Origin of the sequence: Clostridium tagluense (assembly GCF_003865095.1) — a bacterium.
Taxonomy (GTDB): Bacteria; Bacillota; Clostridia; order Clostridiales; family Clostridiaceae; genus Clostridium_AD; species Clostridium_AD tagluense.
This window is the reverse complement of sequence record NZ_BHYK01000023.1, coordinates 1-57671: the sequence shown is the minus strand read 5'-3', so window position 1 is coordinate 57671 and position 57671 is coordinate 1. Positions and strand designations below refer to the sequence as shown.

The 57671-nt window shown below is 31.7% G+C and carries 42 protein-coding genes, 1 other RNA gene, 1 riboswitch and 3 other annotated features; of the genes, 31 read left to right on the top strand and 12 right to left on the bottom strand.

The window, feature by feature from the left end; all coding sequences use genetic code 11:
- Positions 1-153: 153 nt before the first annotated feature.
- Together Ctaglu_RS17715 and Ctaglu_RS17710 are read right to left on the bottom strand one after the other, a co-directional pair.
- Positions 154-519: a DUF4363 family protein gene (locus tag Ctaglu_RS17715; protein WP_125004143.1), complete on the bottom strand. Its 366-nt coding sequence runs from the start codon at positions 517-519 to the stop codon at positions 154-156.
- Between the two features lie 24 nt (positions 520-543).
- Positions 544-1248, bottom strand: coding sequence for a DUF421 domain-containing protein (locus tag Ctaglu_RS17710; RefSeq protein WP_125004141.1), 705 nt, complete (start codon positions 1246-1248; stop codon positions 544-546).
- 204 nt (positions 1249-1452) lie between these two features.
- Between Ctaglu_RS17710 and Ctaglu_RS17705 the strand changes: the two genes are divergently transcribed.
- From Ctaglu_RS17705 to truA, 7 genes are all read left to right on the top strand, one after another.
- Positions 1453-3240, top strand: coding sequence for a sigma-54-dependent Fis family transcriptional regulator (locus Ctaglu_RS17705; protein ID WP_125004139.1), 1788 nt, complete (start codon positions 1453-1455; stop codon positions 3238-3240).
- A gap of 216 nt (positions 3241-3456) precedes the next feature.
- Positions 3457-4812, top strand: a complete 1356-nt coding sequence (locus Ctaglu_RS17700; protein WP_125004137.1) for an L-cysteine desulfidase family protein — start codon at positions 3457-3459, stop codon at positions 4810-4812.
- A 165-nt stretch (positions 4813-4977) separates the two neighbouring features.
- A non-coding RNA gene (gene ssrS / locus Ctaglu_RS17695) (6S RNA) lies at positions 4978-5166 on the top strand.
- A 222-nt stretch (positions 5167-5388) separates the two neighbouring features.
- Positions 5389-6192: a hypothetical protein gene (locus Ctaglu_RS17690; protein ID WP_125004135.1), complete on the top strand. Its 804-nt coding sequence runs from the start codon at positions 5389-5391 to the stop codon at positions 6190-6192.
- A gap of 13 nt (positions 6193-6205) precedes the next feature.
- A complete protein-coding gene (locus Ctaglu_RS17685) occupies positions 6206-7324 on the top strand; it encodes an ATP-binding protein (RefSeq protein WP_125004133.1) in 1119 nt (372 codons plus the stop codon).
- An 8-nt stretch (positions 7325-7332) separates the two neighbouring features.
- Complete coding sequence (locus tag Ctaglu_RS17680) at positions 7333-8700, top strand: vWA domain-containing protein (protein ID WP_125004131.1); 1368 nt, start codon at positions 7333-7335, stop codon at positions 8698-8700.
- A 133-nt stretch (positions 8701-8833) separates the two neighbouring features.
- On the top strand, positions 8834-9571 hold the full coding sequence (gene truA / locus Ctaglu_RS17675; protein ID WP_125004129.1) for a tRNA pseudouridine(38-40) synthase TruA: 738 nt from the start codon (positions 8834-8836) through the stop codon (positions 9569-9571).
- An 89-nt stretch (positions 9572-9660) separates the two neighbouring features.
- On the opposite strand, the gene Ctaglu_RS17670 is transcribed toward truA, so the two are convergent.
- Complete coding sequence (locus Ctaglu_RS17670) at positions 9661-10773, bottom strand: DUF362 domain-containing protein (protein ID WP_125004127.1); 1113 nt, start codon at positions 10771-10773, stop codon at positions 9661-9663.
- A gap of 192 nt (positions 10774-10965) precedes the next feature.
- Positions 10966-11331: a DUF5658 family protein gene (locus tag Ctaglu_RS25995; RefSeq protein WP_233439854.1), complete on the bottom strand. Its 366-nt coding sequence runs from the start codon at positions 11329-11331 to the stop codon at positions 10966-10968.
- A 608-nt stretch (positions 11332-11939) separates the two neighbouring features.
- Between Ctaglu_RS25995 and Ctaglu_RS17660 the strand changes: the two genes are divergently transcribed.
- The 3 genes from Ctaglu_RS17660 (at position 11940) to Ctaglu_RS17650 (ending at position 14985) form a co-directional block, all read left to right on the top strand.
- The gene (locus Ctaglu_RS17660; RefSeq protein WP_125004123.1) at positions 11940-14387 is read left to right on the top strand and encodes a heavy metal translocating P-type ATPase; all 2448 of its coding nucleotides are present in this window, start codon (positions 11940-11942) and stop codon (positions 14385-14387) included.
- 63 nt (positions 14388-14450) lie between these two features.
- Positions 14451-14657 (top strand): heavy-metal-associated domain-containing protein, encoded by a 207-nt coding sequence (locus Ctaglu_RS17655; protein WP_125004121.1) that lies wholly within the window; start codon positions 14451-14453, stop codon positions 14655-14657.
- Between the two features lie 61 nt (positions 14658-14718).
- Positions 14719-14985, top strand: a complete 267-nt coding sequence (locus Ctaglu_RS17650; protein ID WP_125004119.1) for a metal-sensing transcriptional repressor — start codon at positions 14719-14721, stop codon at positions 14983-14985.
- Positions 14986-15166: 181 nt separating this feature from the next.
- Here the strand turns inward: Ctaglu_RS17650 and Ctaglu_RS17645 are convergent, their stop codons facing one another.
- Positions 15167-16267, bottom strand: a complete 1101-nt coding sequence (locus Ctaglu_RS17645) for a PRK06851 family protein (RefSeq protein ID WP_125004117.1) — start codon at positions 16265-16267, stop codon at positions 15167-15169.
- A 549-nt stretch (positions 16268-16816) separates the two neighbouring features.
- The gene (locus tag Ctaglu_RS17640; RefSeq protein WP_125004115.1) at positions 16817-18187 is read right to left on the bottom strand and encodes an ISNCY family transposase; all 1371 of its coding nucleotides are present in this window, start codon (positions 18185-18187) and stop codon (positions 16817-16819) included.
- Positions 18188-18396: 209 nt separating this feature from the next.
- Positions 18397-18628, top strand: a binding site (T-box leader).
- Between the two features lie 111 nt (positions 18629-18739).
- On the opposite strand from Ctaglu_RS17640, the gene Ctaglu_RS17635 reads away from it, so the two are divergent.
- From Ctaglu_RS17635 to lysA, 5 genes are all read left to right on the top strand, one after another.
- Positions 18740-19384, top strand: coding sequence for a class I SAM-dependent methyltransferase (locus tag Ctaglu_RS17635; protein ID WP_125004113.1), 645 nt, complete (start codon positions 18740-18742; stop codon positions 19382-19384).
- On the top strand, positions 19374-19871 hold the full coding sequence (locus Ctaglu_RS17630; RefSeq protein WP_307720503.1) for an S-ribosylhomocysteine lyase: 498 nt from the start codon (positions 19374-19376) through the stop codon (positions 19869-19871). The genes Ctaglu_RS17635 and Ctaglu_RS17630 overlap by 11 nt, the downstream gene beginning before the upstream one ends.
- On the top strand, positions 19855-20766 hold the full coding sequence (locus tag Ctaglu_RS17625) for a PLP-dependent cysteine synthase family protein (protein ID WP_125004111.1): 912 nt from the start codon (positions 19855-19857) through the stop codon (positions 20764-20766). The genes Ctaglu_RS17630 and Ctaglu_RS17625 overlap by 17 nt, the downstream gene beginning before the upstream one ends.
- 56 nt (positions 20767-20822) lie before the next feature.
- A riboswitch (Lysine riboswitch) is annotated at positions 20823-20994 on the top strand.
- Positions 20995-21215: 221 nt separating this feature from the next.
- Positions 21216-22415 (top strand): aspartate kinase, encoded by a 1200-nt coding sequence (locus Ctaglu_RS17620; RefSeq protein ID WP_125004109.1) that lies wholly within the window; start codon positions 21216-21218, stop codon positions 22413-22415.
- Positions 22416-22440: 25 nt separating this feature from the next.
- Positions 22441-23739 (top strand): diaminopimelate decarboxylase, encoded by a 1299-nt coding sequence (lysA, locus tag Ctaglu_RS17615; RefSeq protein WP_125004107.1) that lies wholly within the window; start codon positions 22441-22443, stop codon positions 23737-23739.
- A gap of 336 nt (positions 23740-24075) precedes the next feature.
- Here lysA and Ctaglu_RS17610 read toward each other — a convergent pair whose 3' ends face one another.
- Entirely contained in the window at positions 24076-25263 is a 1188-nt protein-coding gene (locus tag Ctaglu_RS17610; protein ID WP_125004105.1) for a cation diffusion facilitator family transporter, read from the bottom strand.
- Between the two features lie 176 nt (positions 25264-25439).
- Here Ctaglu_RS17610 and Ctaglu_RS17605 point away from each other — a divergent pair, with 176 nt between their 5' ends.
- The gene (locus Ctaglu_RS17605) at positions 25440-26741 is read left to right on the top strand and encodes a M18 family aminopeptidase (protein ID WP_125004103.1); all 1302 of its coding nucleotides are present in this window, start codon (positions 25440-25442) and stop codon (positions 26739-26741) included.
- Positions 26742-26895: 154 nt separating this feature from the next.
- Positions 26896-35526 carry a glycoside hydrolase family 94 protein gene (locus tag Ctaglu_RS17600; RefSeq protein ID WP_125004101.1) on the top strand — a complete coding sequence of 2877 codons (8631 nt, stop codon included), beginning with the start codon at positions 26896-26898 and terminating at the stop codon, positions 35524-35526.
- Positions 35527-35588: 62 nt separating this feature from the next.
- Here Ctaglu_RS17600 and Ctaglu_RS17595 read toward each other — a convergent pair whose 3' ends face one another.
- The gene (locus Ctaglu_RS17595) at positions 35589-35795 is read right to left on the bottom strand and encodes a hypothetical protein (protein ID WP_202017911.1); all 207 of its coding nucleotides are present in this window, start codon (positions 35793-35795) and stop codon (positions 35589-35591) included.
- Between the two features lie 278 nt (positions 35796-36073).
- Here Ctaglu_RS17595 and Ctaglu_RS17590 point away from each other — a divergent pair, with 278 nt between their 5' ends.
- From Ctaglu_RS17590 to Ctaglu_RS17580, 3 genes are all read left to right on the top strand, one after another.
- On the top strand, positions 36074-36448 hold the full coding sequence (locus Ctaglu_RS17590) for a desulfoferrodoxin (protein ID WP_125004099.1): 375 nt from the start codon (positions 36074-36076) through the stop codon (positions 36446-36448).
- 73 nt (positions 36449-36521) lie between these two features.
- Positions 36522-36757: a binding site (T-box leader), on the top strand.
- Positions 36758-36841: 84 nt separating this feature from the next.
- A complete protein-coding gene (gene trpS, locus Ctaglu_RS17585) occupies positions 36842-37840 on the top strand; it encodes a tryptophan--tRNA ligase (protein WP_125004097.1) in 999 nt (332 codons plus the stop codon).
- A gap of 384 nt (positions 37841-38224) precedes the next feature.
- A complete protein-coding gene (locus Ctaglu_RS17580; protein ID WP_125004095.1) occupies positions 38225-39820 on the top strand; it encodes a peptide chain release factor 3 in 1596 nt (531 codons plus the stop codon).
- 60 nt (positions 39821-39880) lie between these two features.
- Here Ctaglu_RS17580 and Ctaglu_RS25325 read toward each other — a convergent pair whose 3' ends face one another.
- Positions 39881-40036 carry a hypothetical protein gene (locus tag Ctaglu_RS25325; RefSeq protein ID WP_164948638.1) on the bottom strand — a complete coding sequence of 52 codons (156 nt, stop codon included), beginning with the start codon at positions 40034-40036 and terminating at the stop codon, positions 39881-39883.
- Between the two features lie 247 nt (positions 40037-40283).
- Here Ctaglu_RS25325 and Ctaglu_RS17575 point away from each other — a divergent pair, with 247 nt between their 5' ends.
- Positions 40284-40826, top strand: a complete 543-nt coding sequence (locus Ctaglu_RS17575; protein ID WP_125004093.1) for an ECF transporter S component — start codon at positions 40284-40286, stop codon at positions 40824-40826.
- 67 nt (positions 40827-40893) lie between these two features.
- Here the strand turns inward: Ctaglu_RS17575 and Ctaglu_RS17570 are convergent, their stop codons facing one another.
- Complete coding sequence (locus Ctaglu_RS17570; RefSeq protein WP_125004091.1) at positions 40894-41991, bottom strand: GerAB/ArcD/ProY family transporter; 1098 nt, start codon at positions 41989-41991, stop codon at positions 40894-40896.
- A 119-nt stretch (positions 41992-42110) separates the two neighbouring features.
- Between Ctaglu_RS17570 and Ctaglu_RS17565 the strand changes: the two genes are divergently transcribed.
- The 9 genes from Ctaglu_RS17565 (at position 42111) to Ctaglu_RS17525 (ending at position 52901) form a co-directional block, all read left to right on the top strand.
- Positions 42111-43517 carry a spore germination protein gene (locus tag Ctaglu_RS17565; protein ID WP_125004089.1) on the top strand — a complete coding sequence of 469 codons (1407 nt, stop codon included), beginning with the start codon at positions 42111-42113 and terminating at the stop codon, positions 43515-43517.
- Positions 43510-44628, top strand: coding sequence for a Ger(x)C family spore germination protein (locus Ctaglu_RS17560; protein WP_185732795.1), 1119 nt, complete (start codon positions 43510-43512; stop codon positions 44626-44628). The genes Ctaglu_RS17565 and Ctaglu_RS17560 overlap by 8 nt, the downstream gene beginning before the upstream one ends.
- A gap of 91 nt (positions 44629-44719) precedes the next feature.
- Positions 44720-45793 (top strand): GGDEF domain-containing protein, encoded by a 1074-nt coding sequence (locus tag Ctaglu_RS17555; protein ID WP_125004085.1) that lies wholly within the window; start codon positions 44720-44722, stop codon positions 45791-45793.
- Between the two features lie 123 nt (positions 45794-45916).
- Positions 45917-47062: an AlbA family DNA-binding domain-containing protein gene (locus Ctaglu_RS17550; RefSeq protein ID WP_125004083.1), complete on the top strand. Its 1146-nt coding sequence runs from the start codon at positions 45917-45919 to the stop codon at positions 47060-47062.
- A 119-nt stretch (positions 47063-47181) separates the two neighbouring features.
- A complete protein-coding gene (locus Ctaglu_RS17545; protein ID WP_125004081.1) occupies positions 47182-47592 on the top strand; it encodes an ATP-binding protein in 411 nt (136 codons plus the stop codon).
- A 182-nt stretch (positions 47593-47774) separates the two neighbouring features.
- Positions 47775-48034: a binding site (T-box leader), on the top strand.
- A gap of 61 nt (positions 48035-48095) precedes the next feature.
- Entirely contained in the window at positions 48096-49316 is a 1221-nt protein-coding gene (gene tyrS / locus Ctaglu_RS17540) for a tyrosine--tRNA ligase (protein WP_125004079.1), read from the top strand.
- A gap of 208 nt (positions 49317-49524) precedes the next feature.
- A complete protein-coding gene (locus Ctaglu_RS17535; RefSeq protein WP_125004077.1) occupies positions 49525-51831 on the top strand; it encodes a ring-infected erythrocyte surface antigen domain-containing protein in 2307 nt (768 codons plus the stop codon).
- 99 nt (positions 51832-51930) lie between these two features.
- Positions 51931-52197, top strand: coding sequence for an EscU/YscU/HrcU family type III secretion system export apparatus switch protein (locus tag Ctaglu_RS17530; protein ID WP_125004075.1), 267 nt, complete (start codon positions 51931-51933; stop codon positions 52195-52197).
- Positions 52198-52211: 14 nt separating this feature from the next.
- On the top strand, positions 52212-52901 hold the full coding sequence (locus tag Ctaglu_RS17525) for a metallophosphoesterase (protein ID WP_125004073.1): 690 nt from the start codon (positions 52212-52214) through the stop codon (positions 52899-52901).
- 149 nt (positions 52902-53050) lie between these two features.
- Here the strand turns inward: Ctaglu_RS17525 and Ctaglu_RS17520 are convergent, their stop codons facing one another.
- On the bottom strand, positions 53051-53941 hold the full coding sequence (locus Ctaglu_RS17520; protein ID WP_125004071.1) for a DUF2225 domain-containing protein: 891 nt from the start codon (positions 53939-53941) through the stop codon (positions 53051-53053).
- 204 nt (positions 53942-54145) lie between these two features.
- On the opposite strand from Ctaglu_RS17520, the gene yjbM reads away from it, so the two are divergent.
- Complete coding sequence (gene yjbM, locus Ctaglu_RS17515; protein ID WP_125004069.1) at positions 54146-54940, top strand: GTP diphosphokinase; 795 nt, start codon at positions 54146-54148, stop codon at positions 54938-54940.
- A gap of 97 nt (positions 54941-55037) precedes the next feature.
- On the opposite strand, the gene leuS is transcribed toward yjbM, so the two are convergent.
- Positions 55038-57521, bottom strand: coding sequence for a leucine--tRNA ligase (leuS, locus tag Ctaglu_RS17510; RefSeq protein WP_125004067.1), 2484 nt, complete (start codon positions 57519-57521; stop codon positions 55038-55040).
- Positions 57522-57671 lie beyond the last annotated feature (150 nt).

The following is a 57671-nucleotide window of genomic DNA, read 5'->3' as shown; positions in this document are numbered from 1 at the left end:
AATTTTTCTTATATTATGCTATAAGGTCAAGTATATATTGCTTAAATGCATTTTACGCAATATATACTTTTGTTAGCATAATCTAAGAAAAAAGAGTGTGCCATAAAAACAATATTGTTTTCAAAATAAAAGGAGATAAACTAACGCGGTCTACTACCTTGTTAGTTCATCCCAATCTTCCATGATCTCATTTAATTCTATTAGTGTACTAGCTTTATCTTCACTGGTTATGGAGCCACGAAGTTTAGCTATATTTAAACTTATATTATATATTTCATCTCGCTCAACACTAAATTGAATACGTGGAATTATTTTTTTCCAGGCTAAATCAATATTAGTCATATCTTGCTCAAGCATATCCCATCTCTCGGATTTTGCATGTTCTATAGATACCTCTACAAAAGCAACTACATCTTCTGACTGGTTATGAGGTTTTTTTAAATAATTACCACCAAGCATTAATAATACAAAGACTGTTAAAGTAACTATTGGTATAGAGTATGATATTAATTTTTTCATAAAGTTAAGTTACTCCCTTATATTTTATTTGTTATTTTTTTTTATATGATCTTTATAAAGATCTATATGTAGGCCACTGGTGGCATTATAAATAGCTAAGAATACTTCGGAAGCGTCATTAATGCCTTTGCTTTTTAATTGTTTCATTAACCATCTTTCATTCCTATTGATCTTATCTAAGCTATCTTGCAAAATGGAGCCATCGTAAATCACTTCAAAATCAATACTGGCAGGTGAAGTTTTAAGATTTAAATCTTTTGGGGTAACTGGATCACACTGAGTTTTTTTTAAGATAGACAATTGACCATCTTTTTCCAGGATTGCATAAGCCACTTGGTCTATATCAAAAATATCTTTATCTCTTAACTGTGATAGAAGGTCGCCTATGGTGTATCGAAATTTTTTCATGGACTCCTCTAGTATTTTTCCATTTATAATAACGATGGTAGGCTGTCCATCTAGGTATTTTTCAGCAGTCTTTGATTTAAGAGTTATTAATTGTAAAATTAAGCATAAAGCAGTCCATGTAAATAGTCCTACCCAATGAGGCCATGCTCTACTAGTTAAATCTGTAGTTAGAGAGGAGGCTGTAGAACCTATAGTTATACCAACTACATAATCAAAAAAAGTAAGCTGACTAACCTGCTGCTTGCCGAGAATACGGGTAAATATCAATAATGTAAAAAAGCCAATGATTCCTCTGACTAGTACTATTAGGCCTTCGTTCATGGGAACACCTTCCTTCAATAATATTATATCCAAGTTTATAAGTTATATTAATTTTAATATTTTACAAACAATAAATTTAAATTATTATTTGCTCAAGGTGAAATTTAAGTGATGAGTTAGCCAAGTAACTTACCACTTGCAACCTGGGTGGCACCAGAGATATAATAAGCGTGTATTTAAGTAAAAAACAAGAGGATGATAAAGATGGATTTGATAAAAATTGTTTCAAATGTTCAGAAAATTTCTGAGGCAATATCAAGTGTCATAAGGGTAGATGTGACTGTTGTAGATAATAATTATAATAGAATAGCAGGTACAGGAAGATATAGAAATTGTATTGGAGAAAAAGTAAATGAAAAATCTGCTTTTGGGTTTTCTTTAACACAAGGAGAAAGTTTTATTATTGAAAATCCTAGGCAACATTTTACATGTTTAGAATGTGAGAATGCTTACAACTGCGAGGAATTTGCAGAGGTCTGTTGTCCAATTCATGTAGGAGATGTCACTGTTGGAGTAATTGGGCTTATTGCCTTTGAAGAAGAGCAACGGGATGCTATTATAAATAATAAAGAAAATCTAATGAATTTTCTAAATAGAATGGCGGATTTAATATCATCAAAGTTATTAGAACAGGAAAATACAGAGCAAATAAAGCTTTTAGTAAGTGAACTAGAGATAGTTCTCGATGCTGTAGATAGAGGGATTATAGCAGCGGATCACGCAGGAAACATTCTTCATTATAATACCAAAGCAGCAGAGTTATTTAAGCTTCAGCGAAATCAAATTTTAAAAACTAATATAAAAAAATTTATTGGTAGTTTAGATTTTGATTTGCTTATTGATGAACATAAAAATTTAAAAAATAAAGAATTCACTTATAATAATAATAGCCATCATTTCAGGGGAGTTTTTGATGCAAAGCCTATTAGTATCGGCGATAAAAGCTTTGGCATAGTATGTTCCTTTAGTAATATTTCTGATTTGTTAAAAACAGTAAATCATATTACCACGGGTACCATGATTACTTCCTTTGATAGTATTATAGGTAGTAGTTCTTGTTTAGAGCAGGTTAAAGTAGAAGCAAAAAAGGCTGCGAAATCTACTTCTACAGTGCTTATTCAGGGAGAAAGTGGAACGGGAAAAGAATTATTTGCAAGGGCTGTTCACTTTTATAGTGCTAGAGCTAAAGGGCCTTTTATTCCAATAAATTGCGCGGCTATTCCAGAACAATTACTAGAAAGTGAGCTTTTTGGGTATGAGGATGGAGCGTTTACAGGAGCAAGAAGAGGTGGTAAGGCAGGGAAATTTGAACTCGCAAATAAGGGAACTATATTTTTAGATGAAATTGGAGATATGCCTATTCATCTTCAAACTAAACTTTTAAGGGTAGTACAGGAATACGTTATTGAGAAGATTGGCGGAAAAGAATCCATTCCTATAGATGTAAGAATTATTGTAGCTACTAATAAAGATTTAGAAAAAAAAGTGTTAGAAGGGGAGTTTAGGCAAGATTTGTTTTATAGATTAAATGTAATCCCACTTAATATACCTCCATTAAGGGATCGAAAAGATGATATAGTGATTCTTATGGATTATCTTTTGGAAAAATGTAACGTTAAGCTAGAAAAGCATATAAGTAAAATAGAAGATTCTGTTTTAGAAATTTTCATGAATTATAAGTGGCCAGGGAACGTACGTGAATTGGAAAATACCATAGAATATGCCGTAAATATGTGCGGTAGCTCAGTTATAAAATGTATGGATTTGCCTAAGCGGTTGAAAGTTTCATCAAATACTTTAGAAATTAATAAAAATATAGGGATTATACCTATTAAAGAATTAGAGAAAAAGGAAATTTTAAAAGCGTTAGAACATTTTGGACATAGCAAACAAGCCATTACAAAGGCTGCTGAAGCTTTAGAATTAAGTAGAGCAACGCTGTATAGAAAATTAAAAGAATATAAAGCGGAACAGTATCAAAATGAGAATTAATTATCAATTTGATACTGTTTTTCCATGGTTTTTATCATTTTGAGAAAAATAAAATTAAGGGGGCTATTATATCAATGATTTTATTGGCATGAATATTGCTTTAATATGTATTAGTAGTATTAAAAAACATTCATAAAGACTACATAAGTTTTTGATATATTTAAATTTGATAGTATACATATTTTTAATAATATAATTCATAGAGGGAGTGATTTCATGAAATTAAGAAATCTTATAGTTGAAACGTTGAAAGAGGAAGTAGTTCCTGCCATGGGATGTACTGAGCCAGTAGCTGTTGCTCTTGCCTGCGCAAAGGCTAAAGAATTAATGGCTTTTAATTATATAGAGAGTGCAAAAGTTTTTGTTAGTCCGAATATATACAAAAATGGATTATCCGTTGGCATACCAAATACAAAGGAAGTTGGGCTTCATATCGCAGCGGCCCTTGGGTTTATTGGTGGAGAAAGTGAAAAGGATTTAAGAGTACTTGAAGGAATTAATGAGAGGCAAGTACAACTTGCGAAAGAACTTTTGCATAGTGGAAGAGTATCATTAGATATTAAAGATACTGAAGACAAGATTTATGTAGAAGTAAATCTTGTGACAGATAAAGGCAATTCTAATGTGATTATAAGCGGAAAACATAATAGATTTGTTTATATTGAAAGACTAGGAGAAGTCCTTTTAGATTTAAGAAAAGGGGATAAAAAAAGCAATATTGGAAAGAACATTCTATATGGTTTAAAAGTAAGAGAAATTATAAGCGAAATTGAGAAAATTCCTCATAAAGATATAGCTTTTATGTTAGATGGAGTAGTAATGAATGAAGCTATAGCTGAAGTTGGACTTAAAGAAAAAATGGGCATGGGGGTTGGATTTAGTCTTAAGAAAGGTATGGAGCAAGGATTTCTTTGTGAGGACTTAATGACTTCTTCAATGATGCTAACTGCAGCTGCTAGCGATGCTAGAATGTCCGGAATAAATTTATCAGTTATGAGTAGCAACGGAAGTGGAAATAATGGGCTTACAGCAATTTTACCATTAGTAGCATACAAAAATAAATTTAATGTGACTGATGAAAAACTGGCTAAAGCAGTTGCGATAAGTCATATTATGAATAGCTATATAAAACATTATATAGGAAGATTATCAGCGCTTTGTGCTTGTGGTGTTGCAGCTGGAACTGGTTCTGGGGTAGCTATAGCATGGTTAATGGGTGCGAGTGAAGAGCAAATAGATGGTGTTATAAAGAACACCCTTGCAAATACAAGCGGTATGATATGTGATGGTGCAAAGGAAGGATGTGCATTGAAGCTTTCCACATCTGCATCAGTTGCTGTGCAATCCGCAGTTTTGGCTATAAATGGTTCTATTGTACCTGCAAGAAATGGAATTGTTGCAGAAACTGCTGAAGATACAATTATGAATTTAGGAGTTTTATCTTCAGAAGGCATGAATATTGCGGATGTTGTTATATTAAATACTATGAAGAAAATGCAAAAAGAGTTTGAGACCTTGCCGTTACATGAAAATTCAAAATCATACTTAAAAAAACAAGGCATTATCGCATAGCATTTAATAAAACAAATAATGAGTGAGAATGTATTATATTTTACATCTTATTCTCATAAATTTATTTAAAAAAAATTGTAATTTACTATTGAATTTTATTTTAATTCTGATATAATAAAATCAATAGATAGTAATTAAACTTACTTAAAAATTTTATATGAATATATATTTCTGGGATATTCGTGAAGCTCTTATTTTCAACCTACAGTATTAATACGGGAGTTCAAGATCTAGATGCATACTAGGCCTATAAGACCAATATTTAATTGGCAAGGACTGCTAAACATCTCTGAGGACACCCACCTATCATAAAGATAGGTGCAAAAATTGGGGCAACGGTACCTTGGATTATAAATTTAAAAATTTTGGTTCGTTTATAAAAGAGATAGAAATATCTCTTTTTTTAGTTTGTAAAAAATTATTAAATTTTGAAAATTAATCGTGGACGGTTAACAACTATTTATACTTTTCTTTTTTATGCTATAATTGTATTAAATTAATAAGGCAGTTATAAAAAAATACCAGCTTAATGAATAGTTGCTTTTTTGAATATAATTAGTATAGAGGTGAAGTTTTATGACAGATGATAAAATTCTACAAATGATAGAGAGTAACCCAATTATTATAAAAAATATTAAAGAACTTAGTGAGGAAATGAAGATTAGGGCTATAAAAAAAGATGGGATAATGATACGTTATATAAAAAATCCTACAAAACAGATGCAAGACATGGCAATAAAAAGTAATTGTATGGCCATTGAGTTTATAGAAAATCCAACTTATGATATGAAAAAATATGTTGTATCAAAGATTTGGAATACTTTAGACTTTATAGAAAATCCCAGCGCCGAATTAATAAAGATCGGTATTAAGCAAAAAGGGTATGCAATAAAATATGCCAAAAGCCCCAGCATAGAATTACAAAAATTAGCTATAGAAAGAGATTATGACTCTATAAGATTTATAGACAGCCCAATTGAAGAAATACAACTTTTAGCTATAGAAAAAAACTATGAGACTTTAAGATATATAGAAAATGCAACTATAAAGGCAGAAATATTGGCCATTACGGAAAATGAAGCTGCTATAAAGTTCATTTTAAACATAGATGAAAATAAAAAAATATTGTTTTTAAAACACAATTCCCTGGTAATGAAATATTTTATTAATGACCTACCAAGGGATGCGGTAGAGATGGCTTTTAAAGAGGTATTATCTAAAGAAGATATATCAGAAAAATATGTAAGGGATTTTATTAACTGTGAAAGTATAAATGAGAAATATGGTAATATATCATTGGATAAAATCATTTTTATTTATAAATATGGAAGTAAAACCTGCAAAAAAATAGCGGTTGATGAAAAATTGAAGATGATCTAAGGGGAGATAAGTTATGAATTTTAAGGATACGCTGCAAAGTGCGGAGCTTGTTATAGAAACGGATGAAGTACCAATAATTGTAGGAGAAAGCGGTATAGGAAAAACTGCCCTAGCTAAGGAACTCGCAAAAAAGAAAGGCTGGAGCCTAGTTGTTATAGATGGAAACCTTTTAAAAGAAGGAGAAATAGGTGGTCTTCCAACAGTTGAAGATTATAGTTTTAAGGATGATAGCGGTAGGGCTATTAGTAAAAAAAATACTGTTTACGCGGTTCATACAAAGCTACAGGAAATAGATAGTTTGATAGATGATGGCAAAGAGGTTTTTTTATTTATTGATGAGATAAACCGTTGTGAGCATACTGTGCAACAAGAGCTTATGAATCTTATATTAAACAGAGATATAAATGGGTATAAGCTTCATGATAGAGTAAAAATATTAGCTGCAATGAATCCTTCTAGTAAATATGGAGACGATGTTGACTATCAAGTAGTTGATATGGATGCAGCACAAGAAAATAGATTTGTTTGGCTTTATATGGAAAGCGATTCAAAAGCTTGGCTGAGCTGGGCTATTGAAAATAAAATAGAGCAAAAGGTTATAGAGTTTATATCTACTTTTCCGGAATATTTACAAAGTACATTAAAGGGTGAGCAGATAAAGGCAACTCCTAGAAGCTTTGAACGGGTTTCTAAAAGCTATAGGATTTACAAAACAAATAAAGATAAAACTCCTAAAAGAGTATTTTTAAATATTCTAAAAGGTAATTTAGGTGATAGAATTGCTCATGAGTTTATGGCTTTTGAACAGGAGAATAATAAACCTTTAATTTCTTATGAAGAGGTGTTTGATCCTTCAGAATTGACGCAAGAGGTTATAGGAAAAGTAAAAAAAGAAAGCCACACAAGACTATACTTGATAGCAAAGAATATTTTGCATAATTTAGATAGAAAAGAAATTTTAAATAGCGATATAACAAGATTTGTAGAGTTTTTGGGGTTATATCCTGTGGACCTAGGCATAGGGATTATGCAGGATATTAAAGAGAGTTATAATGCTACTTATAAATTATGTTTGGAAAATGAAGCTTTTGTTGAAATGTATTTTAAGGCCTATAATGAGATAAAAGGCTAGGTGATATTATGGGAAAGGTATTTGAAAGTTTTAAAAACTCACTTTACGACCAGATTTCTAATCTGAAAAGAATTGAAGACATGCCAAAAGATTTTAATGAAGAATTTTTGAAACTTATTACTATGGTTAATTTTATGCTCATAGAAGATAATGAAAACTTTTATGGCTACTTTCTACTTCAAATGTCTAGAGAAATAAAATATGATATAACTTCGCCCACAGCTGTGAATTTTAAATTATCTAAATATGTAATTTATTTCAACCCATATATTTTTTTGAATCTTACAGGGGAGCAGATGAAAAGCACTATTAAACATGAGATTTATCACATACTATCATTTCATTTAAATCGTGCAAGAGTACTTAAAACAAAATATAGTAACTTGGCCATTAATATGGCGATGGATATAGTAGTTAATCAGCATCTAAAGGATCTTCCACACTTTGCTACAACTTTAGATAGTATAAATTTTAAATATAGTTTAAATATGCAACCTTATATGATTATGGAGTATTATGTGGATAAAATTCAAATGGCTCTAAATTTATTAGAGGAAAAAGATGAAACTAAGGAAGATGAGTCTAAGTACGAGCAGATAAAAAAAGAATATGATGCTTCTAAAACTCATGATTTGTGGGAAGAATCCACAGAAATAGATGAGGAGACCCTTAAAAATTTTACAGAGAAATTTGTAGTGTTAGCAGAGAAGGGCGCAGTTCCTCTTTATTTGGAGGATATGCTTAAAGGTCTTGCAGGGAAAAAGGGTGAAATTCCTTGGAATATGTATCTAAAGAAAATGATGGGAACGCTAGAAGGTGACAAAAAGAAGACTATTACAAGAAGAAGTAGACGCCAACCTAATAGATTAGATTTAAGAGGAGAACTTAGGGGGCATACAGCTAGAATTACCCTGGCTATAGACATAAGTGGAAGTATTAGTGATGAGGAATTTCATGGAGCAATAAAAGAGGTTTTTAATATTGTAAAAACCTATAAACACGAAATAACACTGCTTGAATGTGATACGGAAATAAGACAAGCATACAAGGTGAAATCCATTAATAATGTACGTAAGCGAAGCAGTACTGGCGGTGGTGGTACAAAATTTACACCGGTTTTTAATTATGTGAATAATACTGATACAAACATACTAATATATTTTACAGACGGAAAGGGTGAAGTAAACCTAGGTGTAACGCCAAAAGGCTATAAAACCTTGTGGGTTATATCAGGACGTGGTGATAAACTTTCATTAACGCAGCCCTTTGGCACGATAAAAAAACTAAAACCTGTAGACATAAAAGAGGATACTGAGGATAGGATAGATGTAATGGTGGATGGTTTTTCTGGGAATAACCATGAGCCAATATATTAGGAAATTTTTCTTAGGTTATGCTATAAGGTCAAGTATAATATAATAGCTTTATTTTAGTAGGGAAGATATAATTAAAGTATTCATTGGGCAAAATTAAAACATGAATAATCAAATAAGTTAAAGGCGGAAATATATGAGAAATTTAAAAATGATATTAGAATATGATGGAAGCAGATATAAAGGATGGCAAAAACAAGAGGATAACGATTTAACATTGCAAGGTAAAATTCAAAGTGTACTGTCTAAGATGGCAGGAGAACCTATTGAGGTTTCAGGCTGCGTGCGAACAGATGTAGGGGTACATGCTGAAAATTATATGGCGAACTTTCATACAAATAGCGATTTAAGCAATGAAGCCATACTGGATTATCTACATGAATTTTTACCAGAAGATATAGTAGTGAAATCTATGGTAGAAGCAAGTGAAAAATTTCATGTGGCATATAACATAAAATCAATTACTTACGTGTATAAAATAAATAATAATGAATTAAGAAATGTATTTAATAGAAAATATGTTTATCATAGTGAGGGTAAACTTAATTTAGAGGAAATGAGAATTGCAGCAGAATCTTTAGTTGGAACTCATGACTTTCAGGGGTTTACTACGGTCACATCTGATACTAAATCTACTATTAGAACTATTAATTATATAAATATAATTGAGAAAAATGATATGGTAGAAATAGAAATTAATGGTAATGATTTTTTGTGGAATATGGTAAGAATTATTATAGCAAGCCTTATAGATATAGGTGAAGGAAAGCTAGAGGTAGAAGATATAGAAACGCTGTTAACTGAAATAACAGAGTCAAAATATAGCTTAATGGCTAAATCAAAAGGGCTATCACTAAGAAATATAGAATACTAGGATAAAAAAGCATGAAATTTGTCTCTGTAAATGATTGTACAAAAAAGAGAAAGTGATATTCACTTTCTCTTTTTTGTTAATGCATTTTTCTATTTAACTATTACTAGCTCATATTCGTCAGTACCAAGGCCAATAGCCTTTGCATGGGCTAGTCCAACCTTCCAATTTGTATCAGGATGTATATGAGAAAATTTATCTTGTCCCTCATGATAATCTCTATCGGAAAGTTCAGTTGCGTATAATGCTGTTGATTTGTTAACCATATCAACGCAAGCTTGATCTAAGGCTACTGGATCAAAGGATGCAGCTATGCCTATATCTGGAACAATTGATACATCGTTTGAGTTCCAACAATCACAATTAGGGGAAACATTCATAATAAAGCTAATATGGAAAGTTGGCTTATCTTTAGCAACTGCATAGGCATATTCTGCAATCTTTTCATTAGCAATGTCCGCGGATTCATTCCACTTTACAGTTGCTGAGTCAAAACGACATACGGCAACACATTGACCGCAGCCTACACATTTATCATAATCTATAGTTGCTTTCTTATTCTCATTAAATGAAATTGCACCATGCAGGCAATTTTTAATGCAGAGTCCACAGCTTACACATTTATCATGTTTCATAACAGGTTTGGAAGCAGAATGCATTTCAAGCTTTCCTCCAATGGAACCAGAGCCCATACCTAAATTCTTTAATGATCCACCAAAACCAGTCATTTCATGGCCCTTAAAGTGGGTCATAGAAATAACTATATCTGAATCTGCAATGGCTGAGGCTATTTTAGCAGTTTTGCAATATTTTTGGTGTATTGGAATTTCTCTATAATCCCCACCTTTTAATCCATCGGCTATAATTACGTTACAGCCAACTGACATTGGATTAAAACCATTTTCCATGGCTGCTTCAATATGGTCTACAGCATTAAACCTTCTTCCAGAATATAATGTATTTGCATCGGTAAGGAAAGGCTTACCACCTAGTTCTTTCACAAGTTTAACAATGCTACCAGCATAGTTTGGTCGTATGTAGGAAAGATTTCCTGGCTCTCCAAAATGAATTTTTATAGCTACGAATTTATTTATAAAATCAATATTTTTTATACCTGCATCTACTACAAGTTTTTGAAGCTTATCCAATAGATTATATCCTGGCTTTGTTCTTAAGTCTGTAAAATATACCTTTGATTTTTTCATTTAGGTACCTCCTAGGGCTATAATAATATTTATTCGAATTAATTTGTATAATTCTACTATTATAACATATTGCAACAAAGGTTTCCAATTATAAATATTTCCACTTAGTATATTTAAGAGGGAAAGTTCTCTAGGTTCCATTATACAGGGAAAGAAATTCTTGGCTTGCTTAAAGGTGTACAAGAATCATGACTAACTTAGTGTAAATAAGCCTAATAGTAAAAAACATATTAAATGCCAGAAATTAATTATCAAATAAACTAAAGTAGCAATATTAATAATAATATTGGACTGCTTTAACTGAGTTTCATTTGCCTTTTTCATTCTAATGTATAGGCATAATAACAACACCGCTGGTAGTACAATTTTTAATATAAAACTAGCAGATAAACTTTGCAGGGCTTTTGTGATTAAAAAATTTGTCTCTAGGAATAAGCCCGTAGACAAAAGTAATATAGTAAATAATATATCAGTTACATTCAGCAAGTATAAAATGAAAAACTTATATTTTATATTTCCAAGTGTATAGTTTTTTATAAAAGTTATCAATCTAAACACCTCATTCAAGAGTTAGTATATTCAAGTAAAATGATAAATATATTATTATTGTTAGTTATGTTAAAATTTATTTTCATTTGACTAGTATTTGCATATAAAAAAATAAATATACAGCGACCTGTTGGAGTGCATTAAGGATGGATTTAACAATATTTAGGAAGGGGATGATAAATGCATGGGTATTGCAGAAAATAATGCAAGGCTTAAATCAAAATTATAGTAATTAAAAATAAAATGATTATATATGTTTATAAAAAATACGTATTTATATAATAAGAAATATATAATTTTTAAATTTAGAATGAATCAGTATCATATCTGCTTCATTTTTATATGAGGAATTATATATGAATAATAATATACATAACTTATGCTTCAGAGGGAGTCCTTGAAAAGTAAAGCAGTTTTAAATGAAAATTTCTTTAAAAAAGAGGTTGACACATCTTATTTTTAGTATTAGTATATAAGTGCACCACCCCCACACCGGGGGAGGGTATAGGAGAGGCGAAATAATGAATAATGAGCAAAAAGAAGCCATAAAGGCTTTAAAAATATCAAAATTAATTGTTAAATAAAATATATGGAAATTATACAAGGAGGGAAATTATATGGTAACTAAGTCATTAAAAATAGAAGGCATGACCTGTGCATCTTGTGCAAAGGCTGTAGAAAGAGCTACTAAAAAATTGCAAGGAGTAAATGAATCGAATGTAAATATTGCTACAGAAAAACTAAGTATAAACTTTGACGAAGCAGTGGTTTCTGTAGAAGATATTCAAACAGCTGTTGAAAAAGCAGGATATAAAGCAATTGGTGATGCTGTTAATAAAACTATGAAAATTGAAGGAATGACCTGTGCGTCTTGTGCGAAGGCCGTAGAAAGAGCTACAAGAAAGCTTGATGGAGTTACAGAGGCAAATGTTAATTATGCAACCGAGAAGTTAAGTATAAACTACGAACCTTCAAAGGTTAAAGTAATAGATATAAAAAAAGCAATAGAAAAAGCTGGATATAACGCTATAGAAGAAGAGACTACAGTAGATGAAGATAAAGAGAAAAAAGAAAAAGAAATAAAACTGTTATGGAAAAAATTCATTATATCTGCCATATTTGCAGTTCCGCTACTATATATATCTATGGGTCATATGATAGGATTTCCACTTCCGGATTTTATTAATCCAATGATGAATCCTGTAGCTTTTGCTTTAATACAATTAATTCTAACTATACCTGTTGTAATTGCTGGTAATAGATACTATACAGTTGGATTTAAAGCATTGATTAGAAGAAGTCCAAATATGGATTCACTTATTGCAATAGGTACATCAGCGGCTGTTCTTTATGGAATATTTGCAACAGTTAAGATTATTTTAGGAGATACAAGTTATGCTATGGACTTATACTTTGAGTCAGCGGCAGTAATTATCACTTTAATAACCCTTGGTAAGTATTTAGAATCTGTTTCTAAGGGAAAGACCTCTGAAGCTATAAAGAAGCTTATGGGACTTGCTCCTAAAACAGCTATGGTTATAAGAAATGGAAAAGAAATAGAAATTACAATTGAAGAAGTGGAAGTAGGAGATATTATAATAGTTAAACCAGGAGAAAAGATGCCTGTAGATGGTAAAGTTGTAGAGGGTACTACTTCTGTAGATGAGTCAATGCTTACAGGTGAAAGTATGCCAGTAGAAAAAAATTATGGAGACAAGATTATTGGCGCAAGTATAAATAAAAATGGAACTATAAAATATGAAGCTACTAGAGTTGGCAAGGATACAGCGCTTGCTCAAATTATAAAATTAGTAGAAGATGCTCAAGGATCTAAAGCTCCCATTGCAAAACTTGCAGATGTTATTTCAGGTTACTTTGTTCCAATAGTTATAACCCTGGCAGTGTTATCTGGTTTAGGATGGTACTTCATCGGTGGAGAATCAGCAATGTTCTCACTTACAATATTTATATCTGTTCTAGTAATCGCTTGTCCTTGTGCCCTTGGACTTGCTACTCCAACAGCAATAATGGTTGGTACAGGTAAAGGTGCAGAATATGGTGTTTTAATAAAAAGTGGTGTAGCACTAGAAACTGCTCATAAGATACAAACTGTAGTATTTGACAAAACAGGTACTATTACTGAAGGTAAACCAAAGGTTACCGATGTGGTTGTTATAAATGGCATAGTACAAAACGACTTACTGCAATTAGCAGCTTCTGCAGAAAAAGGATCAGAACATCCACTTGGAGAAGCGATTGTAAAAGGAGCCACAGAAAAGGGATTAGAATTTAAGAAACTTGATTTCTTTAAAGCTATTCCGGGTTATGGTATTGAAGTTAAAATAGATGGTAAAAACATTCTACTTGGAAACAGAAAACTTATGATTGAAAGAAAAATATCCTTAGAAAAGTTAGAAAAAATTTCAAACAAATTAGCCCAAGAAGGTAAGACCCCAATGTATATAGCTATAGAAAGCGAGATGGCAGGTATTATCGCTGTTGCTGATACTGTTAAAGCAAGTAGTAAGAAAGCGATAGAAAAGCTTCATGAGATGGGAATTGAAGTAGCAATGATAACTGGTGACAATAAGAGAACCGCGCAGGCTATAGCTAAACAAGTCGGAATTGATAGAATATACGCCGAAGTATTACCACAAGACAAGGCAAAGGTCGTTAAAAAGCTTCAAGCAGAAGGCACAAAGGTTGCTATGGTTGGTGATGGTATAAACGATGCCCCAGCACTAGCGCAAGCGGATATCGGGATAGCTATCGGCTCTGGAACAGACGTTGCAATGGAATCAGCAGACATAGTTCTTATGAGAAGCGACTTAATGGATGTTCCTACAGCGCTAGAGTTAAGTAAAAGTACTATAAGAAATATTAAACAAAACTTATTCTGGGCATTTGGGTATAATACAATAGGAATACCAGTTGCTATGGGAATCCTACATGTATTTGGAGGTCCATTATTAAATCCTATGATAGCAGGAGCTGCAATGAGTCTTAGTTCTGTGTCTGTAGTAACCAATGCTTTAAGATTAAAGAGATTTAAGCCAGTTAGATAGATATTAAAATATATGATTTTAGGAAGTATTATTGAATATAAAGAATATTAGGAGGAATACAAAATGAAAAAGAAAATATTAGTTGAAGGTATGAAGTGTGAAAATTGCGTTAAGCATGTGAAGGAAGCAGTAGGTAGTGTAGAGGGTGTAATTAGTGCAGATGTAAATCTTTCTAATAAATCTGTTATAATTGAGACTAACACTGAGGTAAGTGATGAAGCTATAAAACTTGCCGTTAATAGTGAAAAATATAAAGTAGTTGATTTGTAATTAATCTTGACATAAATTGAATAATAATTTAGAATTAAACTCCATATGGGAGTGATAAAATATGAATGAAGAAAAGAAAAAAGCTTTACTGGCCTTAAAAACTTCAAAAGGACAAATAGAAGGAATAATTAAAATGATTGAAGAAGAAAGGTACTGTATGGATATATCTAATCAGATAGTTGCATCTCAGTCTTTATTGAAAAAAGCTAATTTATTGATTTTAAAACAGCATCTCAATCATTGTGTAAAAGATGCCTTCATAAACAACATGGGAGATGAAAAAGTAGATGAAATAATAGGTTTACTTTCTAAGTTACTAAAAGACTAAATAAAAGAGACTAGACAATGATAAATGAGAGTTCTATTAGATACAGAGTTACTAAAGATACAGCGTTAGCTCAAATTATTTTCTTCATAACTTCTTCACAAAATTAGTGTATTGTTTATATAATTTAATTAAGAATGTGTATTAAGTGCAAAGAGCTGTGGATAACCACAGCTCTTTAAAATTACCTGTTATTTAAATAATCATCTTCATATCCATTTATCTTTTTAATAACCTTTGTTAATACTTCATCTACTTTAGAAAAATCCATATTTGGAATAAAGGAAGTTTCAAGTTCGTCATGTAGAGCTTTAGCTTCTTTTATTGTGGCTAAACCCTTGTTTAAAAGTGTGAAAAACTGGGTTGCATCATATTCCATTTCAGCTTTATTTTTTTCAAGGGTACTAAGATTTAAACAGTCTTTCATGTCAATTACAGTACCGGGTAGATCTAAATTATTTATTTCATTGGAGGTTAATATGGCAACATTTAAGTCAGGAATCAATATATGCTCGATTTTTTCAGGAATAAGGGGTGTATGGAAAATTTCTACATAGTGACCACGTCTTAAGGCTTCAGAAGATAAGAATTCTAGTATACTTGACTTGCCAGTACCAGGACCGCCTTTTAGTACATAAATTTTCTTGTAATCTGAGCACAAGTTTTCAATATAGGTGATAATACCATTAGGTGTAAAAGCTGTAGCAAATAAATGTCTATCATAACCTATATTAGATGCTGGAGTAGTAAATAGTGATTCTTTTAGATTTTCTTTTAGTAGGTTTATCTTATTAATATTTAAGGCTTCATTATTATAGGTATACCAATCATCATAAACTAATTTAGCTGCTCCAAAAAATTTATAGGCTCTTTTAAAAGTTTTACCCACTTTTTTATTTATGTCGATTATTTTATGCCTATATTTCTTAAAGCCTTCTTCATCCCAACAATCTCCCATGTTTAGAATTTCATCTACAGCTCCAGGATTTACGGGGTCTACTACATGAGGTGAAGTCCCATCAAGTATTGCTACATTAAGTCCTTTAATAACTAATCCATCTAATGAATTATTATCAGAAGAGCAGTGATGGTATTCTATGTCGTAGCCTTTTTCATTAAAGTATTTACCAACTTTCTTCATTAAGGAGGATTTACCTGTTCCAGGGCCTCCTTTTATGCATATTATTCTTCTTGCTTCATCCTGACCTAATATATACCTATAGAAGGAATAGAAGCCTCTTGAAGTATTGCCGCCGGGGAAAATATTTTTAATAGTACCTTGCATAAATATCACACTCCATATCATCATATCAATATATAATATTCAAAAGCATAGAAAATGGTGATATAGAAAACCCTGATAATATAATTTAGACACCGCCTAAATTAGAAGAATATATAATTCAACAATTGAAAATAAGTTAAAAACTAGGGTGTCAAGCATTTTTGAAAATGTCCCAGAATATTTAAAACATTAGCACCAGTTTTTCTGGTGCTTTTTATATTAATTTTGGTTATTTAATGAATGTTGTGCAAAGTGGCTTTAAGATTATTTAGTTACTTTTAAATTTTTCTTAAAATATTTTTTAAATATCTTTTAGCCGTAGGCTTCTAATTTTTGATACATTAAAACTGAAAGGTTATTTTTGAAAATGTGCAATAATCCTCCCATTCATATTAGCGTAGCTAGTGAATGCCAATCCAGTTCTTTTTATCAATTTGATTTTATTATCTATGACTTCTATTGGTCAATTTCTTAATTTTGGGGTTCACTTAATAAACCTTTGAAGATTGTCTTTTTCAAAGATCTAAAATGACCAGATTTTTAGTGTTCCTATGCTACACTATTGTTTCGGTGAGCTTGCTTGTTTAGATACCGCTCAAATGAATCTTGTTTCCAAGGATGACTCATTGGTGGTATGTAGCGTTTTCTAGGTTGGGCATTTGGAACAGCTAAATAAAAGTTTTTCGAGGAAAGTTCGTGCCCAGGTAATAAATCTAGCGCATAAACTTTCTCATCTACACACAAGAAAATCTCGCCATTAAATGATTGAATTACCATTCCAACTGTTCCTTTGCGATAATGTACAGAATGTCCATTGCAATCCATAGGTAAATAGTAATTCTTTTTAAATTTGATACAACTTCCGTTATCCACCTTCCTACTAGTCAATACGGCAAGAGTTAAGTTGATTTTTTCAATATCTGGTTGCGTTTCAAAGACAGATTTGATATTATCAACAGGTAATGCAAACTGAGCATTGAATTCTTTTATGTAGGAGTTTAAGAATTCGTTTGCTTGCTCAATTGTGTTTATACCACTTATCCGCATTTCCAAGGGGAGGCGTGATTGTAACGTCTGAAACATTCTTTCTACGCGTCCCTTGGCTTGTGGAACACTACTGGTTTTAATTTCTATACCCAATTGTTTACATGCGTAGCTAAATTGTGTAAATGTGTCCTCTTCAACTGAAGGGGAATTTTTTTGTTTATATTCAAATACAGTACGTCTATCAGTAAATAACATGTAGGGAATACCATAGTCAGTAAGTACTTGGTATAGTACATGATAGTATCCATTTAAAGTTTCTTGTGAATCGAAATAAGCACCCACAATAGCGCCAGTAGCATCATCTACTGCGATATGCAGCTGACTTTTCTCGTTACCGAACCAAAGATGTACCGAAGCATCCATTTGAAGCATTTCGCCTGCATAAGCACATCTTGGACGTCTAGGATGTGCATCCTCGGCAGCAATTATAGAACTTTGAATTTTAGCAATTTCTTTTATAGAATTAGTTGCCTTTTGCAGCTCTTTTAATTCAGCCTTGATCCTTTTTCTTGTAGCACGCTTCGCCTTAGGGGACAGGATGAAATCCTGCATAAGGATAGAACGAATGGTGGTAGTGGAAACCGTTATATTCTCGTGCTTTTTTAGCAATTCGCAAAAATGAGTAATATTGGCTTCAGGGTATTTGGTGCAATATAAATCTAGGATTAACTGTTTGGTATTAGCATCAAGAGTATGCACGGGCTTTCGCCCTCGATTACCATGAATAAAGAATTCTTTCCCACTTTCTTTATACCCATTAATCAATCTGTTAATATGCCTAAGCGAACAATTTAGAGTAATAGCTGCCCGCTTTTTGTTGCCAGCTGTTTCTATTAATTTTTTTATAGTAGAGTACTTATCCATTTCTTCCATAGTTAAATTCACCTTTCTTATTATCAGCACCTCATTTCTAGTTATGAGGTTTATTATACAATGTTTTCATATTTGGGACATAATCAAATGTGGTATAGTAAGACATTATCATAAACGAATCATACAATTGAAAATAAGTTAAAAACTAGGGTTGACAAAAATAAAATATGGCATATAATAAAAACATAACTATTCCTATATGAATACTAATATATGCGATGAAAAAGGAAAGTAATATGTTCAAAGGGTACAGAGAGGAAGCACTGCTGAGAAGCTTCTACCGAAAAATATATGAAGTGCCCTTTGGAGTATGGACCCGAAATTATAGTAGGGGACTACGGGTTCGCCCGTTAAAGCGATAAAGCATTTTGTGCTTGAAATTAAGTGAGATTTTATATCTAATTAGGGTGGGACCGCGAAGTTTATAGCTTCGTCTCTATAAAAGGAGACGGGCTTTTTTGACGTCAAAAATATATCTGTATTTTTGAAAAAGGTCTTAGCCACAACACTATTTTTAAATATGTTACGCAAAAATTAAATGGAGGCGATGTTATGGGTTCGTTAGATTATTTTAATAAGATAGCTAAAAGTTGGAACGTAATAAGAAGTGAGTATTTTGAGGAAAGGTTAAAGTATGAGGTATTATCTAAAGTAAATATAAAAGATAAAGTAGTGGCTGACCTTGGATGCGGTACTGGATTTTTATCCTTGGCACTGGCATTAGAGGCAAGTATTGTATTTTCTATAGATCAATCTGTAAATATGCTTAGAGAATCTAAAAAATTAATGGAAACTAAAAAATTCAACAATGTATATCCAATAAAATCATCTATAGACAACTTGGTTTTATTTGATGAATCTGTAGATGTGGTATTTATTAATATGGCTCTTCATCATGTGAAGGATGCTAAAAAAGCTATTGAAGAGATGTATAGAATAATTAAAAAAGATGGGACTTTAATAATATCAGATGTACTAGAGCACAATGGTCAGTGGGCAAAGGATGAGATGTTTGACGAATGGCTTGGGTTTTCAAATCAGCAGTTGAAAGAGTGGTTAACTGGCGTTGGGTTTGACATAGTGAATATTGAAAATACAAATTTAAAATGCAAAGGATATTCTAGCAAAGGTGAATTTACTGAAACTGGGATTTTCATTGCAGTAGCAAATAAAGGAGGGCTAAATTATGAAATTTAATTCATTATTAATGCAAGAAGAAATGTCTAAGGAAAAGGTTAAAGTTGAAAGTTTTTCATTAGATCACACAAAGGTAAAGGCACCTTTTGTAAGAAGATGCGAAGTAAAGGTAGGTCAGAAGGGTGATATAGTAACAAAGTTTGATTTAAGATTCATGCAACCAAATGTTGAGTTTATGGATATAGCAGCTATCCATACCTTAGAGCATTTGCTTGCTGGATATATGAGAGAGGTAATGGAGGGAATTATAGACATTTCACCCATGGGATGTAGAACAGGGTTTTATATGATTACATGGAATGATGTGAGTGTGGATAAGGTTATAGAAACTTTAAATTATGGACTCACAAAGGTAATAGAGTCAGAGGAGATACCAGCAGCCAATAAATTTCAATGTGGAAATTATAAAGACCATTCCTTAGAAGGTGCAAAAGAATATGCAAAATTAGTTTTAAATAGGGGTGTTAGCAGTGAAATATATAAATAGCATATTAGATATTATAGGAAATACACCACTTATTAAATTAAATAATTTGGGCGTAAAAGAAGGTGTAAATATCTTCGCAAAACTAGAGGGGGAGAACCCCGGTGGTAGTGTTAAAGATAGAGTTGGAGTTTACATGATAAAAGATGCAGAAGACAAGGGTATTTTAAAGGCTGGATATACCATTGTTGAAGCTACTGCAGGAAATACTGGCATAGGAGTTGCGATTGCAGCCTTAAATAAAGAATATAAAGTAATATTTGTGGTTCCAGAAAAGTTTTCTGTAGAAAAGCAAACATTGATGAGAGCATTAGGAGCAACTATTATTAATACACGGAGAGAAGATGGAATGCTAGGGGCTATTGCCAAAGCAAAAGAACTACTTAATAAAATTCCTAATTCTATCTCACTCCAGCAGTTTGAAAATGATGCTAACCCAAAGGCTCATTATGAAACTACAGGACCAGAAATATATGATGCATTAGAAGGTGAAATTGATTATTTTGTGGCAGGAGCAGGAAGTGGCGGTACCTTTAGTGGTGTTATGAAATATTTAAAGGAAATGAATAAAAATACAAAGGGTATATTAGTGGATCCTTATGGTTCAACTCTTGGTGGTGGTGAAGAGTTTTGTTATGATATAGAAGGAATAGGAAACAATTTTGTGCCTGGAACCATGGATATGAGTTTAGTGGATGACATTATAAAGGTTTCTGATGATGAAGCTTTAAACATGCTAAACCTAATTGCAGTAAAAGAAGGGCTTATTGTAGGTAGCTCTTCGGGGGCCGCATTAGTAGCTGCAATAAAACTTGGAAAAACCATTGAAAAGGGGAATATCGTTGTGATACTGCCCGATAGAGGAGATAGATATTTTAGCAAGAACATTTATAATTAATACTTGTGCTTATAAACATACTGTGATAGACTAAGAACTAATTTAATAAGTAAACTACCTAGGGTAGAGGTGCTATATCTAAAAGTACTTGTTCGGAGCTGACAGGCGAGGATGAATAAGGAAAGGAGCTATAGCCGAAGAAGATATATTTTGTGAAAATATTTTCTGGTTTTACATATAATATGTGTACGACTGTCACTGATTTTTCAGTGGAGAACTACAAGGTACACGAAGTTTGTATAAAAACATGTATTTTTATGCAGCAAAGGTGTTCCTTTGCTGCATTTATTTTTTTTGAAACAATAGCTTGACGTTCCTGGAGGTAAATCTAAAAATATTAGTAGTTGATTGTAGCATCGCAGATGATAATTTAACGACATTTCAGAAAATAGGTAAAATCAATTAGTGCACAAGCAAGTACACTAGATATAAAGGGGAATGATTGAATTATGGCAGTAGTTGTTCAAAAATATGGAGGTTCTTCTGTAGGCACTACAGAGAAAATTAAAGGTATTGCAGAAAGTATAGTAAAAAGAAAAAATGAAAACACAGATTTAGTTATAGTTGTATCTGCTATGGGGAAAACTACGGATGATTTAATAGCTCTATCAAAAGGTATAACGCAGCAGCCAGATAAGAGGGAACTCGACGCTATATTGTCAACAGGAGAAATAATTTCAAGTGCACTACTGGCCATGGCAATTAAGGCTTTAGGATGCGATGCTATAAGCTATACTGCACACCAAATTGGCATTCAAACTAGTGGACAATATGGTAAAGCATTAATTAAGGATATACAAGATAAGAAAATTAAAAAAAGCTTAAAAGAAGGCAAAATTGTAATAGTTGCTGGCTTCCAAGGAATAAATGAAGATGGTGATATTACCACCTTAGGCAGAGGTGGGTCTGATACCACTGCCGTAGCTTTGGCTGTTAAACTTTGCGGTAGCTGTGAAATATATACGGATGTGGCTGGAATATATAGTGTAGATCCTAGAGCATATGGAGAGGCTAAGAAATTAGATGAGATAGAATATGAAGAGATGCTGGAGCTAGCCAGTTTGGGAGCTCAAATAATGCATTCAAGATCTATAGAGCTTGCACAAAAATATGGTATCCCTATATATGTAGGACTCAGTAATAGTGATATTAAAGGAACTGTAATTAGGGAGGTTAAAAATATGGATATGGAAAGTAAACCAGTAACGGGAATAGCAACTAGTGATGAGGATGTGGCAGTAACTCTCCAGCGTATACCTAAAGACGTGAATATATTGGCCACTATATTTGAAGCTATAGGAAGTAAAAGAATTAATATAGATATGATAAGTCAAACGTCGCCTATAGATGGAACCGTAAATGTATCCTTTACAATTCCTAAAGAAAGTTTAAAGGATAGTTTAGAAATTATAGATAACGTGGTAGTAGATAATAAAGTTATAGTAGACGCGGACATAACTAAATTTTCACTGGTGGGGCTTGGAATGAAAACAACCTCAGGAGTAGCAGCTAGAGTGTTTAGGGTTTTTAGCAAAAACAGTATCGAGATTAAAATGATTACTACTTCAGAAATAAGAATTACTTGCGCTATTAAAACAGAAGATAAATTAAAGGCTATACAAGTTATTGCAAAGGAATTTAATATGTAAATAAGCTATAGAAGGAGGGATTTATGTGAGATTTTTTGGTAATATAGTGAACGAAAATAATAAATTAAATATTGCAGGCGTTAGTGCGCAGGCTCTAGCTAAGGAATACGGCACCCCTCTTTATGTAATGGATGAACAGCTTATACGCGGTAATTGTAGAAGGTTCTCTAAAGCTTTTGAAGGTCAGGAAGGTGGGAATAAGGTAGCTTACGCGGGAAAAGCATTTTTAACTATGGCTATGTGCGAAATTGTAAAAAGTGAAGGACTATATTTGGATGTAGTTTCAGGAGGAGAATTATATACTGCCTATAAGGCTGATTTTCCATTAAGCAAGGTGTATTTTCATGGTAATAATAAAACATTGGATGAAATTGAAATGGCAATAGAACTGGGGGTAGGAACTTTTGTGGTAGATAATCTTCATGAAATGGAGATTATACATAAAAAGGCAATGGAAAAAGGCATTATGCAACGGGTTCTTCTTCGTGTAACTCCAGGTATAGAAGCTCATACTCATGAGTACATAAAAACTGGGCAAATTGATTCAAAGTTTGGATTTACTACATTAAATAATGAACTAGAAGAAGTTATAAACATTGCTTTAGGTCTTTCAAATATAAAGCTTGTAGGATTACATTGTCATATAGGGTCTCAAATTTTCGAGTTACAACCTTACAGAGATGCTGTGGGCATAATGTTGTCTTTCATTAAGGATATTAAAGAAAAATTTAGTTATGATATAGAAGAATTGGATCTAGGGGGAGGCTTTGGCGTTTATTATAACAAAGGTGATGAGCCAAAGGAAATAGAGGACTTCTGCAGAGTAATAATCCAGGAAGCTAAAATTAAGTGCAAGGAGTATGGAATAAAATCACCTACGCTTGTAATAGAGCCGGGGAGGTCTATTGTAGCTAATGCGGGAATTACTTTATATACTGTAGGTGCTATAAAGGATATACCAAATGTAAGAAAATATGTGGCAGTAGATGGTGGCATGACAGATAATATAAGGCCGGCATTATACAATGCAGAGTATCAATGTGTACTTGCCAATAGAATAAATGAACCTTGCATGGAGGTAGTTACAATAGCTGGTAAGTGTTGTGAAAGTGGAGATATATTATTAGAAGGTGTAAGATTACCAGTGGTTGATACTGGAGACCTTATGGCTGTACTTTCAACGGGGGCTTATGGATATTCAATGAGTAGTAATTATAATAAAATACGGAAGGCTGCGGTAGTTTTAGTAAGTGAAGGAAAGCATAGACTTATATGCAAAAGACAAACTTACAAGGACATGATTAGTAATGAAGTGTGCTTATAAGTGAAAAAAATCGACTTCGTGCCTTGCAATATGAGCTCGAAACGTGAAATTTCATTAAGAAATTCTAAACTTTTGAAAATATAAAATTCTCTGACGCTCACATTCGCCTTCCTGGCTCAGGTTCGCTAGCCTGCCGTCCTGGCAGGCTCACGAGAATTTTATATTTGCAAAAGAAGAATTTCTAAATGGAATTTCAATGTTTTTTCGCTTCTTATTGCAAGGAACGAAGTCGAAATTTTATACTTATTTAGTCTAAGTAGCCATCGGGATATGCCTTAAGGGCACATAAAAATTCCAAAGAAGAATAAAATTCTACTTATACTTTCTTTTTTTCATCTATACTACCCCTAAATAATCTCTATCTAATGTCATTAAGGCATTATATTGAGGGCAACATTTTGTAAGTTCACTATTAATTGCATCTCCTAGTTTGGATTCATCATCTGCTGTAAAGTTTGGGTTAAAATCAATTACAGCATCAAAGATTAAATTTTTATACTCACCACTACCTACAATTCTAAAATCATGAATCGATTTTATTATAGGAAAATGTTTTAATACATTTAAAAGCTCTATTCGGCAATCATTAACTTCTTCATCATCTGTATTTATAGGATCCATGTGAATAACTAAATGTATGTCAAATTCTTCTGAAATCTCTTTTTCAGCTTTGTCTATAATCTCATGAATTTCAACTATAGAAATATCACAGGGAACTTCTGCATGAATAGAACCCATGCATCGACTAGGTCCATAGTTATGGATAACTAAATCGTGGGCGCCAGTAATATGGTCATAGGATAGTAGCTTATATTGTATACCTTTCACAAGGTTCACGTCAGGAGCCTCACCAAGCAAGGGATTCATTGTGTCTTTTATAAGTGAAAAGCCAGCATATATTATGAAAAAGGATACTAGCATTCCTATGTAACCATCTATAGGAATGTCAATCCATATAGAAAGAAGCAGTGATAGTGCAACACAGCTTGAACTAACTACATCACTTAATGCATCAAAGGAAGAAGCTTCTAATGCAGAAGATTTTATAGCCTTGCCTAGGGTCTTATTAAATCCACTAATCCAAAGTTTGAAAATTATAGACACTAATATTAATATAAAGGGTATAAGATTAAAAATTACTTTTGAGGGATTAACTATTCTACTATAGGATGTTTTAATAAACTCAAAACCTACTAGTATTACTAAGAAAGAAACTATAAGACCAGAAATATATTCAAGCCTTCCATGACCAAAAGGATGCTCCTTATCGGCAGGTTTACTAGCTAGCTTAAACCCTAAAATGGTAATAACGGAAGAAGCCACATCTGAAAGGTTATTAAATGCATCTGCAGTAACTGCTATACTATTTAATAGTATTCCTATTATTAGTTTTGTAATAAAAAGAATTAAGTTTACTATAATTCCAACTAAACCGCCTAGGTAACCATAGGCAACTCTTACTTTTTTATTAGTAGTGTCCTCAGGGTTTTTTATGAATTTTGAAATTAAAAATTTTGATAACATATTTTCACCTCTAATTATATAGTATAATTTAAACTATTAATTTTTAAACATATATTTAATAATTAATTATAGCATTAATTTAGAATTTATAGAAATATTACCAAAAATTTTGTTATAATAGTGAAAGGGGATAAGCAAAGTGCTTATGTGCCACAATATGCATTGGAGGGATATATATGAATAGTGAATTAGAATTTGCCCAAAATCTTATTGATTATATTTATGATAGTCCAACAGCTTTTCATGCTGTAGAAAAGGTTAAGGAAGATTTGTCTAAAGAAGGCTTTGTGGAAATTAAACAAGAAGAAAAGTGGAACCTTGAAAAAGGTGGAAAATATTTTGTTACGAAAAATGACTCTGCACTAACTGCATTTGTAGTTGGAAAGGGAGAAATTGAAGAAAATGGATTTAAAATTATTGGAGCTCATACAGATTCACCTAGCTTTAGGATTAAGCCATCACCAGAAATGGTAGTTGATAATACATATGTAAAATTAAATACTGAGGTTTATGGCGGACCAATACTCAATACTTGGATGGATAGGCCACTAGCCGTAGCAGGACGAGTAACTTTAAGAAGTGATAATATTTTATACCCAGAGACTAGGCTAGTAAATATTAATAAGCCTATAATGATAATACCTAATCTAGCTATTCATATGAATAGAGATATAAATACTGGAATTGAACTAAATAAACAAAAGGATACGCTGCCACTGTTATCAATGGTGAGCACCGAATTAGAAAAGAAGAATTACCTTATAAGTGCCATTGCAAGTGAACTATCTGTAGACATTAAACAAATTATAGATTTTGATTTATTTCTTTATGAATATGAAAAGGGATCAATTATAGGTTTGAATAATGAATTTATTTCTAGTTCAAGATTAGATGATTTAGCTATGGTGCATGCAGGAATAAGAGCATTGACCAGAGTGCAAGCTGTAGAGGCAACAAATGTAATGGTTTGCTTTGATAATGAAGAAGTAGGAAGCTCAACTAAGCAGGGGGCGGACTCTAATATGTTAGTTGATATTTTAGAACGCATTACAATATCCCAGGGTAAAAATAGAGAGGATTTTTTAAGAGCTATTTCTAAATCTTTTATAATATCTGCAGACAATGCACATGCCGTTCATCCTAACAGTCCTGAAAAGAACGATCCAACAAATAAGCTTTATATGAATAAAGGCCCTGTTATAAAAATTAGTGCTAGTCAAAGTTATACCACTGATAGTAACTCTGATGCTGTTTATGAATTAATTTGCGAAAAAGCAGGAGTACCAGTACAAAAATTTGTTAATCGTTCTGATGCCCGTGGAGGTTCAACTATAGGGCCAATATCTTCAACTCATTTAAATATACGCTCAGTGGATATGGGAAGTCCGACCCTAGCCATGCATTCCATAAGAGAACTAGGCGGAGTAATGGACCATACTTATGTTACAAAATCCTTCCAAGAATTTTATGAAATTTAATATAAAAATAAGAAAAAGAACTCACAATGATTTTATTGTGAGTTCTTTTTCTTATTTTTACTAATAATTAAAGGGTTAGTTGGAGATAATAATTTGAGTTAGTCCTAAATCTTCATAAACATAATTAACAAAAAGCGTTGAAAGGGTGGTTATAGTGCTTTATCTTACATTAGGGGCAATAGTCGTAATAAGTGGTTTAATTTACTTAGTGGTAAGGAAAAATATAAATTATTATCAAGAAGAAAATTTACTAAAAGATATTCCAACCATAAATGTCAATAGAGAGGATTTAGAAAAACATGCCTCTGAAATAGCACACCATTACTCTGATATCAAGAATACTAATTGCAAGAAAAAGCTTATTAGTAATTTAGATAGAAGCTATGAAAAAATTTTAAAAGGCTACGAAAACATATATAAGGAAGGAAAAAGCAAAAGAGAAGTAGTACCTGCAGCAGAATGGCTTTTGGATAATCTTTATTTGGTAGAAAAAGAGTATAAAAGTATAAAACATAATATGCCAAAAACATATTATAATGACCTGCCAGTTATATATAAAGGAGTTATAAAGGGGTATCCAAGGGTATATCATATTGCTATTGAAATGGTATCCCACACTGATGGTAGAATTGATGAAAGTGTTATTGCAAACTTTATTAGGGCTTACCAAAAGAGCACTTTACTAACCACAGGTGAACTATGGGCTATTCCTATAATGCTTCGAATAGCATTAATACAAAATATTAGTAAGATAACTGAGAAAATTGTTAATGCAGAGCAGGATAAAAAGGAAGCAGAACTTGTTGCAGAGCGGTTAATTAATAGTTTCAATGAAGGTAAGGTTGACACTGTACTATCACTATTAAATAGTGAAAAGCACACATTTAATTCTCATTTTACAGAAAGATTATTGAAACTACTCAGGGATAATGGCATTGATTCTAAAGATGTTTATGATTATATAGATGAAAAACTTGGAGCGCTTGAAACAAGCTCAGAGAAAATCATATCCCTAGAGCATCAAATGGAAGCTAATTTTGAAATATCTATGGGTAATTCTATTAATAGTATAAGAGTTATTGAAGGTTTAAATTGGAGAAATTATTTTGAAAAATTAAGTTCTGTAGAGAGTATACTGAGGGATGATCCAGCTTGCATTTACGGAGAAATGGATTTTAAGTCAAGAGATAATTATAGGCATGAAATAGAAAAGATATACAAACATACAAAGCTTCCAGAATCCTATATAGCAAAAAAAATTATTGAATGTTGCAAGGAAAATGAGGCATCAGAAAGTAATGTTTATAAACAGCATGTTGGGTATTATTTGGTAGATGAAGGAATCCAAGAATTGAAGGAGAAAATAGGATACAAGAATACAGGCATAGGATGGCTTACAAATATCACAAAGAAGAATAGAGAAAATTTATATATAGGTACTATTATTGTGTTCACAATGTTAATAATATCTCTATTTATTGTGTTTAGTCTATTATATGATAATGACAAAGTATTATGGAGATATGTTGTAGCTATAATTGTGATATTAGTGCCTTGTAGCGAAATAGCAATATCGATTTTCAACTGGAGTGTAAGTATTTTAATTTCTCCATCTTTTATTCCTAAAATGGAATTTAAAGAAGTAATACCAGAGAAATTTAGTACAGTGGTTGTAATTCCAACCTTACTCAATAATCCTTCTAGGGTAGAAGAGTTAATAGCCGACTTAGAAATATACTATTTAGCCAATTCACAAAACAATTTATATTTTGCTTTACTTGGAGATTTTAAGGATAGTGCCACAAGGGAGGAAGAAGGAGATAAAGCAGTAGTGAGCCGAGGGCTTCTAGCCATAGAATCACTAAATAAAAAGTATTGTACTAATGGGAAGGAAATATTTTTCTTCTTAAATAGAGTAAGGCAGTACAACAAAAGTGAGGATAAGTGGATAGGTTGGGAAAGAAAACGTGGAAAGCTTATGGAGTTTAATGAGTTTCTTCGAGGGAATGAAAATACTAGTTACAATGTAATAAGTAAGAATGCACAAATACTGAGATCGGTTAAATATGTTATTACTTTAGATGCAGATACAAAGCTCCCAAGAGATTCTGCTAAAAAATTAATAGGTGCCATGGCTCATCCCCTAAATAATGCGGTTATAAATTATAGTAAAAAAACTGTGAGTAGAGGCTATGGGCTTATGCAACCAAGAATAGGGGTATCAATTCTTAGTGCACATAAAACCCTATTTTCAAAGATATTCTCTGGTGAAACAGGCATAGATATGTATACTACCGCTGTATCTGATGTATATCAGGATTTATTTGGAGAAGGAATTTTTACTGGAAAAGGAATTTATGATGTAGATGTTTTTAATTATATGTTAAAAGATGAGATACCTGAAAATACAGTTTTAAGCCACGACTTATTAGAGGGGGCATATGTTAGGACTGCCTTAGTTACGGATGTGGAGTTTATAGATGGATACCCAGCTTATTATAATTCAAGTTGTATGAGACTCCATAGGTGGACTAGAGGTGATTGGCAATTATTACCTTGGCTTAAAAGTTCTTCACCTTTAAGCAGGATGTCTAAATGGAAAATATTAGATAACTTAAGAAGAAGTTTATTAGCTCCAACCATTACAATACTCCTTATACTTACTTTAAGTGGAATATTGCCTGATGGTACGGATAAATGGTTTATTACAGCCTTTGTTGCGATAATAGCCCCTATACTTTTTGATGTAACAGAAGCTGTAGTCTCTCCGGCTATAGGTATAAGTTTATCAGGTAAAATTCAAAATAGTAAGATGGCTATAGAACAGGTATTTTTGATTTTTTGTTTTATACCTTTTCAAGCATACCTTATGTTAGATGCCATAATTAGAACCTTATATAGATTGATTATTAGCAAGAAAAATTTATTAGAGTGGCAGACAGCAGCAGACGTGGAGGTGAAACTAGGAAAAAAATTTAAAAATTTTATAGCTTTTATGTGGATGGGTAGTGCAATTTCACTGTTGATTTTATTTCTAGCATTCAATAGTGCTGCAAGCATTGGAATTCTTAGTATACCTTCCTGCGCTCTATGGCTTTTAAGCCCTTTAGTGGCCTATCTTATAAGTCGCGATAGAGGTTTAGAAACCCTTGAGATGAATGAACAAGAAGTGATTTTCTTAAGGAAAATAAGTAGAAAAACTTGGGCTTATTTTGAAGATTTTGTTAATGACGAAAATAATTGGCTTGGACCTGATAATTACCAAGAAGACCCGCCTAATGGAGTAGCACATAGAACTTCTCCAACGGATTTAGGTATGGGCCTTACCTCAAATATAGTTGCCTATGATTTAGGATATATAGGAATCATAGAGACTGTAAGCAGGATAGGAAAGAGTATGACGTCAATGGAAGACATGGCTACTTACAAAGGTCATTTTTATAATTGGTATGATACTAAAAATAAAACACCACTTTATCCAAGATACGTATCCACTGTGGATAGTGGGAATTTAGTTGGCTACCTGTGGGTAGTTTCACAGGCTCTTGAGGATTATTTATGTGTTCCAATATTTAACCAGATGCAGGTTAGAGGGTTGAAAGACACCATGAGGCTTGCTAATGAAGAAATAGAAGAGACCATGGGAATAAAAGGATTATATCAGGTCTTAATAGGAAACTTAAATAATGATGTAATTGATTTTAAATCCTGGGAAACTATGCTTGTAGACTTATCTATTAAAATTAAAGAAGTGGGAAAAAATGAATGTGGAAATGAATTATATTGGAATAAAAAGCTTAAAAGTGATGTGGAAGGATTTTTAGAGGAAATAAATGAATTTTTCCCTTGGTTTAATATTACTCTGGAAGAAAACATTGATTTAGATATTAATAATTCTTTAAGCAATTTATTAGAAAGAACAGCTTTAAATGCTATTCCAAAAAAAATAAGTAAAATATTAAATATGTTAAATAGTAAGCCCCAAAATGATGAATATTTAAAAAAATTAAAAATATCATTACAAAACACAAAAGAAAAATCTCAAATGATTATTAGTAGCATTGAGAACTTGAAACAAAGACTAAACTCTATGGCGGAAGCTACAGATTTTAAAATGGTATACGACAAAGAACGGGAATTGTTTAGTATTGGATATGACGTAGAGAATGATAATTTAGGTAAGAGCTATTATGATTTATTAGCATCTGAATCAAGGCAGGCTAGCTTTGTAGCTATAGCAAAAGGGGATATTCCTAAAAAACATTGGTTTGTGCTTGGTAGATCTATGACTCTTATGGGTAAAAGTAAGGGACTGGTTTCTTGGAGTGGAACTATGTTTGAATACTTGATGCCCTTACTTATAATGAAAAATTATCAGGGCACAATGCTAGACGAAACCTACAAAGCTGTAATTCAGGCACAAAAGAAATATTGTAATGAAAAAGAGGTGCCTTTTGGAATCTCTGAATCTGCATTTTACAATTTTGATGTAAATTTAAATTATCAATATAAGGCATTCGGAATACCTGGAGTAGGCTTAAAGCGAGGATTAGCAAATGAATTGGTTATTTCTCCATATTCTACGGTGATGGCATTGCAAACTGATTTCAGAGGGGCTTATGATAATCTTCGTGAACTTGCTAGTGAGGGCTTAGAGGGAACTTATGGATTTTATGAAGCTGCAGATTATACCAAAAATAGAATACCTAGTGAGGAATCTAAAGCTATTATTAAGTGTTTTATGATTCACCATGAAGGAATGAGCTTAATGGCAATAGACAATGTATTATTAAACAATATTCTCCAAAAAAGATTTCATAGCTTACCAAAGGTGAAAGCTACAGAACTATTACTTCAAGAAAAAATTTCTAAAAGAGTAGTATATGATAGAGAATATAAATTTAATGTATCAGGAACTACTATGGGAAAACAAAAGATTATAGTTAGAAAATATACTACAGCAAACACAGAATCGCCAGAAACACATTTAATTTCAAATGGAAGCTATTCCTTAATGATTTCTAATAGTGGCGCGGGGTATGCTTCAAGGAATAGAACTATGATTTATAGATGGAAAGAAGATGTTACTAAAGACAATACAGGCATGTTTGTGTATATCAAAGATGTGGATGAGAATGAATACTTCAGCGCGGCTTATGAACCTTGTAAAAGTGAAGGGGATAGCTATGAAGTAACCTTCGCCTTAGACAAAGCAGAATTTACAAGGGGTGATAACAATATTACTACTCGCATGGAAATTACTGTGTCTACAGAAGATGATTCAGAAGTAAGAAGATTATCCATTACAAACCATGGCACAAAGAGTAAAAATTTAGAAATAACTAGTTATTTAGAAGTAACGCTGGCTCATTATGATGCAGATATAGTGCATCCAGCATTTGGTAATCTATTTGTAAAAACAGAGTATATAGATAATCCTAGCTGTATCCTGGCAACAAGAAGACCGAGAGCTAAAGGCGCATTGCAACCTTGGCTTATGCAAACTGTTGCAGTTTATGGAACTACCATAGGAACTGTTCAATATGAAACTAGCAGAGAGAATTTCATAGGACGCGGTGAAAACATAATACATCCAAGAGCAATGAAGCGAGACTCACTTTTAACTAACACTGTGGGGGCGGTCCTGGATCCTATAATAAGTTTAAGAAGGCGAGTTAAGATAAAACCTGGCGAAACCTGTGTTATAGCATTCACTACCTCAATAGCTAATAGTAAAGCGGAAGTAATAAGTCTAGCTAAAAAATATAGTGAACTGCACAATGTAGATAGGGTATTTGATTTAGCGTGGAGTCAAACTCAGGTAGATATGAAATATCTAGGTATAAAATCTACCCAAGCAAACTTATACCAAGTAATGGCTTCTAAAATTTTGTTTTTAAATTCTACTTTTAAAGAAAGAGGAGAATTTATAAAAAAGGTAAAGACGGGTCAATCTACTCTTTGGGGATATGGTATTTCAGGAGATTTACCTATAATGCTACTTATAGCAAGGGAGAGCAAAGATAGAGACTTAGCTCGCCAACTTGTAAATGCCCATGAATACTTAAGCCTTAAAGGACTAAGAGTTGATTTGGTAATAATAAATCTTCAAAAAACCTCATATGATCAACCACTACAAGCTGATATTAAAAATTTGGTAGGTAGTAGTCACTTAAGAGATAAAGAAAATAAACCAGGGGGACTATTTATACTTAATAAGGCAACTATAAGGGATGATGATATAGATCTTTTTATAGCTATAGCTAGAATAGTTATAGATTCCTCCAAGGGGATGTTAGTATCTCAAATTAGGAATAACTATGAGAAAATAGAAAAACAACCATTTTTGAAAAAAGCAGAAAATAAATTTGCGTTTAAAACTCACAAGTTCGATATTAAACCATTAGAGTATTTTAATGACTTAGGAGGCTTTGATGTAGAAAATGAAAATTACACCATTCTACTTAAAGATTTTAATAATACACCAGCACCTTGGATAAATGTAATTTCCAATGGCGATTTTGGATTTCATGTGTCAGAATGTGGAGCAGCTTATACTTGGCATGGTAATAGTCGCGAGAATAAAATTACTACTTGGTCAAATGACTGGGTAAGTGATGAGCCCTCAGAAGCTATATATTTGCGAGATGACACTTTTGGGAATGTGTGGTCCATTACACCCAAACCTATAAGAGATGGTGGAGAATATTTAATCCAGCATGGCTTTGGATATTCAAATTTTAAACATGAGGCTTATGGAATTATGGGTGAAGTAATCATGTTTGTGCCTATGTCACATAACCTTAAGCTATGTAAAATAAAACTTGTGAATAATAGCGATATAGCTCGAGAGTTAAGTATAACCTATTATGCAGAGCTTGTAATGGGGGTTGCAAGGGAGCATACTGCTCAGCATATTGTTACTTATTTCAATGAAGAAAACAAATATATATATGCTACAAATACTTATAGTCAGAATTTTGGTAAATTAAATGCTTTCTTAAAATTAATTGGTGGGGAGAATCAAAGCTTTACTGGAGACAGAGGTGAGTTTCTAGGTAGAGGAGGAAGTGTAGAAGACCCCGATGCATTAAAGAGAGTAAGACTTTCGAACACCGTAGGAGCTGGAATAGACCCCTGCTTAGCAGTTACTTCTAAAATTTATCTGGAGCCTAATATGGAGATTGAACTTGTAGCTATGATAGGTGAAAATGAGGATTTAGATAGTATTTCTAATGCTATTGTGGAATTTGAAGATTTTGAAAGAGTTGATACGCAATTGCAAAAGGTGAAGGATTATTGGAATAAATTACTTCATACATTGCAGGTTAAGACTCCAGATAAGAGTATGGATTTAATGCTTAATGGATGGCTAATGTACCAAACTATAGTATGTAGACTGTGGGCAAGAACTGCATTTTATCAATCCGGTGGAGCTTATGGCTTTAGAGATCAGCTTCAGGATGTTATGCCTGTAAGCTTGCTTGAACCTAGTATGACAAAAAAACAAATTCTACTTAGTGCTTCAAGACAATTTGTTGAGGGCGATGTGCAACATTGGTGGCATCCAGTTGTAGATAGTGGAATAAGAACAAGGTTCTCTGATGACTTATTATGGTTACCTTTTGTAACTATGGAATATATAAAAAATACAGGTGATTTTGATATCCTTGAAGAAAGTGCGCAGTACTTAATGGATACGCCACTAGCGGTTGGGGAAGATGAAAGATATAACATTTCAGGAAAGGCAGATTTTACAGGCAGTATATATGAACACTGCACTAAAGCAATAGACAAAGCTCTTAAATTTGGTCCTCATAATATTCCATTAATGGGCAGTGGAGATTGGAATGATGGAATGAGTACTGTAGGCAACAAAGGAAGCGGTGAAAGTGTATGGCTGGGGTGGTTTTTATATAATATATTAGAGGAGTTCTCTGGGGCTTGCAAGTATAAAAAGGATGAGGCGAGACTACAGCGATATAAGGGGATGCAAGAATATATAAGGATAAATCTAGAGGATAATGCATGGGATGGCAATTGGTATAGGAGAGCATATTTCGATGATGGCACAGCCCTTGGTTCATCTGAAAATGAAGAGTGTAAGATTGATTCTCTATCTCAATCCTGGGCAGTTATATCTGGAGCTGCAAATAGTGACAGAGCAGGGATGGCTATGAAGTCCTTAGAACACTATTTAATAAAAGAAGATAATGGAATGATTTTACTGTTAACTCCACCTTTTAGCAAATCTAATTTAGAACCTGGTTATATCAAAGGCTATGTACCTGGAGTTAGAGAAAATGGAGGTCAATATACGCATGCTGCAACTTGGGTAATTCTTGCCTTTGCTAAACTTCACAATGGTAATAAAGCAACTAAGTTGTATAATATGATAAACCCTATTAATCATACAAAAACATTGCTCCAGTGTGAAAGATATAAAACGGAGCCTTACGTAATGACTGCAGATGTTTATGGAAAAGAACCTCATATAGGGCGAGGAGGGTGGAGTTGGTATACTGGAACCTCAGGGTGGATGTATACAACGGGAATAGAAGCTATTTTAGGTTTTAAACTAAAAGAGGGAAAAGGATTTACCATTGAACCCTGTGTGCCAGATGAATGGTCACACTATGAGATTATTTATAAAAAAGATAAATTTGAGTATGAAATCCAGATTAAACGAGAGGGAGATAAAGGTATTTGGCTTGATGGAAATTTATGTGAAGATGCGCTAATTCCATTTATTGATGGAGTGCATAAAGTAGAGGTTATAATTTAAAAAACGGATAACTTCTAAAAAGAAGTTATCCGTTTTTATGATTAAATTTGCCTTATGAAAAGTTATTCTTCTATATCTAAAATTTCTTGTCCACCATTATAGGTGTAGTCAAATTCTACATTAGATATATTCATAGCAACTATAGGGTCAGTTACCGGGTCTGGTAGCATAGTAGAGTCTTTTTCTGAATAAGATCTAATGTCTCTGGGTTCTACATCATAAAAATCCCTTTGGTGAGGCGCATACAGTTTCATTTCATTTTTGCCCATATTCATACCTCCTTTTATATTTATATTATATAGTGTTCCAAATAAGAGTGAAAAAATGAAGGTAATATTAGTCAAATCAATACCGGTGGTTCTAAATGAATATAATAAGGTTATTTCGGAAAAAATATATAAATAACTAAAAATTCACAATTTAATAAAGGAGAATTAAATAAAATGTAGAATATATATACTTATAGTTGTTATCAATAAATAACTATTATAGATTAATAAGATTACAATTAGACTTATAGTGTTCTAAATTTAAAGGAGGAATAATAATGACTGAATTAAGACAAATTTACAAATGTGAAATATGTGGTAATATAGTTGAAGTGGTCCACAATGCTGGAGGAACTTTAGTCTGTTGTGGAAAACCTATGACACTTAAAGGCGAAAATACTCAGGACGCAGCAGTTGAAAAACATGTTCCAGTAGTAGAAAAAATAGAAGGTGGAATTAGAGTCATGGTTGGAGCAGTAGAGCATCCGATGACAGAAGAACATCATATTGAATTTATAGAAGTGCATACAGAAAGTAAAGTATACAGAAAATACTTAAAACCAGGTGAAAAACCAGTAGCAGAATTTAAATTAGATGAAGAAGTGTTGTTTGTACGCGAATACTGCAACTTACATGGTCTTTGGAAAGCATAAAATTTAAATTTGTGTTGACAATTTAAGTAAATAAGCATATCATGGTTTAAATACATTTAAATTATTTATATTGTTATAGTCGTTGATGAGAAGCAAGTAAATTTAAAAACAGATTTTCAGAGAGTCGTAGATAGTGTGATTGCGATAATTATGTTTAAATTGAATGGGTCTCTAAGACTCGGGATGAATTGCAGTAGTCCTTGACGTAAGCCTTACGTTATAAAGGTAGGATATCTTAGTGTATCTGTTTGAGTAGAAGCTCTAATAGCTTCTAAGTATTAGGTGGTACCGTGTATATGCGCCCTATGGATTTATCCATAGGGCTTTTTTTACATTAAAGGACCTTTTAATACATTGAATAAATCATATATTATATTTTAGGAGATGATATTTTTGGAAGGTAATAAAAAAGTAATATTTAGTGGAATTAAACCTTCAGGCGACTTAACTTTAGGAAATTATTTAGGAGCTATAAAAAACTGGGTTAAATTACAAGAAGAATATGAATGCTATTTTTGTGTGATGGATTTGCATGCAATTACAGTAAAACAAGAACCAAAGGATTTGAGAAGGAGATCCTTAGAACTATTAGCTATTTATTTAGCTTCAGGCATTGATCCTGAGAAAAATACCATATTTATTCAGTCGCATGTCCCAGCTCATAGTGAAGCTGGTTGGATGTTAACTTGTTCCACTTACATGGGGGAATTAAGTAGAATGACTCAATATAAAGATAAATCTAAAAATAGTGGAGAAAGTATATCAGCAGGTTTATTTAACTATCCAGTGCTGATGGCAGCAGACATTTTATTATATCAAACTGATTTAGTTCCTGTAGGAAAGGATCAACTTCAACATCTTGAAATTGCAAGGGATATAGGGGAAAGATTCAATAGGATATATAGCGACACATTTGTAATCCCAGAAGCGTATGTACCCAAATCAGGGGCTAAGATAATGGATATGCAAGATCCAACAAAAAAAATGTCTAAATCAGAAGAAAATATTAATGGATATATTTTAATAATGGATCCACCAGAAGTTATAAGAAAGAAAGTAAATAGGGCTGTCACAGATAGCTTAGGAGAAGTTAAGTATAATGAGGAACAATTAGGTGTTAAAAACTTAATGACTATACTAATGACTATAACTGGTATGTCTATAAAAGAAATTGAAGAAAAATATGAAGGCCTAGGCTATGCTCAATTTAAAAATGATGTAGCAGAAGCAATAGTTTCTGAACTTGAGCCAATACAGGTAAAGATTAAGGGATATACGGGTAACAAAGCTTATTTAGAGGAGATTTATAAAAAAGGTTCTGAGAAGGCTAACTATGTTGCCAATAAGACATTAAGAAAAATGCAAAAGAAAATAGGATTTATTCCGAGATAAAGTTTAAAATTTCTCCGGCGTGCCTTACAAACGAGCTCGGGGCTGGAAATTCCATTAAGAAATTCTAATCTTTTGCTCATATTGCAAGTCACTCGGTGAAAATTTTATACGTTCATGCGCAGTCCCTTACGAGCAGTGAAAAAGAAGCTGAAAATAAAGTCTTTTATAAAACCCTAGTCTGTAGTATCATTTTAAATTTACAGGCTGTGGTTTTTTTATTTATAGAGTACAAGCTTAGTTGACAGAAATGTTCATAAAAGATAAAATCAATAGGTAGAGAATTTAAAAATGAAAATTTTAGAATCACTAGAAGTACAGAGAGTGATTGTAGGAATATATATTTATAGTACATATTAAAATATTTAAAAAAGGAGTGCGATAACCTTGCTGGATTACATAAAAGAGATTCAAAAGAGAAGAACATTTGCTATAATTTCCCACCCGGATGCTGGTAAAACTACATTAACAGAAAAGTTATTATTATATGGAGGAGCAATAAGGCTTGCAGGTTCAGTTAAAGCTAGAAAAGCCTCTAAACATGCGGTTTCTGACTGGATGGAAATAGAAAAACAAAGAGGTATTTCTGTTACATCTTCAGTTATGCAATTTAATTATAATGATTTTTGTATAAACATACTTGATACACCAGGTCACCAAGACTTTAGTGAAGATACTTATAGAACCCTTATGGCTGCAGATAGTGCAGTAATGATTATTGATGGTGCAAAAGGAGTAGAGGAGCAAACAAGAAAGCTATTCCATGTATGTAGTATTAGAGAGATACCCATATTTACGTTTATTAACAAGATGGATAGAGAAACTAGAGATATATTCGAACTTATGGATGAGATAGAAAATGAATTTGGAATTAAATCTTACCCAATGAATTGGCCTATAGGTTGTGGGGTAGATTTTAAAGGTGTTTACGATAGACGAACAAAGGAAATAATTGTTTTTGATGATGGAAAGCATGGGCAAATAGCAGCTAAAGAGACAAAAATTAGTGTTAATGATGAAAAGGCAATTGAGCTTATTGGAGATGTACTATATGAAAAGCTTATGGAAGATATGGAGCTTTTAGATGTAGCAGGTGATGATTTTGATTTAGCAAAAGTTGCTACTGGAGAGCTTACGCCAGTATTTTTTGGAAGTGCCTCAACCAATTTTGGAGTTGAACCTTTTTTAGATAACTTTTTACGATTAACTTCATCGCCATTACCAAGAAATTCAAGCATAGGTAAAATAGACGTTTTCAGCAAAGATTTTTCTGCTTTTGTATTTAAAATTCAAGCTAATATGAATAAAGCTCACAGAGATAGAATGGCTTTTATGAGAATTTGTTCTGGACAGTTTGAAAAAGGTATGGACGTTTATCATGTGCAAGGTGGTAATAAAATAAAATTAGCGCAACCTCAACAATTTTTAGCGCAAGAGAGAGAAATAGTTGAGGCGGCTTATGCAGGAGATATTATTGGGGTTTTTGATCCAGGTATATTTAGCATAGGAGATACAATATGTGCCTCATCAAATAAATTTAAGTTTGAAGGAATACCAACTTTTGCCCCAGAACATTTTGCAAGTGTGAGAACTGTTGATACAATGAAGAGAAAGCAATTTATAAAGGGTATAACACAAATAGCTGAAGAAGGTGCAATCCAAGTATTTAAGGAACTTCATATAGGGATTGAACAAATTATAGTTGGGGTTGTAGGAGTGCTTCAGTTTGAAGTATTAGAATTCAGACTTAAAAATGAGTATAATGCAGATATTAAGATGGACAGATTGGCATTTAAATATATAAGATGGATTGAAAATAGTAATATAGACAAAGAAGAACTTAACTTAACTAGTGATACGAGGATAGTTAAAGACCTTAAGGACAGAGATTTGTTACTATTTCAAAGTGATTGGTCCATTAGTTGGGCAATAGAGCATAATAAAGGTTTGATTTTATCAGATGTTAGCAAAAACGATGACTAATTTAAAAATAAAAGAAAAAATCTCTTGAAATAATTTCAAGAGATTTTTTCTTTTATTTTTTTACGTGCTTTTTCTTCTACTGGATAGAGCATCAACTATAAAGATAATTGTAGCAACTATTAGTAGGATATTGATTAAATTACCACCTATGCTGAAAAGTACTCCAATTAAAACAAATAATACTACAAAGCCACCTAACCAACGTAGAAAAGGCATATGCGTACCTCCATTTATAAATCTACTAGAGTGGATTTATCCACTCTAGTGAATTATGCATATGAATACTAGATATAGTATGTATTACTTTAGCAATGTATATGCAAAAATATATGGAAGTATGGTTAAAAGTGTATGCATACATTTGAAAAAATGATTATTTTTGTATATACTAATATTAAAAGATTGCTTAGGAATATATTTTAAGGCTAAATTGCATTAAAAATTAAATCATGGGAGGAAAAATATGGAAAATAGAGTATCAGCAATTAAAACTATTGACATAGTACAAATCAGTCTAATGGCAGCGATTACATTTATAGCTACGAGTGTTATACATTTCCCCAGTTCTATGGGAGTACTCCATTTAGGAGATAGCATGATTTTTTTATCAGCTATATTATTTGGAAGAAAAAAAGCAGCTATATCATCGGCTATTGGTATGTGTTTATTTGATCTAATGACTGGATATACTATGTGGGCGCCATTTACTCTTGTTATTAAAGGCGGTATGGGTTATATTGCTGGAACCATTGCTTATAGAAAAAATTATGATGGAAATAAATTTTCAAATAATGTTTTTGCTTTTGTCATAGCGGGTATTTGGATGATTGTGGCATATTATTTAGGTGGAGCAATTATACTAACATTTATTTCTAAAGAATTTACTCTTGAAAAGGCATTAATTATTGCTTTAAAGGATATACCTACTAACATTCTTCAAGTAGTAGGCGGTATGGCTCTAGCACTGCCTTTAATAACAGCTTTAAAAACAAAAATTAATAGATAAGATAATAAACATAAAAATAGAGCTATTATTATCAATACTTTAGTGTTGATAAATAAGAGCTCTATTTTTATATTATGCCTGTATATTTATTTTTCTTGGCTTTTCTAGTTTTAATATAAAATATACTGAAAATTATTGTTGGTATTAATATGAAGCATACTACAGAGAAATAGGCAAAAACATTTAAAAACTTATATAGAAACAATACTTTAGCTGAAACAAAATAGGAAATTGCGAATACAAATAAAGTAATAATGTATATAGTGTATTTATTAAAGAAAGAAAGTTGTTTTAATAGAATTAGTATGGCATTCAGCGTTAACATATATTTTATAAACCATCCACCCACCATTTGAAGCATTACAAAAAATTCCCCACCCTCTAAAAAACTGAAGTAACTAACTAACTGAGTTTGTATGAGCTTGGGATAGTTAAGGCTAAGGACTCTAGCTATGCCGAAGGTACTTAAAAGACCAATGTTTGCAACAATCTCCATTTGTATTACAATTAATATTGCAATAATGCAGTGCTTTGTGATTTTTGACTTACTTATTACTTTGGATAAAAAGGGAATGCAAACTCCTATACCTCCATAGCATCCAAGTGCTTTTATTATAGATAAAATAAAAGAGGGGGTGATACCATCCGCCATTATAGGAAGTAAGTAACTAAGTTTTTTATATTTGGATGTAAGAATTGCTAGGTTTATACCTGCAACCATAATAAGACATATACCTATAATAGTAACTATAATTATTGACCTAGTACCTTTTTTTGTAATATAAATGGCTGGTATTAATATAAACAAAAGAAAAAACCAAGGTGGAGTATCTGAAAGCATATTTAGGTGCAAGGCATTTGCCTCCACTGAAGAACTTTCTATCAAGGCAACAATTAAGGCTATGATAAATAGTATCAAAAAAATGTCACCTATAGTTTTACCTAAAGCCCTATGGTATATTTCATTCATATTATAGCAATTAGTTTTTTTACAAACAAAAAGTATATAAATAAAATATAAAAGTAAAAGAATAGAGGCAATAATAACGGAAATCCAGGAATTTCTACCTGCATTTATAATGAATATATTGGGGTAAGTTTTCATTGCTACAATGGAAGTTCCCCAAATAATGAAGATTAGATGTTTTGTATTTAGCTTATCCATGTTAACTCCTTGTTTCAATTTTATATTCTTTGAAAATAAAACTTGCAATATATTAGTAGTATTTCCCAATTTGAGAATAATAATCTTAAATATTACAAATAATAAAAAGGGTGATTAAAATGGAAAAACTAAATATGGATTATATTAAGGCAAAATTGAAAAATAGCTATGATGTGAAATATCGAGAGATAGAATGCGCACTGGGAATAGTAATCGGCGTATTTATTGATGATTTATGTGATTCTAAATTTATTAGTGAATATATATTTGAGCCACTAATACAAAAAAATATTTCAAATGTAGATTTAGAGTATATAAAAAAAGAAGTATTATCAGCGAGTAGCATTGGAGATATTAACAGTAATGATGATGCTATATCACACATTTTGTCTGGGGATTTGGTGCTGGTATTTTCTTTTACAAATAGTGCAATTTATTGTGAGGCCAAGGGGTATGTGAGGCGGAGTGTTGGCGTACCTCCTTCAGAAAATGTAATTAAAGGACCAAGAGAAGGATTTACGGAGGCTTTTGTAGATAATGTATCTCTGATTAGACGAAAGATAAAAAATTCGGATTTAAAATTCGAAACCTTAGTTTTAGGGAGTAAATCTAACACAGTAGTTGTCATATGCTATATAGAAGGGGTAGCCCCAAGGAAGCTTGTTCATTATATAAGAAAAAAAGTGTCTAGCATAAAGCTAGAGTTTATATTAGATACGAATTATATCGAGGAACAATTAAAAAATAAGCACACAGCTTTTGACACAATAGGAACTACAGAAAAACCAGATGTTGTAGCATCAAAGCTTTTAGAAGGAAAAATAGCAATAATTGTAGATGGAACACCATTTGTAATTACTGCACCATATTTTTTCGTGGATAATTTTCAAGCACCAGATGATTATTATTCTAATAAGTATTTTGCTAATTTATCGAGACTTACCAGGGTAGTTAGCTTCTTCTCAGCTAGCTTATTGTCAGGGTTATACTTGGCTATTGCTTGTTTCCATTTTTCCCTTATTCCTACTGTGTTTGCTGTGAAGTTCACAATTTCAAGAGCGGGTGTACCTCTTCCCACTGTTATAGAGCTATTAGTAATGACTTTTTTCTTTCAACTACTTAGAGAGGCGGGTATAAGATTACCACAATCTATAGGCCAGTCAATGAGCATTGTTGGTGCTTTAATTTTAGGTGATGCTGCAGTGGGAGTAGGCCTGGCATCCCAAAGCACTGTAGTAATTGTGGCACTTTCTTCTATATCTTCTTTTTTAGTTCCTAAGCTTTATGGAGCTCTAACCATATGGAATATAATTATTATTTTGTTTTCCTCGGTGCTGGGACTTCCAGGATTTTATATTAGTTTCTTTGTTTTTATCTCACATATGGCGAGTCTTGAAAGCTGTGGATATCCATATTTATTTCCTTTAGGTACGTTAGAGAGCTTTAAATTAAAGGATTTACTATATAGAAAAGACCTAGGAGAAATATCTAATAGTATTTTTGATAAGGATGTTTATAATGAATAAGTATAAAAAAATATTAATCATAGTCTTAATAATAATGAATTGTTTTAGTATGACATCGTGTTTCAGTTACAGGGATATTAATAAAGTTTTATTTATTACTGCCTTAATAATAGATGTAGATAATATGGGGAATCCTATATTATATGCTGAAGCTTTTAAGGGAATAAGAGGGGTAGCACCTCAAGGAATGGATGAAAGAATATTATTTAAAGGAACAGGAAAAACAATCTTTGAAGCTGTTAGAAATATGAATGCTACTTCCAGTTATAAATTAAATTATACACAGAATAAAGCCATAATATTTACTCAAAAGGCAGCAGAATTCGGTCTTGATAATTTTATAGATATTTTAGACCGGGATCAAGAATTTCTTATAAGACCGTATATTGCAATATACCTAGGGGATCCAGAAAAACTTATAAAGTTGAATATTATTCAAGATAAGTACATTGGATTATTTGTAGTGCAACTTATAGAAAATATTGGGGCGTCTTCAAGGGCTGTAAAACTAAGTTTAAATGAATTTTACAACCAAAGGAATATGGGAGATAAAAGCAATGTCATAACCATAATAGATATCACAAAAGATAGTTTAGAACCAAAATTACAAATAAATGGTGGAGCAGTTATTAAAAATGATAAAATGGTTAGTATATTATCAATTTTTGAAGGGCAAGGGTTCAACTTTTTAATGAATAGCATTTCAGGCGGTACTTTAGAAATAACTAATCCCTGTGATATTAATAAATTTGTAACTTTAGAAATTAAAAAAAGTAAAACTAAGACAGAAATTAGCTATTATGATAATGTTATTCATTTAAAAAAGAAAATTAAAGTTAAGGTGGATTTTGGAGAGGCCCAGAAAAGTATTTTACTTACAAAAGAAAACATAAGTAAAATCAAAAATAAATCAGAAGAGAATATTGTGAAAGCCTGCAATAATGTATTTGAAAAATACAAGGAGATGGGTATAGATATCTTTGATGTAAGTGAAGAATTTTACAGGAAATATCCAAAGATAAAAATCAAAGATATTATTAAGAAAACTGAGTTAAAAGTAGAAGCAGAAGTAGAAATAATGAATACAGGGGATGCTAATAACTTCCAATAAAAAAATCATAGGAAGTTCTGCAATTTAGTTGTATACTAATTATAGGATAATGGATTTATAATACATTTAGTTAAAAGGAATGTTAAATTGAATGGAAAAAGAATTAGAATTGGTAGAAAAATTTGAAAGACTAAGGGAAGAGTTTGAAACTTATCAAAATTTCGCTGAAAGTACCATACAAATTATAAGTGAAAAAAATACTAAGTTAGAGAAAAGGTTGGATAATATAACTAACATTGTTGAAATTAGTAAGTATATTAATTCTAATATTAGTGATTCTAACTTAATATCTATGATAAATGACATGATTATAGGTATTTCAGGTGTAACATATTCATCAATATATTTATATGAATTTGATAAATTGGTAGTTAAGGCAACAAATAGTGATGCGGTGGATTTAAATTTAAAGTTTAAAGACCATTTTGTACAATTAAATGAAGGGAAATTATTTATTATTAATTCTAAGAGCGCTGTGGGAGAGGATTTAATAAAAGATAAAATACATTCAATAATAGGTATACCAATTAATTTAAGAGATAAATTTACGGGTTACATAATAGTAGAACATACACTATGGAATTTTTTTAGCCAAGAGTATGTAAGTTTTATGTCTTCTATTGCTATTCAAATTGCTATAACTATTGAAAATAGTTTGTTATATGCTAAGGTTAAGGAAAGTTCAATAAGAGATCCCTTACTTGGAATATACAATAGAAAATACTTTTTTGACACCATAGAAAATAAACTTTTTAGTGATATATCTACTGAATTTGCAATAGTTATGATGGATATTGATGATTTTAAAAAAGTGAATGATTTGTATGGTCATCAAGCTGGTGATGATATTTTATTAAGTATTACCAATACTATAAGTGAAAATTTGCATGATGAAGATATAGTGGCTAGATATGGCGGGGAAGAAATTGTTATATATATTCATGAAGTTCGAAACTATAACATAGTTTATAATAGAATTGACAATATCAGAAAAAAAATAGCTAATACCATAAGTGAGAGTAAGAAGCTAAAAAACCCCATTACAGCTAGTTTTGGAATTAGCTATTACAAGGGAAATAAAAGTGTGGATAAAGTATTAGAAATAGCAGATATAATGCTTTATAAAGCTAAAGCAAGTGGTAAAAATAGAGTTGTAAGCGAATAAAAGGGCGATGGTATTCCATCGTCTTTTGTTGAATATGCCAGAGTATCATTAGAAAAATTATCTTAGAAACATTGCATATCAATAAACATAGTATATTATTATAGCACGGTTGGAGTGAAATATATGGATACAAAAAAAATAAGCATATTGTTAAAAAGGGATGAAGGTACAAAATTAGATTTTAAGTTAAAAATGGATATATTAATAGAAAGCGGTAAAAAAGAATTAGCTAAAGATATATGTGCTATAGCAAATTCTCGTGGAGGAAGAGGATATATTCTTGTTGGAGTGGAAGATAAGACCAAAAGAGTTATAGGTATTAATCTTGACGACTTTAAAGAAGAGCAGTTTCAACAAATTATTAGTTCAAGATGTGAACCACCTATTCCAATTTCCATAGATTTTGTAATATATCAAACTAAAAATTTGGCAATTATAACTATATATGATGGTGGTCAGAAGCCTTATCAATTAAGAGAAAATGGTGCTTTTTACATTAGGCGTGGTTCTACAACAGATACCATGAGAAAGGACGAATTAATCTCTTGTTTACAAGAAAATCTAAGTTTAAATATTGAAACTATGCCTATTATAAATAGTGATATCAATAGTTTGGACTTTAATATAATCAATAAATACTTTTTAAACAAGGGAATTGTAGTAACTGATGACAATAGATTAGAGTTTATGGATAATACAGGAATAACCTTTATTGAAAGAGATTATAATAAGAGAGTTGTTACACTAGGTGGCTTATTGGTGTTTTCAGGAGTTAATAGTATTTATCTACCTCATAATATGATTAAGATAGTAAACAAGGTAAATAATAAGCTTGATGAGGTTATAATTGTGCAGGGAAGTCTATTATATATGCTAGATAGGGTAGAAGAACTGTTCAAAAATATATTTCCTTTAAATTATCCTATAGCCTCCGTACATGAAGCTGTAAAAAATGCAATACTTTTTAGGGACTATACTATGTTCTATAAGGAAATACAAATAGCAATAAATTATAATAGCGTTAGCGTAATTAGTCCTGGTAATTTATTATTTTCAAATAAAATTAATGCTCATAATTATTCAAAAAGAAATATGTGGATATACGATAAGTTAATAGCCTTAGATGATAGAAAAAGATTCATAAAATCTGGGAAAGGATTTGCAAGAATGAAGAAGGCTTTTGTAAAATATGGTAAAGTGATATTTGTGGATTCAAAAGATGATAATAGTTTTAAGGTTATTTTTCCAGGAATTAAAAATTTTATTTAATAAGTATAATATTGCAAAAATATTCTGAATAATATATAATGAGTGTAACTATATTGCGTACAGTGTAGACCTGTTTAATAATTATCTGGTTATGTTAGATAAAATAGGAGGCGGTTAACATGATTCATGTATTTTGCGGTAGAAAAGGTTCAGGTAAAACTAAAGCTTTGATTAAACTTGCCAATGAAAAGGTTCATGAGGTTAAGGGGAACATAGTGTATATTGATGATGATACTAAGGCAGTACTACAATTAAACAGCAAAATGAGATTTGTAGCTACAAATGAGTTTAATTTAAAAAATAATAATGATTTTTATGGTTTTTTGTGCGGTATGCTCTCAAAAGATTACGATATTGATACCATTTTTGTTGATGGTGTATTTAATATTGTTGATGATAAACTTGAGCATACGGCACAATTGTTTTCTAAAATGGATTCTTTAGCTAGAAAGTATAATGTAGATTTTTATGTAAATGTTAGTTGTGAATATAAAACCCCACCAGAATTTTTAAAGGATTATATCGCGTAAGCATTTAATTGATTTTTAGTGTAATGCAGGGCTAAAAACCCTGCATTTTTTATAAATAGAGCAAATGGTTGAAAATCAGAGTATATAGCAAGTAAATAGATATAAATAGAGAAAATGACCAATTAGTAAACTTGATATACTTTAAATATACCTATACAATTAACAGAATAAAAGTTTATATTTAAAAGGCTATGAAGGAAAAAAGTAACTGTAGGAATTATTAAGAGAGCTAGTGGTAGGTGTGAACTAGTTAATGAATATAGTGAAATACATTCTGGAGCTTTAAGCTGAAATAAAGTCGTTAATGAGCAGTTTCGAAGATGGTAAGTAGCTGTGAAGATGATGTTTAAAGTAAGCTGAGACGGACTTACCTTACGTTATAAGGCATGAGCGGATTGTTAAATCAATTTGGGTGGTACCACGGAATTATTTCGTCCCTTTCATAGGGGCGTTTTTTTATTTCCCAAAAATAATAGAGCATTAAAAATAAGGAGGAATAATTTATGTCAAATGTATATGATACACTGTACGAGCGAGGATACATCAAACAACTTACTCATGAGGAGGAAATAAGGAAAATACTAGACACTGAAAAGGTAACATTTTATATAGGATTTGACCCTACGGCGGATAGTCTACATATAGGCCATTTTATTGCTATGATGTTTATGGCACATATGCAAAGGGCAGGCCATAGGCCTATAGCCTTAGTTGGCGGTGGAACTGCAATGATAGGTGATCCGTCAGGAAAAACAGATATGAGAAAAATGCTTACAAAAGAAGAAATTGATTATAATATATCATGCATAAAATCGCAGCTTTCAAAACTTATAGACTTTAGTGATGGTAAAGCAATACTCGAAAACAATGCAGATTGGCTACTAAACTTAAACTATGTAGAATTTATAAGAGATATAGGAGTACATTTTTCAGTAAACAGGATGTTAACTGCTGAATGCTTTAAACAGAGATTAGAAAAAGGACTATCTTTCCTTGAGTTTAATTATATGCTTATGCAGGGATATGACTTTTTAGTTTTAAATCAGAAATATGGATGTACTATGCAACTCGGTGGAGATGATCAATGGTCTAACATAATTGCTGGTATGGAACTAATAAGAAGAAAAGAAAGTAAATCTTCATATGGAATGACATGTGCATTGCTTACTAACAGTGAAGGCAAAAAGATGGGAAAAACAGAGAATGGTGCACTATGGCTTGATGCAGATAAAACGTCACCTTATGATTTTTATCAATACTGGAGAAATGTAGCAGACTCAGATGTTAAGCAATGCTTATCCTTACTTACATTTGTACCAATGGATGAAGTTAGAAGATTAAGTGCTTTAAAAGATGAAAAGATTAATGAAGCTAAAAAAGTTTTAGCTTTTGAGGTTACAAAACTTATTCATGGAGAAGAAGAAGCTATAAAGGCTCAGACAGCAGCAGAAGCATTGTTTGGTGGTGGAGCTAATATGAGCACCGTGCCTAAAGTATCTATACCCTTAGATATGAAGAGTGTGGGACTCATGGATATATTAGTGTACACTAAAGTAGTACCATCAAAAGCAGAAGCTAGAAGGCTTATTGAACAGGGTGGATTAACTGTTAATGGCAGAAAAATTGAAGATAAAAATGAAACACTTTTAGACTCAGATTTTAAGGATGCTAGTGTACTTATAAAAAAAGGAAAGAAAAAATACTATTCCTTAATTATAGAATAATAAAGTTAAAAAAACAAAGCTGAAGTTAATATTTTAGCTTTGTTTTTTTAGTAACATTTATTTTATGGGGATTGTTAATAATTATTTAATACTTTCAGTTAAAAATAGATAATTATTGACTTCCCCCTTTAAAAAAAAGTGTTTCATACGATAATTAAATGTTGATAACTTTTAAAAATGTTATTATTCAAAAAAAGGGGGGTGGCTTATGTCTATAATTAGCAATATTGCAATACAACAGAATCCACAAGCTAAAAAAGCTTTTAGTAAGATATCTTTTGAAGCTGGGGAAACCTTCAATGCAAGAATAGTAGGTACAGATCAGGAAAAGGGAGAAGTTAGTTTAAAATTACTAGATGGATGGCAATTTTCTGCAAAGATTGATAAGCCACTGCAGCAGGCTCCAGAAGGTAAAGTGCTTAAATTTGAAGTAGAAGGTTTTGAAAATGATAAGCTTGAAATAAAATTAGTATATGAAGATAAAGAAGGTAAAACTATTGATACTGAAGGCTTGGAAGCCTTCAGTAAGGGAGATAGCCCCGGCACTGATAAATCGGATGCAGTGCTTTTTGGAAAAATGATAAAACATGATATGTCGTTAACTAAAGATAATATAATTGATATAAAAAATCTGGTTGATTTTAGAGAAAAGATATCCTTAAATTCCAATAAAGAAGAAATTTTTATTGCTAGATACCTTGAAAGTAGAAATATTGACCCTAGCAGTGAAAAGGGAAATGAAACAACAAAAATTTTAAAAAACTTTTTTGAGGCATTAAAGAATTTAGATATTGATGAGATATTATTATTTAAAGAAAATAATATAGAAATTACTAAAGGAAATTTGGATAGCTTTATAAAACTATTTAAAGGAGAGTCAACGCTATACAACAATTTAAAAGATATTAGCAACTACTTTTTAAATAGTGATACAGATAAAAATACGTTAAAGAATATACAGGATTCCAAAGTAAGTGTGGGCCTAAATAACTTTATAGATTTAGATGAAAGTAGCAAAGAGTCTACAAATTTAGAATTTAAAAGCAGTAATGAAACAAAGACGGTGCAGCTACCAAATAATAATGGAAAAATAGTGGATAAAACTCAGAATTCAGATAATCTTAGACCTAATAACAACCTAAAAGGAATAGTTAATTTAATAAATAAAGAGTTAAAGAATTTAGATGTTAATTATAGGGTATTAAATTCTACTATTAAAACTTTAGAACTAGATAAAAATATAGAATTCAATGCATATTTTGGAATAGATGAAAATATAAAACCAAGTAAAACTTTAGGACTAGATAAAAATATAGAACTTAGTAAGGGTTTTGGAATAGATGAAAATATAAAACCAGGTAAAACATTAGAACTAGATAAAAATATAGAACTTAGTAAGGGTTTTGGAATAGATGAAAATATAAAACCAGGTAAAACTTTAGAACCAGATAAAAATATAGAACTTAATAAGGGTTCTGGAATAGATGAAAATATAAAACTAGGTAAAACTTTAGAACTAAATAAGAATTTAGAACTTAATATAGAAAATGGAATAGATAAAAATATAAAGCTAGAAAATATTAAGTTTAATAGTAGCACAATAGAAGCAATGGTTGATAAAATTTTCAAGGTGGAGCAAATATTTTTAAGTCCAGATAGCTATGTTAAATTAATAGAAAATTTAGAGGTAAAATTAAACATAGCAAAGAACGAACCTATTAGTGTGAAACTAGAAAGTATAGTGCCAAATGAAGAATTACCTTTAAATGCAAATATATCACAAAAAGATAAGCCAGATGAAGTGGAACTAACTACTAAGAGTGCTATCAATACTAAGGCAAATGGATATGGAAAAAACAATTCACTTAATGAAATTATAAATATGATAAAAAAAGAATTGAATATTTCAGAGGTTGAAAAGGGAATTATAAATAATGTAGAAAGTGACGTAGAAAAGATAACTACAGATTTTCTTATTAAAGAACAAATTAAGTTAAAGACTGAAGAGATTAAAAATATAGTTAAAGACCTTATTGAAAATAAGATTAACTTAAAGCCAGAGGCCTATGAAAAGGTTATGGGTTTATTCCATGAAAAACTTAACGATTTGAAGATGTTTAATTCTATTTCTGAACAATATTACTATTTGGATTTGCCTATAAACGTTAAAGATGATGAATATCAATTTAAATTAATTATTAAAGATGATAGGAAAAAAGGGAAAAAGATTGACAGTAAGAATGTTAAAATTGCTACTAGTGTCAAAACAATAAATATGGGAACTGTAGATGCATATATTAAAATTAATAATAATAATATGAATATTGATATTAATTGTGATAAATTCTGGGTTAAGGTCTTAAAATTGGGCAAGGAAAAGTTAATAAAGGATTTATCCAATCTAAATTATAGAGTTAATATTGATGTTAATAACAAGGCCAAAGAATTTACATTAGTAAGTTGCGGAGAATTTTTTGATGATAGAAGTTTTAATACCCTCAATATAAAGGTATAATATAATAGAGCATTAAGAAAAATAATAGTGAATATGCTGGAGTATTATATTTAATATAATTTAAAATAGAACTATCGAACACTAATGAGGGGTGTTAAAATGAAAAAAGTAAAAAAAGCTGCTGCCATAAAATATGAACAAGGATATGATGTTCCTATAGTAACAGCAGCTGGGATGGGTTATATTGCAGATAAAATTCTGGTGAAGGCTGAAGAGAGTAAGGTAGCCGTAGTGCAAAACGAGGAATTGGCTAATTTACTTTTAAATGTGGATATAGGATCAGAAATACCCTTCGAATTATATGATGCAATAGCAAAGGTTATTGCTTATGTAATGGATATAGATTCAATAATGAAAAAAGATTAAAAAGGAGGTATATTATGGCGTTATGGGCAATATCTGATCTTCATTTAGCTTTAAATTCAGATAAACCCATGGATATATTTGGAGATAAATGGGAGAAACATCATGAAAAAATAAAAGAAAATTGGCTTAGTAAAGTTTCAGCTAATGATACTGTGTTAATTGCAGGGGACATTTCATGGTCCATGAATATTTCAGAGGGCCTTGAGGATTTGGAGTGGATTCATAAACTCCCAGGTAAAAAAATACTTATCAAAGGAAATCATGACTATTGGTGGAGTAGCATCACAAAGCTTAATTCTCTTTATGAAGATATGAATTTTATTCAAAATAATTTTTTTAATTATAAAGATTTCGCTATATGCGGTACCCGGGGATGGAATTGTCCGGGATCTACAAAATTTACAGAGCATGACCAGAAAATATATAATAGAGAGTTAATAAGGCTTCGAATATCATTAGATGAGGCGGTGAAAAATGGATATAGTAAATTTATTGTAATGCTTCATTATCCACCTACTAATGATAAATTCGAAGAAACTAAACTTATAAGTTTAGTAAAAGAATATAATGTGGCAAAGGTAATATACGGACATTTGCATGGACCATCTTTAAATAGGTTATATGAGGGAAATATAGAAGGCGTAGAGTATATAGTAACTTCTTGTGATTATTTGGACTTTGATCCTTTAAAAATATTAGAATAGCACAAAGAGGTAAGTTTTTGTGTATAAGTATGACTACTAGATTTATTTATGTGGATAACAAACATAATAATCATAGGAATGTAAAAACAAACAACAAGTTAAATATTCTAGCATATTAACTTGTTATTTGTTTTTATGTATTTAAATTATTATTTAAAAATTTTAGAGAAAAAACCAGATTTCTTAGTATTTTCTATTGGCTCAAAGTTTTCTGTAGAAGCTTTATTTAGGTTTTCATTAGCAAGTAATAATGCAGCTTCTTCCTCTTTTATAAGGTCCTTCATATCTCTCGCAAGTTCTTTCAAACTCTGCTTTACAGTAGGGCTTGTTATTACATTACTAAACCAAACTAGTGAAGTTTCTGTATTGCCAATACGTCTATTTAGCTCTCCAATAAGATACATAGCACTATATTTATCCATACCATATATAGGGAAGGCTTCTGCATAATATGAATCATTAAGTCCTTCTAGTGCTTGCTTTAAAAATACTAGCTCCATCTCGCGGGCATCTTGGGTTTCGAGTAGCCTGTACATCCAGGCTAGTTTCATACAATTGATTGCTTTTTTACTTGATTTTGCATTGGTTATTATATAATTTAAAAGGGATAGTTTATACCTTTCAATAGCGATATGTATATCATAAACCTCTGGATACATCCTGCCCTTCCATTTAGGTGTAATAGACTGTTGTACTTTTTCTATTTCTATACTTCTTATACTATGGAAATCTGTTTTCATAGCTGAATACCCGCAAGAATTACAAATCCAAACGTCATAGAAATAAGGATTAATTAATGAATACCTTATAAAAAAGTCACTGTCTTTTTTTATCATTCTATAAGCCGATGACTTTACTGCGCTAGTTTTGAAAATTGCTCCACATACAGGGCAGGTAACTTCTTTACTATATAGAAGAGACTTTTCCTGGTTGATTTGACTATTTTCTTTCACAGTTTCAGTTTTTTTATTATAGATTTTAATATCTTCAATATTATCAAACCCCATATTTTCTAGACCAGAAAACATTTTTTTATCCATTTAATCACCCCAAAATAAAATTTACTGTATTATGATTAGTTATAAATTTGGTGTATTTTCCTAAAATAATTGCTTTTATGTTAATTTAGTAGTAAATTAATTATAACAGAAAATTAATAAAAATATAATATTAATAAAAGACAGCATCCGAAAATTTGTATATATTTTTTGTAAGCATGAAATTTTATGTAAAGGACTGAGTATATGGCAATAAGAGAGTGGAAAAGATTCTTAATACCTTATGAACAGGCAGTAGAAGAGTTAAAGGTAAAGTTCAAAAGCATTCGGCGCGAATATAGACGTAAAAATGATTATTCACCTGTGGAGTTTGTTACGGGTAGGGTTAAAGAAATATCTAGTATCCTTGAAAAAGCTAATAAATTCTGTATCCCTTTAGATCGAATTGAATTTGAAATGGAGGATATTGCGGGAATAAGAGTAATGTGCCAATTTGTTGATGACATTGATAAGGTGGTAAATTTGATTCGCGAAAGACGTGATATGAAAATAGTTTATGAAAAAGATTATGTTGCCAATGTAAAAGAAAGCGGATATAGAAGCTACCATATGATCATAAAGTATCCGGTGAATTTATCTGATGGCCAAACCGAAATACTAGCGGAATTTCAAATTAGAACCTTGGCAATGAATTTTTGGGCTACGGTAGAGCATTCCCTAAATTATAAATATAAGCATGATATACCAGAGTATATAAGGGAAAAACTTAAAAATGCTGCAGATGCTGCTTTTCAGTTAGATCAGCAGATGTTAGAAATTAAAGATGAGATTAAAGACGCACAAAAACTCTTTGAGGTTAAATCTAATTTGGTATCTGATATAATGAATAATATTCTTTTGATTTCTTCCCTTGGAAAATTAATGGATGCAACTAGGTATAGAGAACAATTAAATAAGCTACTAGAAGAAGGAGAAGTCTTTGAGCTTAGCAGTCTTCTTAAATCAACTCAAAAGACCTTAGATGTGTATGGCGTTTCATAACATGTAAACAATATAAATCAAAAAATAAGAGTAGGGAGTCTAAACTAGACTCCCTACTCTATTTTTTTGATTTATACTGATCAGTGAATAGTTTTTACTAAGAAGCTACTATATTAACTAATCTTCCTTTTATTATAATAATCTTTCTTACAGTTTTACCTTCTAAGGAAGCAATTAGTGTTTCATCTTCAAGAGCAGCTTTTTTTATAGCTTCTTCATCTAAATTTTGCGCTATAGTTATTCTGGATTTAATTTTACCATTTACTTGAATAGCTATCTCTATTTCATCTTTGATTAGAGCACTAGCATCAAATTTAGGAAAGCTTTGATTAAATATAGAATAACCCATACCTAAGGTTTCCCACTTTTCTTCTGCAAAGTGAGGAGCAAAAGGTGCTAAAAGTAAAAGATAATCCACAAGAACTTCTTTTAAGAAATTACTATTAACAGTTTCTTCATTAACATATTTTGATAGAGCATTTGTAAGTTCCATAAGTCTTGCAATAGCTGTATTAAATTGAAGTTTTTCTGTGTCTTCAGTAACTCCCTTTATTGCAAAATGTCTCCAGTAGTTTAATTCTTTTTCTGCCTTATTTAGAGGAGCCTCATTATTACTTTCTTTTAACATTTCAGAAATTCCAGTGTCTACAGCTCGTTCAATTCTATCAACGAATTTTCCAATAGCTTTTATACCATCATCACTCCAAGCACCACCATCAGTATAACCAAAGCCAAACATTAGGTACATTCTAAACACATCTGCACCAAACTCTTTTATATACTGGTCTGGTGAAATAGTATTTCCTTTGGATTTACTCATTTTTAATCCGTCTGGTCCTAAAATTAAACCTTGGTGAGTAAGAGACAAGAAAGGTTCATCAAAGTTTAAATAGCCCATATCGCGAAGAGCTTTGGTGATAAACCTTGCATACAGTAAATGCATACATGCATGTTCAGGGCCACCTACATACTTGTCTACAGGAAGCATTTTGTTTATTAAGTCTGTATCAAAAGCCTTTTCACTATTTTTGTTATCTACATATCTTAAATAGTAAAAAGAAGAACAAACGAAGGTATCTAAGGTATCAGCTTCTCTGTGGGCAGGACTTCCACAAACTGGGCAAGGTACATTAATAAAGTCTGCAGATTTAGCTAGGGGTGATTCTCCGTCTGGTGCAAATTCTACGTCATAAGGTAATTCTACAGGAAGTTGGTCTTCAGGTACTGGTACAGGCCCACATTTATCACAGTGAATTATTGGAATAGGAGCTCCCCAATATCTCTGCCTTGAAACTAACCAATCACGAAGCCTGAAGTTTACTTTTTCTGTTCCTAAATTTTGAGCTTCTAATTTTTTTACTACAGCAATTTTTCCATCCACAGTAGATAAACCATTAAACTCTTCACTATTTACCATTTTTCCATGTTCAGTGTAAGGAAGATCTTCGAGACTATTTATTTCGGTTTTTGTACCAGAAATTACACTATTAGCAGGAACAATTACTCTTTCGATAGGTAAATTATATTTAGTAGCAAAGGCAAAATCTCTATCATCATGAGCGGGGACAGCCATTACGATGCCGGTTCCATAGGTATTTAAAACGTAGTCAGCAATCCAAATGGGGATTTTTATTCCATTAATAGGATTAATAGCATAGGAACCAGTAAATACACCGGTTTTTTCTCTTGTAATAGATTGTCTTTCTATATCAGATTGCTTATTAGCTTCATCTCTATAAGTCACCACAGCATCTTTATATTCATCTTTAGTTAGGACACCTACAAGGTCATTTTCAGGTGCAAGTACCACATAGGTAACACCGTATAGGGTGTCAACTCTTGTGGTGAAGACACTAAAGTCTATATCTGAATCTTCCACTTTAAATGTAACCTCAGCGCCAGTAGATTTTCCTATCCAATGTTTTTGCATTGATTTAGTTTTTTCAGGCCAATCCAAGGTATCAAGTTTTTCTAATAGTTCATCAGCATAGTCAGTAATTTTTAAAAACCATTGGGTTAAATTCTTTTTAGTAACCTGAGTGCCGCACCGCTCACAAGAACCATCTACTAATACTTGCTCATTTGCAAGTACAGTACTACAACTAGGGCACCAATTTACAGGGGCCTTTTTTCTGTAGGCAAGACCTTTTTCAAATAGTTTTAAGAATAACCATTGAGTCCATTTATAATAATCTGGACGGCAAGTTACAACTTCATGATCCCAATTAAACATTGCGCCCATGGCTTTTAATTGCTTTTCCATAGTAGTAATGTTTTGCTCTGTAGAATCTTTTGGATGCACACCAGTTTTTATTGCATAGTTTTCAGCAGGCAATCCAAAAGCGTCAAAGCCCATTGGCTGAAATACATTGTAACCTTGCATTTTCTTCATTCTAGCCCAGGTATCTACGGGCCCATAGTTAAACCAATGCCCAGCATGTAGTTGACTTCCAGACGGATAAGAGAACATTTCAAGCACATATAGCTTCTTATCAGTATTATTTTCATCAAATTTATAGAGATTAGTTTGTTCCCATTTTTGTTGCCATTTTTCATCGATGGTTGTATTATATTTTGCCATTAATATTCCTCCTTGTATTATCTGAGCGTTCACGGAAACTCCTTAGTTCCTGTGATTACTCATTTTTAGTATCATTAATTTTTGTTGATTCCCCCACTTTTTTCGCATAAAACACTTGACAAGTTTGTAGAATTTTGCGGTCCTTCTCTT

What these genes read in the sequence shown, in the direction of transcription:
- Ctaglu_RS17685 (WP_125004133.1), top strand. Translation starts at nt 6,206, where the DNA reads ATGAATTTTAAGGATACGCTGCAAAGTGCGGAGCTTGTTATAGAAACG.
- Ctaglu_RS17560 (WP_185732795.1), top strand. Translation starts at nt 43,510, where the DNA reads ATGAATAAGTATAAAAAAATATTAATCATAGTCTTAATAATAATGAAT.
- Ctaglu_RS17635 (WP_125004113.1), top strand. Translation starts at nt 18,740, where the DNA reads ATGGGTTCGTTAGATTATTTTAATAAGATAGCTAAAAGTTGGAACGTA.
- Ctaglu_RS17520 (WP_125004071.1), bottom strand. Translation starts at nt 53,941, where the DNA reads ATGGATAAAAAAATGTTTTCTGGTCTAGAAAATATGGGGTTTGATAAT.
- leuS (WP_125004067.1), bottom strand. Translation starts at nt 57,521, where the DNA reads ATGGCAAAATATAATACAACCATCGATGAAAAATGGCAACAAAAATGG.
- Ctaglu_RS17545 (WP_125004081.1), top strand. Translation starts at nt 47,182, where the DNA reads ATGATTCATGTATTTTGCGGTAGAAAAGGTTCAGGTAAAACTAAAGCT.
- Ctaglu_RS17715 (WP_125004143.1), bottom strand. Translation starts at nt 519, where the DNA reads ATGAAAAAATTAATATCATACTCTATACCAATAGTTACTTTAACAGTC.
- truA (WP_125004129.1), top strand. Translation starts at nt 8,834, where the DNA reads ATGAGAAATTTAAAAATGATATTAGAATATGATGGAAGCAGATATAAA.
- Ctaglu_RS17640 (WP_125004115.1), bottom strand. Translation starts at nt 18,187, where the DNA reads ATGGAAGAAATGGATAAGTACTCTACTATAAAAAAATTAATAGAAACA.
- Ctaglu_RS17530 (WP_125004075.1), top strand. Translation starts at nt 51,931, where the DNA reads ATGAAAAAAGTAAAAAAAGCTGCTGCCATAAAATATGAACAAGGATAT.
- Ctaglu_RS17705 (WP_125004139.1), top strand. Translation starts at nt 1,453, where the DNA reads ATGGATTTGATAAAAATTGTTTCAAATGTTCAGAAAATTTCTGAGGCA.
- Ctaglu_RS17660 (WP_125004123.1), top strand. Translation starts at nt 11,940, where the DNA reads ATGGTAACTAAGTCATTAAAAATAGAAGGCATGACCTGTGCATCTTGT.
- Ctaglu_RS25325 (WP_164948638.1), bottom strand. Translation starts at nt 40,036, where the DNA reads ATGCCTTTTCTACGTTGGTTAGGTGGCTTTGTAGTATTATTTGTTTTA.
- Ctaglu_RS17670 (WP_125004127.1), bottom strand. Translation starts at nt 10,773, where the DNA reads ATGAAAAAATCAAAGGTATATTTTACAGACTTAAGAACAAAGCCAGGA.
- Ctaglu_RS17575 (WP_125004093.1), top strand. Translation starts at nt 40,284, where the DNA reads ATGGAAAATAGAGTATCAGCAATTAAAACTATTGACATAGTACAAATC.
- Ctaglu_RS17605 (WP_125004103.1), top strand. Translation starts at nt 25,440, where the DNA reads ATGAATAGTGAATTAGAATTTGCCCAAAATCTTATTGATTATATTTAT.
- Ctaglu_RS17610 (WP_125004105.1), bottom strand. Translation starts at nt 25,263, where the DNA reads ATGTTATCAAAATTTTTAATTTCAAAATTCATAAAAAACCCTGAGGAC.
- Ctaglu_RS17550 (WP_125004083.1), top strand. Translation starts at nt 45,917, where the DNA reads ATGGATACAAAAAAAATAAGCATATTGTTAAAAAGGGATGAAGGTACA.
- Ctaglu_RS17570 (WP_125004091.1), bottom strand. Translation starts at nt 41,991, where the DNA reads ATGGATAAGCTAAATACAAAACATCTAATCTTCATTATTTGGGGAACT.
- Ctaglu_RS17630 (WP_307720503.1), top strand. Translation starts at nt 19,374, where the DNA reads ATGAAATTTAATTCATTATTAATGCAAGAAGAAATGTCTAAGGAAAAG.
- tyrS (WP_125004079.1), top strand. Translation starts at nt 48,096, where the DNA reads ATGTCAAATGTATATGATACACTGTACGAGCGAGGATACATCAAACAA.
- Ctaglu_RS17650 (WP_125004119.1), top strand. Translation starts at nt 14,719, where the DNA reads ATGAATGAAGAAAAGAAAAAAGCTTTACTGGCCTTAAAAACTTCAAAA.
- yjbM (WP_125004069.1), top strand. Translation starts at nt 54,146, where the DNA reads ATGGCAATAAGAGAGTGGAAAAGATTCTTAATACCTTATGAACAGGCA.
- Ctaglu_RS17565 (WP_125004089.1), top strand. Translation starts at nt 42,111, where the DNA reads ATGGAAAAACTAAATATGGATTATATTAAGGCAAAATTGAAAAATAGC.
- Ctaglu_RS17700 (WP_125004137.1), top strand. Translation starts at nt 3,457, where the DNA reads ATGAAATTAAGAAATCTTATAGTTGAAACGTTGAAAGAGGAAGTAGTT.
- Ctaglu_RS17645 (WP_125004117.1), bottom strand. Translation starts at nt 16,267, where the DNA reads ATGCAAGGTACTATTAAAAATATTTTCCCCGGCGGCAATACTTCAAGA.
- Ctaglu_RS17710 (WP_125004141.1), bottom strand. Translation starts at nt 1,248, where the DNA reads ATGAACGAAGGCCTAATAGTACTAGTCAGAGGAATCATTGGCTTTTTT.
- Ctaglu_RS17535 (WP_125004077.1), top strand. Translation starts at nt 49,525, where the DNA reads ATGTCTATAATTAGCAATATTGCAATACAACAGAATCCACAAGCTAAA.
- Ctaglu_RS17655 (WP_125004121.1), top strand. Translation starts at nt 14,451, where the DNA reads ATGAAAAAGAAAATATTAGTTGAAGGTATGAAGTGTGAAAATTGCGTT.
- Ctaglu_RS17525 (WP_125004073.1), top strand. Translation starts at nt 52,212, where the DNA reads ATGGCGTTATGGGCAATATCTGATCTTCATTTAGCTTTAAATTCAGAT.
- Ctaglu_RS17620 (WP_125004109.1), top strand. Translation starts at nt 21,216, where the DNA reads ATGGCAGTAGTTGTTCAAAAATATGGAGGTTCTTCTGTAGGCACTACA.
- Ctaglu_RS17555 (WP_125004085.1), top strand. Translation starts at nt 44,720, where the DNA reads ATGGAAAAAGAATTAGAATTGGTAGAAAAATTTGAAAGACTAAGGGAA.
- Ctaglu_RS17595 (WP_202017911.1), bottom strand. Translation starts at nt 35,795, where the DNA reads ATGGGCAAAAATGAAATGAAACTGTATGCGCCTCACCAAAGGGATTTT.
- Ctaglu_RS17680 (WP_125004131.1), top strand. Translation starts at nt 7,333, where the DNA reads ATGGGAAAGGTATTTGAAAGTTTTAAAAACTCACTTTACGACCAGATT.
- Ctaglu_RS17590 (WP_125004099.1), top strand. Translation starts at nt 36,074, where the DNA reads ATGACTGAATTAAGACAAATTTACAAATGTGAAATATGTGGTAATATA.
- Ctaglu_RS17690 (WP_125004135.1), top strand. Translation starts at nt 5,389, where the DNA reads ATGACAGATGATAAAATTCTACAAATGATAGAGAGTAACCCAATTATT.